Source organism: Streptomyces sp. NPDC042259 (assembly GCF_055582085.1).
In genome coordinates, this window is record NZ_JBVJDW010000009.1 from 56181 (window position 1) to 113851 (window position 57671).

Below are 57671 nucleotides of genomic sequence, written 5' to 3' on the forward strand. Positions count from 1 at the left end.
AGCGGCCCCCCCCCCCCTCCCGCCCCCTCCCCCCCCCCCCCCCCCCCCCTCCCCCCCCCCCCCCCCCCCCCCCCCCCCCCCCCCCCCCCCCCCCCCCCCCCCGCTGCGATGACAGGACGTGCGAAGCGCTCTACGGCGCTATTTGGTGGGCTTCTTGCCCGTGATGCCGAGGTGGACGAGCAGGGCGAGGTTCGGCTTGAGTTCGGCCTGTTTGACGCCCCAACTCTGGAAGCCCTTCTGGTGCGAGGCCACCGCGGCGAGCATCGCGACGAGCGAACCGGCGACGGCCGCCGGACTGACGTCCTTGTCCACCTTGCTCTTGGACTGGAGTTCCTTGACCGAGTCCGTGAGGGAGTTGGTGACCGCGTTGAGGATCTTCATGCGGATCTTGTAGAACCGCTTGTCGCCCTCGGCCGCTCCCAGGTCGACGACGCGCAGGATGGCGTCGTGCTTGCGCCAGAAGCCCAGGAAACCGTCGACGAGTTCCTCGGCGGCCTGCCAGCCGGACTTGCCGACCCAGGAACGCCCGGCGACCAGTTCGGTCAGCGTCGCGCCCTCCTTCGCCATCTCCTCGGCGATTTCGAGGACGGCGCCCTCCACGTCGGGGAAGTACTGGTAGAAGGTCGCGGGTGACGTGCCGGCCTTGCGCGCGACGTCGATGACCTTCACGTCGCGATAGGGCGAGGAGCTGAGCATTTCGCTGAGGCAGTCGAGCAGCTTCTGCCGCGTCGCCTGTCCGCGTCGTCCGGCCACCCGGCCGTCGACGGTGCGTACTTGTCCTGTCATGCCGTCAGCTTACCGAGGGGTGATCGGAGCGCGATTCGGCCGCATGCAAATGGGGGCGGGGGTGCCGGCCGGGGTGTACCCGCTGATCAGGGGGGTTTTGGGGGTCGTCGGGAAGCTCGGAGCGGATTGGCCCGTACCGGTGAATCCTCTTATCAACAGGCTGTGGACAACGTCGTCGGGCGGCCCCGCACGGGCGTTATCCACAGGCCGCGCGGGATCCATGATCCCCCTATAGCGTGGCAGTCGTAACACCTCGGGAACGGGCACGGAAGGAGCCGACCCATGAGCACGGACCCGGAAGGATTCCCCGAAGGCATGCCGTGCTGGGCGGACGTCACGCTGCCGGACCTCGAAGCGGGCAAGCGCTTCTACGGTGAACTCCTCGGCTGGACCTTCGACGTCGGCACCGCCCGGTTCGGGTACTACACGCAGGCCTCGCGCGACGGGAAGAAGGTCGCGGCCCTGGTGCCCAAGACCGACGGCCGGATGCCGACGGCCTGGGGCGTCTACTTCGCCTCGGCCGACGCGGCGGCCACGGCGGGCCGGATCGAGGCCGCGGGCGGCCGGATCATCGTCGCCCCCATGACCGTCGCCGACTTCGGCAGAATGGTGGTGGCCGCGGACCCGGACGGCGCGGTCTTCGGCGTCTGGCAGGCGGGCACCCACCACGGCTTCGAGCTGCGCGGCCGCCCCGGCTCCTACGGCTGGACCGAGGTGTACACCCGCGATCCGAAGCCGGTCGACGCCTTCTACGAAGCCGTCTTCGGCCTCACGTCCACGGATGTGAGCGAAGAGGCGGGCACGGAGTTCGCCATCTGGACACCCGCCGGGAAACCGGCCGCCCCGGAGCATGCTGTGGGGGGCCGAGCCGTCCTCGGCGAGGGCTTCCCGGCGGAGATGCCCGCGCACTTCCTCACCTACTTCGTGGTCGACGGCTGCGACGCGGCGGCGCACGCGGCGGTCGCCCTGGGCGGGCGGATACGGCGCGAGCCGCGGGACACGCCCTACGGGCGCTTCGCCGTGCTGGCCGATGATCAAGGCGCGAGCTTCGCCGTGATCGACCTGGCACGGGCGCGGCGGGGATAGCGGAGCACCGGCCCGCGGGCCGGTGCGAGGAGCGGGGGCAGGGGCGACCGAGGCGACGGGGAGGGGTGCGGGACGGGACGTTCCGCATGTGGCGGAGACACGGCGAAGCGTGCCCCGGGTTCGCAACCGTGGCCTTCGCCAGGAAGAATCAGGTTGCGTACCCCGGGATAATTCGCGGTGATGCGCTGCACGGGGCTGGAACCCTTCAAGCCCCCACGGGGAGGTGGCAGGCCAGTGGTGGAGCAGCTTACGCAGCACGACCCGAGACGGATCGGCCCGTTCGAGGTGCTCGGCCGACTCGGCGCCGGCGGCATGGGGCTGGTCTATCTCGCCCGCTCGGCGTCCGGCCGACGGGTCGCGATCAAGACGGTGCGCACAGAGCTGGCGGAGGACCAGCTCTTCCGGGTGCGCTTCACCCGCGAGGTGGAGGCGGCCCGCGCGGTCAGCGGCTTCTACACCGCCGCCGTCGTCGACGCCGACCCACGGGCGGCCGTGCCATGGCTGGCCACCGCCTATGTGCCCGCGCCCTCGCTCGAGGAAATAATCAACGAGTGCGGGCCGCTCCCGGCCCAGGCGGTGCGGTGGCTGGCGGCGGGGATCGCGGAAGCGCTCCAGTCCATCCACGGCGCGGGGCTCGTGCACCGCGACCTCAAGCCGTCGAACGTGCTGGTCGTGGAGGACGGGCCACGGGTCATCGACTTCGGAATCGCCTCCGGGGTGTCCAACACCCGGCTGACGATGACCAACGTGGCGGTGGGTACCCCCGCGTACATGTCACCCGAGCAGGCACGGGACTCCCGGAGCGTCACGGGCGCCAGCGACATCTTCTCGCTGGGCTCGACGCTGGTCTTCGCGGCGACCGGGCACGCGCCCTTCCACGGCGCGAACCCGGTGGAGACCGTCTTCATGCTGCTCCGCGAGGGCCCCGACCTCGGTGGGCTGCCGGACGAGCTGCGCCCGCTCATCGACTCGTGCATGCAGATGACGGCCGACCACCGGCCGAGCCCGGCCGACCTCCAGTCGCAGCTGGCCCCGCACCTGTTCGCCTCCGGCGGGGGCGACGACAGCGGCACGGCCTCGGCCTGGCTGCCCGACAACGCCGTCTCCCTGATCGAGCAGCGCCGGGCCGGGCACCGGCCCGCCACTGCGGGCGCGGGAGCCAGGAGCGGCGCCAGGAGCCGCCCCAGCGCCCCGCCGCGGCCTCCGCAGCCGCCGACGCCCGCGCCCGGGCCCGCCGCGTCGTACGACCCGCAGGGCGGGCACGCGCGCAGCGGCCCGGGCTGGAGCGACGGGCACGCGGCCGGCGCCGGAGCCGCCTCCGGCCGCTCCGGCATGGTCGGCGCGCGTGACCCGCGCGGCGGCCTCGGCGGGCCGCACGTGGCCGCCGCCGGACCGGTGGGGGCACAGGGCCGGCACGCCGCCGCCCCCGTCGCGGCGGGCCCCGACGGTGCCGTACGGCTGCCGGGTTCGCAGGTGCCGATCGGCCCCGGCCCCCGGGCCGCCGACGTGCGCGAGTCCCAGGCCCAGACGGGCACCGGCCCCGCGACGGGCTGGGTGCGCCCCCCGGCCGGGGCCGGGGCTCCCGCCGCCGTGCCCGTGCAGAACCCGGCACCCGCGCCGGACATCGGTGCCAACACCCAGGGTGAGCCGGGGCGTTGGCGGCCCTGGCGGTTCCGGATGTCCAACGACGTCTGGGGCACCCCCACGGTCGCCGGCGATCTGCTGTACGTCACGTCCTTCGAGGTCCACGCCCTCGACGTGGCCAGCGGCCGACGGCAGTTCAAGACCCGGGACGTCGCCTGGGCGATGGCCGTCGCGGACGGCCGGATCCACGCCTCGGACGGACCCACGCTGTACGCGCTGGACGCCACCGACGGCGCCGAGCACTGGCGGCTGGCGACGGACGGCTGGGTCTACTCCCTCAAGGCCGACCGCGGGACGATCGTCACCGGCACGCGCGGCGGGGGCGTCCAGGCGTGGGAAGCCGCCAACGGCGAGCTGTTGTGGGAGGCCGGCGGTCTCCAGACCGACTTCGAGACGCCCGACTGCGGCCCGTTCGTGCAGGACGGCACGGTGTACGTGTGGGCGGACGCCCGGCTGAAGGCGCTCGAGGCGCGTACGGGCGCGGAGCGCTGGTCCTACCCGGTCGGTGACGCCGCCTCGTGCGGCGGCGTGCCGGTGCGCTTGCTGGCCGCCCCGGACAGGGTGGTGTACGTCGCGGCCGGTACGCGGGTGCTCGCGATCGACGTGGCCCGCGGGGACGTGCGGTGGCGGTTCGAGGCGCCGGCGGTCTTCCTCAGCCCGCCCGCCTTCGCGCCCGGGCCCGCGGTGACGGGCGGCGGCGTCTACATCGCCGACTACCTGGGCACCGTCTACGCCCTGGACGCGGCGACCGGCCGGGACCGCTGGCGCATCGCGACCGAGGCCCGCCAGTCGACGGAGCCGGTGCTCGTGGCGGGCGGATCCGTGCACCTGGGCAGTGGCGGGGCGCTCTACACCCTGGACGCCGTCACCGGCACGCCCAAGTGGCGCTTCGCCGCCGGCGGCGATGTCGTGGGTGCGCCCGTCGTGGCCGACGGACGGGTCCACTTCGGTTCCGCCGACCACTGTCTGTACACCGTCGACGCGGCGGGCGGGCAGCTCCGCTGGAAGCTCGCGACGGGCGGCGAGATCACGGGCTCCCCGGTGGCGACGGGCGGCGTGGTCTACGCGTGCAGCAAGGACCGCTGTGTCTACGCCCTGGACGCGGCCAAGGGCACGGGCCTGTCCCGCCGCTGACCCCGCCGCCCGGGTTCCTCGCTCCCCGGGACCTCACCGGGGGTCCGGCGGCGGCGCGGACGCGGGAGGCGAGGTGGCCGACGGGGGGTAGGGGAGGGGCTGGGTGTCGTAGAGGTCCTCCGGATCCACGTAGGGGCTGGGGGCAGGGCCGGGGCCGGGGTACGTGGCGTCACCGGGGCCGGGGTACGTGACGTCGGCCGTGGCATAGGGGGCGTACACGCCGGGCGGTGGCTCGGGGACCGGGGCCGGGGCGGGGGCCAAGGCGTCGCGTCGGGGCCGGCGGCCGGGCAGCACGGCGGCGGCCAGCAGCAGCACGGCACCGCCGACGGCGGCCGTGGCCACGCCGGTGTTCAGCCCCTCGCCGCGCGCCCCGACCGTCAGGGAGCCCGCCGCCTGCCCCTGGCGCACGGCCCACAGCACCACGAGGCCGATCACGGCCACGCCCGTCAGCCCGACGAGCGACCGGGACCGCAGCAGCAGGCCCATCAGCGTGACCAGAGCCGTGATCAGCAAGGGGACGAAGAGCGAGCCGATCAGCCGGGCGTGGTTCCCGGTGACACCACCGGCGTGGAAGAGGTCCGCCGCGAGGTAGTCCCTGCCCCGCCGTTCGCCGTACCAGGGACGGAAGGGGCTCCAGACGACGGCCACCACGCCGGCGAGCGCCACCAGGGAACCGATCGCGTTGCGCAACGTCGACATGACACGACGCTACGTCCGCCCCCGCGCGCCCGCCAGCCACGGCCACCCGGGACGCCGCCGCTCAGCGCAGGCGGTACTCCCGGTTCCGGTCGGCGAAGAGCCGCGCCTGGCGTTCCGGTGGCAGATTGCCCAGGGAGATCAAATGCGGGGCCAGGGCGAGCGCACGCTCCCGCGCGGCCTCCTTCGCCGCCCACACGGCGCGCACGGTGCCCTGCACCGCCTCGGTCGGGTAGGACGCGATGACGGCGGCGGCGCGCACCGCCGCGGTGACGGCCTCGCCGGGCGGGGTCAGTTCGGAGACCAGGCCGATCTCGTACGCCCGGCGCGCGGAGAGCCGCTCGGCGGTGCCCATCAGTGCCAGCCGGGCCGCTTCGCCGAAGGGCATGCGCTGCGCCATGAAGAGGGACTCGTAGGCGCTGACCATGCCGTAGGAGGTGTGCGGGTCGAAGAACGTGGCGTTCCGCGACGCCACGACGAACTCCGCCTCGCCGAGCAGGTAGAACGCCCCGCCGCAGGCCATGCCGCCGACCGCGGCGACGACCGGCTTCCACAGGTCGGCGGCCTTGGGGCCGACGGTCAGGAGCGGGTCGTCCTGGCAGTACGGGGAGGCGGGCTGCGGGATGTCGGCCGAACGGTCGAGGCCCGTGCAGAACGCCCGGTCCCCGGCGCCGGTGAGCACGACCGCCCGCACGGTCTCGTCGCGGCGGAGCCCGCGCCACAGGGCGCGGAGCCGGTCGGCCGTCGCGAGATCGATCGCGTTGTGCCGCTCGGGCCGGTCGAGGGTCACGAGGGTGACGCCTTCCGCGGCGGTTTCCGTGCGCACCGTCATGGCCGCTCCAGCAGCCAGCGGGGCACGACGAAACCCTCCGCCGGCTCGGGGAAGGCGACGACGACGGGGGCGCCGATGCGCAAGCGGGCCGGGTCGACGGAGTCGAGTGCCGCGTCGGGCGCGGCCACGAGATTGCCCACGAGACGGATGCGCGGATCGTCGGCCAGTTCGACGACGATGACGTTGTACGGGGCCTGGGCGGCGTAGGCGGGCAGCAGGGGCGGGTGGGGCCGGACGAACGACCAGACGCGGCCGCGGCCGCTCATCAGGCGCCACTCGCTGTCGAAGGACTGGCAACGCGGGCAGCAGGGGCGGGGCGGGAAGCGCGGCTCGTGGCACCGGACGCAGAACTGAACGCGCAGCTCGCCGCGGGCGGCGAACTCCCAGAAGGGCGCGCCGTCCTCGTCCGGCACGGGCAGCAGCGGCCCGTTGTCAGTGGTGCCCCTCATGATGGAGGACATGCACTCAACTCCTCAGCAGAAGTGCCGAAGTGGGAACGTCCTCACCCGCCGTGACCAGGCAGGTCGCGGCGCCGGGTACCTGCGCGGTGGAGCTGCCGCGGAGTTGCCGGACGCCCTCGTTGATGAGGTTGAAGCCATGGACGTACGCCTCGCTGAGCCCGCCGCCCGCCGTGTTGATCGGGAGCCGGCCGCCGATTTCGAGCGCACCGCCCTCGGAGAACGCCGCGCCCTCCCCGCGCCCGCAGAAGCCGTAGCCCTCCAGGGACAGCGGTATGAGCGGGGTGAAGGCGTCATAGATCTGTGCGACGTCCACGTTCCCCGGGCCGAAGTCGGCGTTCTTCCACAGCTGCCGGGCGGCGGTCCAGGAAGGGCCGGTCAGCGGGTCGTCGGTCCAGTAGTTGACCATGCCGTGGTGCTGGGCGGGCAGGCCCTGGGCCGCCGCGTGGACGTACACGGGGCGGCGGCGGCAGTCACGGGCGCGTCGCGCGGAGACGACCACGCAGGCCAGGGCGCCGTCCGTCTCCAGGCAGTTGTCGAAAAGGCAGAGCGGCTCGCTGATCCAGCGCGAGCCCATGTACATCTCGCGGGTCAGCGGCCGCTCGTACATGATCGCCGCCGGGTTCTGGTTGGCGCGGTTGCGGCAGGCCAGGGCGACGTCGAAGAAGTGGTCCCGGGTGGCGCCGTACTCGTGCATATAGCGGCGGGCGAGCATCGCGATCTCGTCGACGGGCCGCAGTAGCCCGTAGGGGCGGGTCCACTGGTCCGGGGTGGGGAGCCGGGTCCGGGTGCTGCGCCACGGTCTCGGTCCGGAGCCGCGTTTGCGGGACCGCCAGGCGACGCCGACGTTCGCCTGTCCGGTAGCGACGGCGAGGGCCAGATGCGCGATGGTCGCGCAGGAGCCACCGCCGCCGTAGCCGATCCGGGAGAAGAAGGTGACGTCACCGGCCCCGATGGCCTTGGCGATCTCGACCTCGTCGGTCTCCTCCATCGTGTAGGCGGCGAAGGCGTCGACCTCGCGGGGCGGGATGCCCGCGTCGTCGAGCGCGGCGACGATCGCACGGCAGGCCAAGGTCTTTTCGGAAGCGGGAAGTCGACGGGCGAAGGGGGTCTGTCCTATGCCGACGATCGCAGTAGCGTCCTTGAGCGTTGCCGCCATCGCCACCTCCCTGCTGTCGGTGTGCACACTGCTGACAGCGCGGAAGGGTATCGCTAATCTGACGGTGAGTCAGCTATGGGGCCGGGCGGCCGGCCGGCCGGGCCGCGGCTCGTCCGGGAGGCGGGCCCGGCCGGGTGCGGGGGAGGGTGTGCGATGCGCGGCGACCTGGAATTCACCTCCATACCCCGGCTGGTCCGCACGGCCGCCGAGCGGTACGCCGGCCGGGAGGCCGTGGTCGAGGGCAGGACCCGGCTCAGCTACCGGCAGCTGGGAGAGCGCGTCGAGCGGGCCGCCGCCGCGTGCCTCGCCGCGGGTGTCGAACGGGGCGACCGCGTCGCGATCTGGGCCCCCAACACCCTGGGCTGGATCGTCTCCGCCCTGGGCGCCGTCACCGCCGGGGCGGTCCTCGTCCCCGTCAACACGCGCTTCAAGGGCGCCGAGGCGGCTCGGGTACTGGCGCGCACCCGGGCCCGGCTGCTGTTCGTCACCGGCACCTTCCTCGGCACCTCGTACGTCGCCGCACTGCGGGCCGCCGCCGGTGGCGCGCCGGAGGGCGGCGAGGGGGGTCCGCTGCCCGGGCTGCCGCAGCTGCGTGACGTCGTCGTCCTGGCCGAGGACGCGCCTCCCGGCTTCCGTACGTGGAAGGAGTTCCTCGCCGCCGGAGGGGCGATCCCCGGCCCGGTCGTACGGGCCCGGGCCGACGCCGTCGAGCCGGACGCACCCTCCGACATCATCTTCACCTCCGGCACCACGGGCGAGCCCAAAGGGGCCGTCGTCACCCATGCCCAGACCCTGCGGACCTTCGGTGTCTGGAGCGAGCTGGCCGGGCTGGCGGAAGGAGACCGCTATCTGATCGTCAATCCCTTCTTCCACACCTTCGGCTACAAGGCGGGCGTCATCGCCGCCCTCATGCGCGGCGCCACGATGGTTCCGCGGCCGGTCTTCGCGGCGGACACGATTCCGGCCGGCATCGCGGCCGAACGCATCTCCGTGCTGCCCGGACCGCCCACACTGCTCCAGTCGCTGCTCGACCATCCGAACCGGCGGGCACACGACTTGTCGTCCCTGCGGCTGGTGGTGACGGGAGCGGCCGTCGTGCCCCGCCGCCTGGTCGACCGGTTGCGTACGGAGCTGGGCATCGCGACCGTGCTGACCGCCTACGGCATGAGCGAGGCGACCGGTGTGGTGACGATGTGCCGGCGCGGCGACCCGGCCGAGGTCGTCGCCGCGACGTCGGGCCGGGCCATCCCGGACACCGAGGTCAAGGTGGTGGGGCCCGGGGGCGCGGCGCTCCCGCCCGGCGAGCCCGGCGAGATCCTCGTCCGGGGGTACCAGGTGATGCGCGGCTACTTCGAGGACCCGGAGGCCACAGGCCGGGCCGTCGATCCCGGGGGCTGGCTGCACACCGGCGACGTCGGCGTCCTGGACGACGAGGGCAACCTCCGGGTCACCGACCGGCTCACGGACATGTTCATCACCGGCGGCTTCAACGTGTACCCCGCCGAGGTCGAGCGGGTGCTGGCCCGCCATCCGGGGATCGCCGAGGTCGCCGTCGTGGGAATCCCGGACGGGCGGCTCGGTGAGGTGGGCAAGGCCTTCGCGGTACGGCGGGCGGGGGCGGCGGGCGGTCAGGACCCGGCCGCCGGTGCGCTGATCGCCTGGGCCCGCCGGCAGATGGCCAACTACAAGGTCCCGCGCGAGGTCGAATTCGTCACCGAACTACCGCGGAACGCCTCCGGGAAGGTCCTCAAGAGGCAGTTGCGCGAGCGCGGCGGGACCGGGACCACGGGGGCGCCGCCCGCGTGAACCGCCCGCGTGAGCGGCCCGAGTCGGGGCCCCGGCGCGGCGGGAGGCCAATGGCCGGATTTCACGGCCCCGCCCGGCGCGGCCCGTACCGTGGGCGCCCGCTGACGAGGGCGAAGAGGCCCCGCCTCGTGCTCTTGGCCGGTCCCGGGGCGCCACACGCGCCTGCCGGGCCGCAGCCGACCACCGGGCCGGAGCCGGCCGCCGGACCGGGCCGAACGCGGACCGGATCGGGCTGGCCGGATCCGGGCCGGGCGGGGCGTACCGGATCGACGCGGGCGGGCGTCAGCCGAGGCGGACGTCGGTGGTGTGGTCGTCGGCACCGCCGGTGGTGTGGTCGTCCTGCGGCCCGTTGCCCGCCGACGACTGCAGGGCCAGCACACCGCGGCCCTGGGAGGTGGAGTGGTCGTCGGCGGCGGCCGGGAGGGCCGCGACGGCCACACCGGCCGTCGCGAGGGCGATTATGACGAGGGCCTTCTTGGTGCGGGTCATCGTGCGCGTCATGGTGACTCCTTCGCTGGGGGTGGCTGTTGCGCTTCTCAGTGAACGTATCGGCGGGGAAACGGGCATACGCGGTTTTGGGCCGGAAACCAATGAATCCGGGGGCGTTGGGCGGGAGATCGCGGGTGACGGAGCCGCTCCGGCCACGAAACCGTGGACGGCGCAACGCCGCAGGGGCCCGCGTCGACGGCTTCCCCTCCGTGCCGTCGACGCCGGCCCCTGTCGGTCCCCCGTGCGAGTCCCCCCCGGCGGACCCTGATCCCCCGTACATCCCCCCGTACATCCCCCGTACTTTTCCCCCGTGCGTCCCCCCGGTGGACCTCGATCCCCCGTACATCCCCCGTGTTCCCCCGCGGTCCACCGGGAGGGACTGCTGATCGGCCGGGAGTTCCGCTTGCCCCCCCGGGTCGGGACTCCCGACCGATCAGACGCGCTTGATCAGAAAGGCTTCTCGGTCGTGGCGTGGTCGTCCTGCACCACGAACGCCGGGTTGCCCGTCGCGTGGTCGTCCAGCGGTACGGCGAGCGTGCCGCCGGTGGCGTGGTCGTCCTGCGGTGTGGCTATGACGGGCTTGAGCTTCTTCTTGTCGTCGCTCATGGCGATCAACTCCGATGATCAGTGCGAGTCGTTTGGTGTGATGGGGACTGCATGACCCGCCCGGCGACTCCCCCGAGGACCGCCGGACGGGCAATGAGGGCTGTTCGCCCTGGAGGTGAGGCCTCACCTACGACCCGCCTGCCCCCCGACGCGACGGATCGACAGACATAAGACTGGCGTGCCGCGATAAACGATCGATGAACGGCCACGTGAAAGGGCTTTGGCGGCTGTGACGTGGCCGGCGGGTGCCCGGCTACCGGGCCGTCTTTGCCGCCCTTCGCCTGGTCGGCGGCTCCTTCGGCCTGCGGGCCCGTCTTGCCGCCTGCGGCGGCGGGCGCCCTGCGGGCGCGTCCTCAACGCCGGACGGGCTGGTTTCGGCTGGCCTCAGCCGCTCAGGCTCAGCCGCTGAGCCGCCACCCTTCGTGCTTCAGCGTCCGCCCCGCTACGCCGCCGCCACCGGAGCCAGTAACCCCCGTACGTCCGCCGCCTCCGACGAGCCGAGTTGTTCGAAGATCGTCAGGGCCTCCGTCCAGCAGGCCTGGGCGCGCCCCGGCTGGCCGAGGGAGTCGAGGCAGCGGCCGAGGACGGTCAGGACGTTGCCGCGGCGCCACTCGCCGCCGATGCCGCGCAACTGCGCCAGGGCCTGTTCCGCGTGGGCCGCGGCCTGGGCGGGCTTGCGGACGGCGAAATACAGTTCGGCCATGCGGAAGAGCGTCATGCCCTCCCACAGCCGCTGCCGGTTGTCCCGGAAGACCGGCAGCGCCTCGGTCAGGCCCGTCAGGGCCTCGTCGTACCGTCCGGCGCGGGTCAGGGCCACTCCGTAGGCGTAGAGGCCGTTGGCGTGCCGCCAGGAGACGTTGATCTCGCGGTATATGGCGAGTGCCTGCTCGGCGAGGCTGACCGCGGACTGGATGCGGCCCATGTCCAGGTGCGTCCGGGAGAGGTTGCTCAGCGCGCTGGCCTCGCCGGGGCGGTTGCCGTCGGCGCGGAACGCGTCGAGGGCCTGGCCGATGTAGGTCTCGGCGTCTTGGTGGCGGTGCTGGTAGATGGCGATGATGCCGCGGTTGTTCGAGGCGTAGCAGCTGGGGATGGGGTCGGAGCTGGCCCGGCCGAGCAGTACGGCCTGCCGGGCCTGTTCGTCGGCCTGGTCGAACCGGCCGGCGAGGCTGTGCACATGGGTGAGCACGGTCCGCGCGCGCCCTTCCGCGCGCTCGTCGCCCGCCGCCCGGGTGGCGGCCAGCAGGGCCGTCGCGGCCTGCTCGTACTGACGGGAGTCGGCGCCCGACTCGGCGAGGTCCTTCGCGGCCAGCAGCAGGTCGACGGCGCGGCGCAGGGTGAGGCCGGTGGTGTCCGCGTGCTGGCGTACGCAGGCGAGCAGACAGCCGGCCTCGGCGAAGAGCCAGTCGCTCGCGGCCGTCCGGTCGGTGAACGTCAGGCCCGGGTGCGTGGTGGGCGTGAGGTGGGCAAGGAGCTGGTCACCGGGGCGTTCGAGGACGTACACGCCGGCCGCCGTGGCCAGGTAGAAGTCCAGCAGCCGGGACATCGCGGCGTCCCGCTCGGCGGGTGGCTGCTCGTCCCGCTCGGCGCATGCACGCGCGTAGAGGCGCAGGAGGTCGTGGTAGCGGTAGCGGCCCGGGGCCGCGGACTCCAGCAGCGAGGTGTCGACCAGTGATTCGAGCAGTTCCTCGGTGGCGTCGGGGTCGAGGTCGAGTACGGCGGCCGCGGCGGCGAGGGACATGTCGGGGCCGTCGGCGAGGCCGAGGAGGCGGAAGGCGCGCGCCTGGGCGGGCTCCAGCTGTCCGTAGCCGAGTTCGAAGGTGGCCTTGACCGCGAGGTCGCCGGCCCGGAGTTCGTCGAGCCGGCGGCGCTCGTCACCGAGCTTGCGGGCGAGGACGGAGACGGTCCAGGTGCGGCGGGCGGCCAGCCGGGAGGCGGCGATGCGGATGGCGAGCGGCAGGAAGCCGCAGGCGGCGACGACGTCCATGGCGGCGTCCCGCTCGGCGCCCACCCGCTCGGCGCCGACGATGCGGGTGAAGAGGACGAGCGCTTCCTCGGGGCTCATCACGTCGAGATCGACGAGATGGGCGCCGGCGAGGTCGACCATGCGGCTGCGGCTGGTGACCAGTGCCGCGCAGCCCTCGGTGCCCGGCAGCAGCGGGCGGACCTGGGCGGCGTCGCGGGCGTTGTCCAGCAGGGCCAGCACCCGGCGCCCGTCGAGGGTGGAGCGGAACAGCGCGGACCGCTCCTCCACGCCGTCGGGGATGCCGGAGTCGGGGATGCCGAGGGCCCGCAGGAAGGAGCCCAGCACGGCCTCCGGCTCGGCGACCACGGGCCCGGTGCCCTGCAGGTCCACGTACAGCTGCCCGTCCGGGAAGTGGTGCCGGGCGGCGTGCGCGACGTGCACCGCCAGCGTCGTCTTGCCGACACCGCCGATGCCCGCGACGGCGGAGACCGCCATGACCCGGCCCTCGGCGGTGGCGAGCTGGTCGCTCAGCTCGTGGACGAACGCGGTGCGGCCGGTGAAGTCGGAGACGGTCGCCGGGAGCTGGGCGGGGCGGACGAAGGTGGGCCCGGCGGTGGGGCGGTCCTCCGGGGCGAAGTGGAGGTTGAGGTCGGTGTCGGCCTGGAGGATGCGCTGCTGGAGATCGGAGAGTTCGGCGCAGGGGTCGACGCCCAGCTCGTCGGCGAGCAGCCGGCGGGTGTCGGCGTAGACGGCGAGGGCCTCGGCCTGGCGGCCGCTGCGGTAGAGGGCGAGCATCAGCAGCTCGCGCAGCCGCTCGCGCAGCGGGTGCGCGGCGGTCAGGGCGGTCAGCTCGGAGACGGCCTCGGCGTGACAGCCGACCTCGAGGTCCAGGTCGAGACGGGTCTCCAGCAGGGTGAGGCGCCACTCCTCCAGCCGGGTGCGCTGGGTGTCGGCGTACGGGCCGGACAGGCCGGCGAGCGGCTCGCCGTCCCAGACGTCGAGCGCGTCGTTGATGAGCTGGCGGGCGCGGCAGCGGTCGCCGCCGGCGCGGGCCTTGTCGGCTTCGGTGGCGAGGCGCTCGGCCGTGTCGATGTCGAGGCAGCCGGCGCCGACCCGGATCGCGTAGCCGCCGGCCTCGCTGACCAGGGCGTCGGCGTCGGGCCCGAACGCCTTGCGCAACCGGGAGGCGTACGTCCGCAGAGCGGCGAGGGCGGCGTGCGGGGGTTCCTCGCCCCAGAGGGCGTCGACCAGTTCGGGCGCGGTGGCGGTGCGGCCGCCGCGCAACAGCAGCGCCGCGAGGAGCGCCCGTTGCTGGGGTGAGCCGCTGTGCAGCAGTTCATTGCCGCGCCAGGCGCGGACGGGCCCGAGCACGGTGAAGCGCAGCTGCTGCCCGTGCCCTGTGTCGCCGGCCATCGTGACCCCCTGTGTCCTGCTCGGTCGCACCGGCCAGTCTGCCTTGTTCGGGGCCTCTACGTCAGCAGGGGTCCGGCCTCTCCACAAGGCCTGCCAAGGACCGGCTCCCCACATTGCTGACGGCCCGTCAGTTCGGCGCTACCGTGTCGGCCATGGAGAGCTTCCCGAAGATAATCTCGGTGGACGACCACGTGGTCGAGCCCCCCAACGTCTGGCGGGACCGACTTCCGACGAAATTCCACGACGTCGGGCCCCGGATCGTCCGGGCGCCGCTGAAGGAGATGACCTTCACGGGCGGCAGGTTCGCGCCCAGGATGGGCGCGCCCGGGGACGACGGACCGGTGGCGGACTGGTGGATCTATGAGGATTTGCACCGTCCTCTCACGCGGCTTGATACCGCCGTCGGATACTCCAGGGACGACGTCAAGCTCGAAGGAATCACCTACGAGCGGATGCGGCCGGGCTCCCACAGCGTGCCGGAGCGACTGGCCGACATGGACGTCAACCACGTGCAGTCGGCGCTCTGCTTCCCCACCTTCCCGCGCTTTTGCGGGCAGACCTTCACCGAGGCGCGCGACCGCGAACTCGGGCTGCTGTGCGTACGGGCCTACAACGACTGGATGGTCGAGGAGTGGTGCGGCCCCCAGGCGCACGGCCGGCTGATCCCGCTGACGCTCGTGCCGCTGTGGGACGCGGAGCTGGCCGCCGGGGAGGTGCGCCGCAACGCCGCGCGCGGGGTGCGGGCCGTGTGCTTCTCCGAGATACCGCCGCACCTGGGGCTGCCGTCCGTCCACACCGACGCCTGGGACCCCTTCCTGCGCGCCTGTGACGAGACCGGGACCGTCATCGCCATGCACATCGGCTCCTCCTCGCGCATGCCGTCGACCTCCGCCGACGCACCGCCCGCGGTGGGTTCGACCATCACCTTCGCCAACTGCTGCTTCTCGCTGACGGACTGGCTGATGTCGGGCAAGTTCGACCGTTTCCCGAACCTCCGGATCATGTACGCCGAGGGGCAGATCGGCTGGATCCCGTACATCCTCGAACGCGCGGACGTGGTCTGGGAGGAGAACCGGGGCTGGGGCGGCGTCGCCGGCAAGGTGCTCCGCCCGCCGTCCGAGCTGTTCGCCGGGCACGTCCACGGCTGCTTCTTCGACGACGCCTTCGGTCTGCGCAACCTCGACGCCATCGGGGCCGCGAACGTCCTGTACGAGACCGACTACCCGCACTCCGACTCCACCTGGCCCCGGTCGAAGGAGATCGGCGAGGAGCAGATGCGGCATCTGACGCCCGAGGTGGTCGAGGGCATCGTGCGGGGCAACGCGATCGATCTGCTGGGGCTCACCCCGGACGGCCTCTGGGCGGGGGCGGGCCGTGTCTGACGCGGCCGCGCCGGGCGCCGCACCCGGCCCCCGCCACGGGCTGCGCGTCCTGCCGCCGGACCGGCTGTCGTACGGCATGCAGCTGCCCGTCCAGTCGCAGAGCACCCTCTACGCCGAGCCCTGGGAGGTCGCCGCCGGGCCCGCCGAGCTGCTGGAGATCGCCCGCACCGCCGACCGGCTCGGGTTCGCCTACCTCGGGACCTGCGACCACGTGGCCGTCCCCGCACGGCTCGCCGCCACCATGGGCACCGTCTGGTACGACCCCGTGGCCACCCTCGCCTTCCTCGCCGCCGTCACCGGGCGGATCCTGCTGATGAGCCACGTGGCCGTCGCCGGACTGCGGCACCCGCTGATCACCGCGAAGCAGTACGCGACGGTGGACCGGCTCTCGGGCGGACGGCTGGTCCTCGGGGTCGGCGCCGGGCACGTCGAGGAGGAGTTCACCGCCCTGGGCGTGGACTTCGGGCGGCGCGGGGCGGTCCTGGACGAGACGATCGACGCGCTGAAGACGGCCCTGGGCCCGGAGGAGTTCCCCGAGTTCCACGGCGAACGGTTCTCCTTCCACGGCCTCGGACAGGCCCCGCGGCCGGTGCGGACACCCCGCCCGCCGCTGTGGGTGGGCGGCTCCTCTCCCGCTGCCCTGCGCCGCGCGGCCCTCAAGGGTGACGGCTGGCTGTCCCAGGGCGACCACCGCGACCGGCTGCCGCACCGCGTGGCCACGCTGCGGCGGCTGCGCGCGGAAGCCGGCAAGGACGGGCCCTTCGCGATCGGGGCGATCACCGAACCGCTGTACGTGGGCGTGCCCGGCTGGGACACCGGCCGGCGCACCCTGAGCGGGCGGGCGGAGGCGCTCGCCGAGTCGCTGCGCGCCTACCGGGCGATCGGCGCGGACCAGATCCAGGTGCGGTTCCGCTGCCGCGACCTGCCTGAACTCCTCGACCAGATGGCGTGCTTCGCGGATGCCGTGGCTCCGCATCTGGATGTTTAGGGCCTGTCCGTCGGATCACGGGTGCACCACCGCTGCGCGGCGGTGTCCTCAAGCGCCGGACGGGCTTGCTGTGCCGTGTCCTCAAGCGCCGGACGGGCTTTTCGGCTGAGCCCGGCCGGAATCCGGAAGGAGCGACTCCATGGGAAAGCTGGACGGCCGCGTCGTGCTCATCACGGGCGCGGCGCGGGGACAGGGCGAGTGGGCGGCACGGCTCTTCGCCGCCGAGGGGGCGAGGGTGGTCCTCGCGGACATCCTGGACGACGCGGGCGCGGCCGTGGCGAAGGACCTGGGGGAGTGCGCCCGGTACGTCCGCCTCGACGTGGGCGAGGAGGCGGACTGGGCGGCGGCCGTCGCCCTCGCGAAGGAGGCCTTCGGCACGCTGGACGGGCTGGTCAACAACGCCGGCATCCTGCGGCACGGCGAGCTGGCCCACACCTCCCTCACCGAGTACCAGGAGGTCGTGCGGGTCAACCAGATCGGCCCGTTCCTGGGGATGCGGGCCGTGGCGCCCGAGCTGGCGGCGGCGGGCGGCGGGACGATCGTCAACACGGCCTCCTACGTGGCCCTGGCCGGGATGGCCACCCTCACCGCCTACGCGGCGACCAAGGCAGCCGTCGTCGCGATGACCCGGGTGGCGGCGCTGGAACTGGCGGGCCGGGGCATCCGCGTCAACGCGCTGTGCCCGGGCGGCATCGACACCCCGATGACGAACCCGGGCGGCGGGACGGGAACGGGGCTGGAGGAGCTGTTCCGCAAGCTGGTGCCACTGGGGCGGCTCGGACGGCCGGAGGAGGTGGCGCGGGCGGCCCTGTTCCTGACGTCGGACGACTCCTCCTACCTCACCGGGCAGCCGGTCGTCATCGACGGCGGATGGCTGGCGGGCGTGCCGTTCCCCTCGTGACGGGGGTGGGCCGGTGCCGCCCCGCACCACCGCTGCGCGGCGGTGTCCTCAAGCGCCGTACGGACCCGCTGCGCGGCGGTGTCCTCAAGCGCCGGACGGGCTCGACGGCGGTCCCCTTCCGGCTCCTTGACGCCCCGCGCCCCCGGTGTCAGAGTCTGCGTACCTGACGATGCGTCAGAATTACAGGGACGGTGAACCTCCGTGGAATTCGGGATCTTTGTGCAGGGATATGTGCCGGCCGGCCGTTCGGCCACCGACCCCAAGGCCGAACACCACGCGCTGATGGAGGAGACCGAGTACGTCATCCAGGCGGACGCGTCGGGCTTCAAGTACGCCTGGGCCTCCGAGCACCACTTCCTCGACGAGTACTCGCACCTCTCCGCCAACGACGTCTTCCTCGGCTACCTCGCGCACGCGACCGAGCGCATCCACCTCGGCTCGGGGATCTTCAACCCCCTGCCGCAGGTCAATCACCCCGCCAAGGTCGCCGAGAAGGTCGCCATGCTCGACCACCTCTCCGGCGGGCGCTTCGAGTTCGGCTCCGGGCGGGGCGCGGGCAGCCACGAGATCCTCGGGTTCCTGCCGGGCATCACCGACATGAACCACACCAAGGAGATCTGGGAAGAGACCATCGCCGAGTTCCCCAAGATGTGGCTCCAAGAGGAGTACGAGGGTTTCCAGGGCACCCACTGGTCCCTGCCGCCCCGCAAGATCCTGCCCAAGCCCTACGGGCCGTCCCACCCGGCGATGTGGTACGCCGCCGGGTCGCCGTCCTCGTACGCCATGGCGGGGAGCAAGGGGCTGGGCGTACTGGGCTTCAGCGTGCAGAAGGTCTCAGACATGGAATGGGCCGTCGAGTCGTACAAGACGGCGGTCGGCCGGGCGGAGGCCGTCGGGGCCTTCGTCAACGACAACGTGATGGTGACCTCGACCGCGATCTGCGCGGAGACGCACGCCAAGGCCGTCGAGATCGCGGTGAGCGGCGGGCTGAACTACCTGCAGTCGCTGCTCTTCCGCTACCACGACACCTTCCCCCGCCCCGACGGCATCCCCGAGTGGCCGGAGCTGCTGCCCGAGTACACCGAGGAGATCATCGAACTGCTCATCGCGGAGGAGCTGATGATCTGCGGTGACCCGGACGAGGTCTTCCGCCAGTGCAAGCGCTGGGAACAGGCGGGCGCCGACCAGCTGTCGTTCGGGCTGCCCATCGGGGTGCCCTACGAGCACACGATGGAGACCATCCGGCTGATCGGGGAACACGTCATCCCGAAGATCGACACGGATCCCGTGCACCGCACGACGCGCTTCCGCCAGGCCGCCGGTTCCTGAGCGGACGCCCCCGCGCACCGGGGCGGCGCCTCCCGGGCCGCCGCCCCGGCCCTTCTCGCCCTCTGATCCCGCCCTCTGACCGTCGGCAGCCTTCGCCCCGGACCGCAGAGAGGACCCACCATGCTCGACCACCTGATCCGGCGCGCCACCGTCGTCGACGGCACCGGGGCACCCCCGTTCGTCGCGGACGTCGGCATCGAGGACGGGCGGATCGCGGTGGTCGGCACGACGGCGGTGGTCGGCGGGCGGGTGAACCGCCGGGCGCGGACCGAGGAGGACGCCACCGGGCTCGTCCTCACCCCGGGGTTCGTCGACCCGCACACCCACTACGACGCGCAGCTCTTCTGGGACCCGTACGCCACCCCGTCCATGAGCCACGGCGTCACCACCGTCGTCGGCGGCAACTGCGGCTTCACCCTCGCGCCCCTCCACCCCGGCCGCCCCGGGGACGCCGACTACACGCGGCGGATGATGAGCAAGGTCGAGGGCATGTCGCTGACGGCCCTGGAGGAGGGCGCGCCCTGGACCTGGTCGTCGTTCGGCGAGTACCTCGACGCGCTGGACGGGCGCATCGCCGTCAACGCCGGGTTCATGGTGGGCCACTGCGCGCTGCGCCGGCACGTGATGGGTCCGGCGGCCGTGGGCGGCAGGCCCGACGAACGGCAGTCGAAGCAACTGCTCACCCTGCTCCACGAGGCGATGGACGCGGGCGCCTGGGGGCTCTCCACCACGCAGTCGGCCACCCACACCGACGGCGACGGCCGGCCCGTGGCCTCCCGGCACGCGCTCCCCGAGGAACTGCTCGCCCTCTCCCGGGCCGTCGGCGAACACGAGGGCACCCAGATCGAGGCCATCGTCGCCGGCTGCCTGGACCGGTTCACGGACGAGGAGATCGACCTGCTGACGGGGATGACGGCCGCCGCCGGCCGCCCGTTGAACTGGAACGTCCTCACCATCGACGCCGCCGTCCCCGAGCGCGTGCCGCGCCAGCTCGCCGCGAGCACCCGGGCCCGCGCGGCGGGCGGCCGGATCGTCGCACTGACCATGCCGATCCTCACCCCCATGAACATGTCGCTCGGCACCTTCTGCGCCCTGAACCTCATCCCCGGCTGGGGCGAGACCCTGGCCCTGCCCGTGCCCCGGCGCATCGCCAGGCTGCGCGAGCCGGCCGTCCGGGCGGAGCTGCTGCGCCGCGCGACCGGCGAGGAGGCAGGGGTCTTCCGCCGGCTGACCGACTTCGGGCGGTACGTGATCGGCGATACCTACGCGAAGGAGAACGAGGGCCTGACCGGCCGCGTCGTGCGCGACATCGCCGCCGAGCGCGGCACAGACCCCTTCTCGTGCCTGATCGACATCTGTGCCGCCGACGAACTGCGCACGGTCCTGTGGCCGATGCCCACGGACGACGACCCCGCCAGCTGGGAGCTGCGGCAACGCACCTGGGAGCACGAGGACGTGCTGCTCGGCGGCTCCGACGCGGGGGCGCACCTGGACCGGATGTGCGGGGCGCCCTACACGACGCGCTTCCTCGGGGACTGCCTGCGCGGCCGGAAGCTGGTGCCGCTGGAGCGGGCCGTACGGATGCTGACGGACGACCCCGCGCGGCTGTTCGGGCTGCGCGGCCGGGGCCGGATCGCCCGGGGCTGGCACGCCGACCTGGTCCTCTTCGACCCGGACCGGATCGACGCGGGCCCGGCCACGCTCGTCCACGACCTGCCGGGGGGCGGCCCCCGCCTGGACGCCCCGGCGCGCGGGGTGGTGAGCGTGCGGGTGAACGGCGTCGAGACGGTGCGGCACGACGTGACGACCGGCGCGGTGCCCGGGGTGGTGCTGCGGTCGGGGCGGGACACCGAGACGGTGGGGACGGCCTGAGCCCACGGCGGCCCCGGTCACCGCCCCAGGAAGACGGGGTTCGTCAGCGCCGCCATCGCCCCCGGCCCCGGGCCGCCGCCGACGGGCGGATGGCGGACCTCCGCCCGCACGTACGCGGCGTACGAGGCGGTCGTCCGCCACTCCACCTTCCCGTCGGCGGGCACCGCCGTGGTGAACAGCCGGCCCTGGTCGGTGACGAACGAGGCAGAGCAGCCCGCCGCCCCGGTGACGTCCAGCCGCACGGTGACGGGGGCGTCGCGGTCCACGCGCAGCCGTTCGCCGATGCCCGCGTGGGCGCCGCGCCCGCCCCAGGCGCCGAAGGACAGACCGACGGCCGAGGACTCGGCGATCCAGCAGCGGCCCGCCCGGATGCCGGCCAGCAGGGCCGTCCGGGACAGCTCCTCGGCCAGGACGACGGTCTGCGGATGCCCCACCACGTCCGGCTCCCGATGGGCGTCGCTGTTGCCGATGGCGGGCAGCCAGGGCCTGCCCCTCCGCACCGCCGCGACCAGGGTGTTGTCCCACTCGGCGAGGGTGACCTCGTCGTCCGGGGTGTACGGGCCGTTCCACACCTCCACCGCGTCGGCCTCGTCGAACCCGAACTTCCAGTTGCAGCCGACGCAGGTGGCGTGCGGGTGGGCGGGGACGACGAGCCCGCCCGCCCGGTGGATGAGGCGGGCGAACCGGCCGAAGGCGTGGTCGCGGGCCCGGTAGCGCCAGTCGACGAAGACACCGGGGTCCGTGCCCAGCGCCACGACGTGGCCGTTGCGGGTCGTCACCTCCTCGCCGGTGAGGATGAGGAGTTCGCCCTCCGGGGCGGCGCCCCACAGCCCCTCCCACGCGCCGTGCGATGACGTGGTGTTGTGCTCGGTCGTGGTGATCCAGTCCAGCCCGGCGGCCCGCGCCGCCGCGGCGATCTCGGCGGGGGTCCGCTTGCCGTCGGAGTGCACGCTGTGCAGATGGTTGTCGCCCCGGTACCAGGCGCGCCCGCGCCCCTTGGCGCGCTGCGGCGGGTACACCGGAGCCGGGGTGCGCCCCGGCGGCCCGTACCGCAGGGTGACCGTCACCTCGTACGCCAGGCCCTGCGGCGCCACGGTGTACGGGCCGAGGACGACGTGCCAGGTGCCGGGCCCGACCGGGCCCGGCAGATAGCCGGGGGTGGCCCGCTCGGCGCTGATCGCGAACTCCGTGCGGGCGCCGCCCGACCAGCCCCGGAAGCCGGGCCCGCCCAGCTGGGTGCCGCGCTCGTCGAAGACGCCGATGTCACAGGCGTTGCCCTGGACACCGGCCGGTACGGAGGGCCGGTCGTAGGAGTAGGAGACGGCGATCTCGCGGACACCGCGCGGCACTTCCACGGGGAGGTGGACGAAGTCGGGCGCACCGGCCGGCAGCCGGCCGGTGACCGTGCGGCTCTCGGCCGCCGGGCCGCCGCCGCCGGCCCGTTCGGGCCCGTCGCCGTGGGCGAACGTCACGCCGTCGAGCGTCAGCACGCCGGCCGTGCCCGCGACGGCCGCCATCCTGAGCATGTCGCGTCGGTGCATATCCGTGGCCCCCTGGGTCGGAAGGGTCGCCCCGTCATCGTTGTACGCCCGGGTGGCGCACAGCGGAACGGGTACGGAAGGGTGAGTTGCGGCCCCCGGTCCGTCCGCGCCCGGCCCGTGCCCGCCGCCGCCGGGTGGCCGGCGGCGGACGACCGCTTGTCGCGCGGACCGCCGGAGGGTGGTAGAGCATACGGTTGGGACACGCCACGACGGAGGTGCCACCGCATGCGGATCGCCACCACGATCTTCCTCACCGACGAGACGATCAGCCCGGTCCGGCTCGCCCGGGAGCTGGAGCAGCGCGGCTTCGCCGGTCTCTTCCTGCCCGAGCACACCCATATCCCGGCCGGCCGGGAGACCCCGTGGCCCGGGGGCGATCCGCTGCCGCGCGAATACGGCCGGTCCCTGGACCCGTTCGTCGCGCTCGCGCAGGCCGCGGCCGTCACCGAGCGGCTCGCGATCGGCACGGGCATCACGCTGGTGGCCCAGCACGATCCGATCGTGCTCGCCAAGCAGGTCGCCTCGCTCGACTTCCTCAGCGACGGGCGGCTGACCCTCGGCGTCGGCTTCGGGTGGAACGTGGAGGAGGCCGCCGACCACGGCGTCGAGTGGGGTTCACGGCGACGGCTGGTACGGGACCGGATGGCCCTGATGCGCGCGCTGTGGAGCGAGGAACCGACGGCCTACACGGGCGAGTTCGGCTCCGTCCGCGCCAGCCTCGCCCACCCCAAGCCCGTCCGGTCCCCGCGCACCCGGGAGGGCGCGGAACCCCTCGTGGGACCGCGCACCCTGATCGGCGGCAGCGCGGGGCCGGGCCTGTTCGCCCATGTCGCGGAGTACGCGGACGGCTGGCTGCCCATCGGCGGCGGCGGGCTGGGCGAGGCCCTGCCCGCGCTGCGCAGGGCGTGGCGGGCGGCCGGGCGGCCCGGCGAACCGGTGGTCGTGCCCTACGCCGTGCACCCCTCGGCCGAGAAGCTCGCGCACCTCGCCGACCAGGGCATCGAAGAGGTCGTGGTGGGACTGCCCTCGGCCGACGACGCGGTGGTGGTGCGGGCCCTGGACGCGCTCGCCGAATTCCTCTAGGCCGGCCGCGCCCACCCAGGCCGAAGCCGGGGAAGTGTCGCTGGTCAGCGGCCGTTTCCGGGAATGCCGACAGTATTCCGGAGGTCGCCTCCGTCTGACGTGATCAGTGGCACACGGATCCGCCCCGACGCGCTCTGGAGTTGTCGGCCCCCGCTCGTATGCTCGGACCATGACTTCGAGCGCGCAGGAACCCGGACAGGCAGCACCGACCGCGAACGCCATGCGGCGCGCGCTCAGGCGCGCCCGGGACGGGGTCGCCCTGGACGTCACCGAGGCGGCGGTGCTGCTCCAGGCGCGCGGCGAGGACCTCGCGGACCTGTGCGCGTCCGCCGCCCGCGTGCGGGACGCCGGGCTCGAAGCCGCCGGCCGCCCCGGCGTCATCACCTACTCCAAGAGCGTCTTCATCCCGCTCACCCGTCTGTGCCGCGACAAGTGCCACTACTGCACCTTCGCCACCGTCCCCGGCAAGCTGCGCCGCGCCGGCCACGGGATGTTCATGTCCCCCGACGAGGTGCTCGACATCGCCCGCCGCGGCGCCGCGATGGGCTGCAAGGAAGCGCTGATCACCCTCGGCGACAAGCCCGAGGACCGCTGGCCCGAGGCCCGCGAGTGGCTGGAGGCCGAGGGATACGACGACACCATCGCCTACGTACGGGCGATGGCGATCCGCATCCTGGAGGAGACCGGGCTGCTGCCGCACCTCAACCCCGGCGTCATGAACTGGACGGACTTCCAGCGGCTCAAGCCCGTGGCGCCCTCCATGGGCATGATGCTGGAGACCACGGCCACCCGGCTGTGGAGCGAGCCCGGCGGCCCCCACCACGGCTCCCCCGACAAGGAGCCGGCCGTCCGGCTGCGCGTCCTGGAGGACGCCGGACGCAGCTCCGTCCCCTTCACCAGCGGCCTGCTGATCGGCATCGGCGAGACCTACGAGGAGCGCGCCGAGTCGCTGTTCGCGCTGCGCCGCGTCTCCCGCGCCTACCACGGCATCCAGGAACTCATCCTGCAGAACTTCCGCGCCAAGCCGGACACGGCGATGCGCGGCATGCCGGACGCCGAGCTGGACGAACTGGTCGCCACCGTCGCCGTCGCCCGCCACATCATGGGCCCCTCCGCCTGCCTCCAGGCCCCGCCCAACCTGGTCGCCGGGGAGTACGCGCGCCTCATCGGCGCCGGCATCGACGACTGGGGCGGCGTCTCCCCGGTCACCCCCGACCACGTCAACCCCGAGCGCCCCTGGCCGCACATCGACGAACTCACCGAGCGGTCCGCCGCCGCCGGCTTCGCGCTGCGCGAACGCCTCGCCGTCTACCCCGAGTTCATCCAGCGCGGCGAGCCCTGGCTCGACCCCCGTCTGCTGCCGCATGTCCGCGCCCTCGCCGACCCGGCCACGGGCCTGGCCCGCGAGGACGCCGTGGTCGAGGGCCACCCCTGGCAGGAGCCCGAGGACGTGTTCGTCGCCGCGGGGCGCACGGACCTGCACCACACCATCGACACCGAGGGCCGCACGGCGGACCGCCGCGACGACTTCGACGAGGTGTACGGCGACTGGGAGGCGCTCCGCGAGGCCGCCGCACCCGGCATGGTCCCCTCCCGGCTCGACGGCGACGTCAAGCAGGCACTGAAGCAAGCCGCCGACGACCCCACCCGGCTGACCGACGCCGAGGCACTGACCCTCCTGCACGCCGACGGCCCGGCCCTGGACGCCCTCTGCCGCATCGCCGACGACCTGCGCCGCGCGACCGTCGGCGACGACGTCACCTACATCGTCACGCGGAACATCAACTTCACCAACGTCTGCTACACCGGCTGCCGCTTCTGCGCCTTCGCCCAGCGGCGTACCGACGCCGACGCCTTCACCCTGTCGCTGTCCCAGGTCGCCGACCGCGCCGAGCAGGCGTGGCAGGTCGGCGCGACCGAGGTCTGCATGCAGGGCGGCATCCACCCCGACCTGCCCGGCACGGCCTACTTCGACATCGCGCGGGCGGTGAAGGAACGCGTCCCGGGCATGCACGTGCACGCCTTCTCGCCGATGGAGGTCGTCAACGGCGCCACCCGCACCGGTCTGTCCGTCCGGGAGTGGCTGACCGCCGCCAAGGAAGCCGGGCTCGACAGCATCCCGGGCACCGCCGCCGAGATCCTCGACGACGAGGTCCGCTGGGTCCTCACCAAGGGCAAGCTGCCCACCGCGACCTGGGTCGACGTCGTCAAGACCGCACACGAGCTGGGTATCCGGTCCTCCTCCACGATGATGTACGGGCACGTGGACCAGCCCCGCCACTGGCTGGGCCACTTCCGCCAGCTCACCGCCATCCAGCAGGAGACCGGCGGCTTCACCGAGTTCGTGACCCTGCCCTTCATCCACACCAACGCCCCCGTCTACCTCGCCGGCATCGCCCGCCCCGGCCCCACCACCCGGGACAACCGCGCGGTCACGGCGATGGCCCGGGTGCTGCTCCACCCGCACATCACGAACATCCAGACGAGCTGGGTGAAGCTGGGTGCCGAGGGCGCGGCCGAGATGCTGCGCTCGGGCGCCAACGACCTGGGCGGCACCCTGATGGAGGAGACCATCTCCCGGATGGCGGGCTCCTCCTACGGCTCGTACCGCTCGATCCAGGACCTCGTCGCCATCGCGGAGGCCGCGGGACGCCCGTCCCGGCCGCGTACGACGCTCTACGGCGAGGTGTCCGAGGAGCGGCGGGCCGCCGCGCTCGCCTCGGACGGACACCTTCCGGAGCTGCTGCCGGTACTGGGGGAGTAGCACGGGCGCCCGGCGCCTGCTTGTTGCCGATTTGTCGCCGCTCGCTGGCCGGGCGGCGACGGATCGTGCATAAGGTGGCGGCCATGTCTTGGCCACAGAACCCGCAGGATCCGCAGCAGCCCCAGGGCGCGCAGCCCCCGCAGCCCCCGCAGCAGGGCTTCGGACCGCCGCCCGCGTGGACGCCGACCGCCCAGCAGCCGGCGGTCTCGCAGCCCGCGCAACCGCCGCAGCACCAGCAGCCGCCCCAGCAGGCCCCGCAGCATCAGCAGCCCGCGCAGCCTCCGCAGGGGATGCCGCCCCAGCCCCCGCAGCCGTACGGCGCGCAGTCCCAGCAGCCGTACGGTGCGCAGCCGCCGCAGTACCCGCAGACGCCCGGGCCGTACCAGCAGGCGCCCGCACAGCCCGAGCCGCCGCGCGGTGGCGGGGGCAACAAGACGCTGCTCGCCGTCATCGGCGGTGTCGTGGCGCTCGCCGTCATCGGCGGCGGTGCCTTCTTCCTGCTCAAGGGCGGCGACGACGACAAGCCCGAGGCGGGCAAGGGCGGCCCGCAGGCATCCGGCGCCCCGGCCCAGCCGGCGCAGCCCACCCCGGGCAACGGCCCGAGCAGCCCCTCCGGCCCCCCGCCGAAGATCGCCGGCTGGCAGACGCAGACCAGCGACGAGCACAACTACCGCTACGACGTGCCGGCCAAGGCCGAGAAGTGGAACGTCGCCCCGCAGGGCACCGCCATCTCTTATACCGACAACGGCAAGCCCGTCGTCGTGATGCGGGAGATCGCGAGCTACCGCGAGGGTGGCTGCTCCTCCAACGCCAACCCCGACTCCATCGGCGAGGCGGGCAAGGGACAGCTCGCGTCCATCGGTACCACGGGCGGCGGCAAGGACCTGGATCTGAAGGAGAACGCCCGTAACTGGGCGGGCAATTGGGGCATGATGGCCTATGGCGGCCTGAACAACAAGCCCAAGATCGAGATCAAGGACGAGAAGGCCTGGAAGGCCAACGGCATCGAGGGCTGGACCGCCACCGCCAAGGTGACCGTCAAGAACCGCCCGAGCGACTGCGTCCCGCCCACCGCGATCGTGAAGAGCATCGCGCAAAAGCTGCCGGACGGCACCTACCACGGCTGGGTCATCTACGCCGACCAGGGCGTGCCCGACGCGCTGACCGAGGCCCAGATCGACAAGATCATGAGCACGGTCCGGCCCGCGAAGGACTGAGGGCGTGAGCGGGACCGCCGCTCTTCCTCGCCGCCCGCGGCGGCGAGTGCTCCGCGGGCGCGTCCCCCATCGCCGGACGGGCTGAAAGCGGCCCGTCCGGCGATGGAGGGCACAGCGCGGCGGAAACCGCCCGCTTGGAGCCGGTCGGTGCCCGATCGGGGCCGGCTCGGGGCAAGGGCAAGCCCCCTCGGCCATGACGGCTTTCAGTCGAGAGGGCTGTGCGCGTACTGCGTGGGGGGTATCGGGCGGGCGTATCGGATCGCTGTGCCGGATACGACCGCCGGATCGGATCGCGGTGGTCAGACGGTTCGCACGCGGGTCAGAGGTCGTAGGAGTCGTCGTTGACGGTCGTCACGAACGAGGACCAGGCGTGGGGGGTGAAGGTGAGGGTGGGGCCCTGCGGGTCCTTGGAGTCGCGGACCGCGATGGCCTGCGGGAGGGGGGAGGCGACCTCCACGCAGTCGCCGTTGGCGAGCGAGTGGGAGGACTTGCGCCAGCTGGTCTTGCCGCGGTGGATAGCCATGATTACTCCGATGCCTGTGAATGTGCCTGTCGGTTCAACGCCGGTTTCCCGAAGCGATCTCGACGTTACGCGCCAACATCACCTGATGAATGGCCTGTTCACTCGACCGGATGGCATATTCCAGACGTCTCTTCCCAGACAGGGGACTCGGGTGTACGGTGCGCCACTTTCACGGCGACGGTCCTCATCGAGCCCCCTCGGGCTCCCTCAGCCCCACCCCGCTCGGCGTGCGGGTCTCAGCCGCCCCACTCCTCGGCCACCTGGCTCATGAACTGCCGTGAGTGCTCCGCGTTGAGTGCCTGCATCCGCAAATGCTCGTACATCACGCTGTACGTCTGCACGTCGTTCGGCTTCTCCAGATAGAGATCGCTGGTGATGCCCTCCAGATAGACCGTGCTGGCGTCCTGCGGATCGTGGAACTCGAGGATGGAGAACTTCCCGTACATCCCCGGGTGCGCGCCCACGTCGTAGGGCAGCACCTGCACGGTGATGTGCGGCTGGAGGCTGAACTCCACGAGGTGTTCCATCTGTTCACGCATGATGGCGCGGTTGCCGACGATCCGGCGCAGCGCCGACTCGTCGATGACGGCCCACAGCCGCAGCGGGTTGTCGGGGTCGGTGATGCGCTCCTGCCGGCGCATCCGTACCTGCACCCGCCGTTCGACGTCCGCCGCCGTGGCCTCCGGCCAGGAGCCCTCGGTCACCGCGCTGGCGTAGTTCGGCGTCTGGAGCAGCCCGGGCACCAACGACGCCTCGTACACCCGCAGCGAGGAGGCGTCGGTCTCCAGACCGATGTACACGCTGTACGGGATGTCGCCGAAGGCATGCCACCAGCCTTGCTGGCGCGACTCCTTGGCCATCTGCATCAGCGAATCCACGATGCGGTGGTCCTCGACGCCGTACACCCCGCACAGATCGCGGACATCGCGCTGGCTGATGCTGCGGCGGCCGTTCTCCAGCCGACTGATCTTCGACTGCGAGACCAATAGCCGCTCGGCCACCTCCTCGGCCGTCATGCCCTTGACTTCGCGTAGCTTGCGCAATTCCTGCCCCAAGCGGCGCCGTCTTACGGTGGGATTGACACTGGACGCCACGGGACGCACCTCCGGCTCCGTCATGCTGCTGTCTCCTGATCCGCAGCCTGCCACCACTGGCCGGGGCGGCGCTGGAAAATGCGACACAGAGTGCGCTTGCGGTGCCTTGTGCCCGGTGCCTGTTGCCCGGTGTCCGTTACCCGGAGCCCCGCCGCCGGTGACGGGCGCACACGCACACGCGGGGTGGCGAGCCGGGCCGCCGTCCGGGGCGGGCCGGCCCACCACCCCGCGTGCTGCTGCGGCTCCCGAACCGGGTCATGGGGACTGCGGTGCGGTCGGTGGAGCGGAGGGTGTAGCGAGCGGTACTGCGATGGATCCGAAGGGACCGGTGTGCTCAAGGCCGGGCTGGTCGTACGAGCGGGCGAACGCCGACGGCAACGCCGTCTACGAGGCCCCCGCACGGGCCATTACGGCCTCCTGGTGCGCGGGCTGCGCGGGAACCACGGCGGATTCCACCGAGGGCCGGCCCGAGGTCGACCTGCGCCCCGAACCGCCGCCGGGGCGGCCACCACCACCCGCGGTCGCCGTGGCCGGTGCCCGCCGCGGCTGCGCGGCGACCCCGTTCTGCACGTCCATCACGGCGTGCGCCACGAGCCCGCCCATCGGGTCGTGCCTGATCAGATCCCGGAGCCGGGAGCGCGAAGAACGGCCCTCGTTGCCCGGGTAGAGATGCTTGCCCAGACCGACCGCGTGGGCCAGTGCGGCGAGCGCCGCGGTCCGCGGGTCCGGCGGCACGCCGGTGCGGATCGCGCTGTCCAGCCGGGTCCTGATCTCCCGGCTGATGGCCGTGTCCGTCGCCTGGTAGCGAGTCGTCGGCAGTACCCCGCACATCTGGCCCGCCACGGCATGCACCATGCCGCACCGCTCCAGGTGGGTGAGATACGTCTGGCGCAGCCCCAGCCGGGGCCCGCCGATCCAATGGACGGCGCGTACCGGGCTGCCGCGGCGACGCAGCAGCTCCAGTGCGGAGTCCAAGGTCGGATCTCCTGTCGGCCGCGGCATCACCACGGCGATACGATCCCCGTCTGGGGCTATCCGTCCAGCCAGAGCCAGCTCCACTAGCTGTGCCCCGGCCAGACCGAGGTCGAGCGACTGCGGCTGCGCCGTGGTTCCCGTGGCCGGGTCCAAGGCGAGCAGCAGAAGCTCCTCCGGAATTGTTCTGCGGCTCCTGCCCATCCATGCCTCCCCGCGTGGATGAGTGACAGGGTGACCCCTCTCACATTGGTCTGTCGAGAGTGCGTGGTGGCTTCGGGTGGGAACCGGTAGGTATGTCGTCTCGTCTAGCACGTGAGCGAGGCCGGGCGAAGCCCTTTGACGGTGCGGTTGCGCTTCTGCGGCACAGGACACTGGTAGACGTTGGGAAAGTTCGGGCAGCGGGGCACTGGGTGCTTCGCCTCGGCGTATGACGTGGGAATTCGAGGAGGCATCGGTGGCGGGCGAGTCCCCCGACAAGTCGGAGCAGCGGAAGTCGTCGGGGGAGACGACTGGCGGCGAACGCGACCCGAGGCTCGGAGTTTTCCGAGAAACGACGGTCAAGGACCCTGCCTCGGGTTCCTCCGGCTCCTCGAAAACCCCGGAACCTTCGGACTCCTCGGAGGTGTCCGAGACCGACAAGGGTTCGGCTGACAAGTCCAAGCCGGTGGCATCTGCGAAGCCGAAGAAGGCTTCGGGTTCCGGTGCGGCCCCGGGCAAGGGTCGTATCGTCAATGCGATCGCAAAGCCTGCGGCTGAGTCCGAAGCGGATCCGGAGCCGAAGCCGAAGCCCTCCGGGGCGCCCGCGGGCGGTGACGACCGGCTGAAGGCCGCCGTGGCCGCGTGGATGGCGAACGCCGATGACGCCGAGGGCGCCGACGCCGAGCCCGAAGAGCCGCGGAAGGCCGCGCGGCCCGCCGACGAGGCCGACAAGGCCGCGGGCAAGCCCGCCGCGAAGCCGGACGCCGATGTCGCCGCCAAGGGTGACGCCGAGCCTGCCGCGAAGCCCGGCGAGAAGAAGTCCGGCGAGAAGGCGAAGGCGGCGGACACCGCCGCCGCGAAGCCCGAGGGCACCGCCAAGCCCGTGGACCGGCCGACCGCCGCGTTCGGTGTGGTCAAGCCGGTGAACGGGGCGGCCAAGCCCGCCGGGGCCCCGGCGAAGAAGCCGGCCGGTCAGGCGGCCGACGCGTCCGCCGCGAAGTCAGACGACAAGGCAGCCGACAAGTCCGCCGGCAAGGCAACCGGTAAGCCCGCCGACCAGCCGACCGCCCTGCTCAAGGCCCCGGCCGTCCCCGCGGCGGGCAAGGCGCCGGCCAAGGCCACCGGGGACTCGGACGCGGAGCGCACGAGCCAGTTCGTCCCGTTGAAGTCGGACGCGCCCGCCGCTCCCGCCACCCCCGCGAAGCCCGCCATACCGGTCAGCGTCACCCCGCCGACCGGTGTGCCGAAGGCACCCGCGGAGGCCGAGCGCACGAAGCAGACGCCGCTGCCCCCGTCCTCCGCCGCCGACGCGGAGCCGGCGGCCCCGGCCGCGCCGCTGGATCTGCTCGCACAGCTGACCAACACCCCGCCGCCGCCGGAGACGCCCGTGCGCACCGCCGTGCGCCGGGTGAAGATCTGGACGCCGCTGGTACTGCTGCTGCTGATCATCTTCTGTGTCGTGCAGGCGTTCCGCCCGCTGCCCGACCCGACGTTGAAGCTGACGGCGGGCAAGAGCTACGCCTTCGACGGCGCCAAGCCGTCGCTGCCGTGGCCCACCGAGGGCCAGGGCCACGTCGAGGTGTCCGGACTCGGCACGATCGGTTCGTTCGGCGAGCAGAAGCCCGTGCCGATCGGCAGCGTCGCCAAGACCATGACCGCGTACATGGTGCTGAAGAACCACCCGCTGAAGCAGGGCGAGAACGGCCCGATGATCGACATCGACGCCAAGGCCGTCTCCGACGCGGGCAAGGAGTCGGAGGGCGAATCGGTGCTGAACACCGTGCAGCCCGGCGAGAAGATCTCCCTGCGGGACGCCCTGTCCGCCGTCATGATCCCGTCGGCGAACAACATCGCGCGACTGCTCGCCCGCTGGGACTCGCAATCCGAGGAGGCGTTCATCAAGAAGATGAACGAGACCGCCAAGGACCTCGGGATGAAGAACACCACCTACACCGACGCGAGCGGTCTCATGGAGACCACGGTCAGCACCGCCGAGGACCAGGTGAAGCTGGGCAAGAAGGCCATGGAGATCCCCGCCCTGGTGGCTATCACCAAGCTGCCGTCGTGGAAGGACCCCTCCGGCACGACCCACCGGAACTACAACACGCTCGTCCCCTTCAACGGCGCGATCGGCATCAAGACCGGCAGCACCACCAAGGCGGGCGGCAACCTGCTCTTCGCCGGCCAGAAGGAGATCGGCGGGACGACGCAGCTGATCGTCGCCGCGGTGCTCGGACAGCACAAGGCCCCGATCATCGACACGGTCAACGCGGTCAGCAAGAAGGTGCTCATCGCGGCGCAGGACGAGCTGAAGGGCCACAAGGTCGTCAAGAAGGGTGATGTCGTCGGCCGGGTGGACGACGGTCTCGGCGGCACGACGCCGGTCGTCGCGACCAAGGACGTCACGGCCGTCGGCTGGTCCGGTCTCACCGTGAACCTCGCGCTCAACGACGCCGGCCATAAGCTCCCGCACGCGGCGAAGGCCGGAACCGAGGTCGGACAGCTCACCGTGGGCAGCGGGCCGGGGCAGGTCCGGGTGCCGGTGATCTTGAAGAAGAGCCTCGCGGAGCCGTCGTTCGGGTCGAAGCTGACCCGCCTCGGCTGAGCGGCGCGGGTGTGACGCGGCCGGGTCCGGCAGCCGGATCCGGCCGCGGCGGGTGGTGCGGCTCCTGGCCCGTACGAGTGCGTACGGGCCGGGAGCCGTTTCACCGCCAGGGGCCCGTCGCGGCGGCGTGTTAGCGTCGCGAAGGTTGACATATGGCATGACCCGGCCCATGGGAAGACGTCGGGGGAAGACGGGGAGAACCTCAGTGACCACCGTGGGGCCGGCGCGCGCCGACAATCCGCAGGATCCGGACGGCAGGGGCGACGGCGCCCCGGCCCGGATAGGGGAAGCGGAGCGTGACGGCGGTGACGCGCCCTGGTGGCGTCGGGCGGGCCGCCGGGCGCTGACGCGGCCCGTGGCCACGACGCTGGTCTTCGCCGCCGTGCTGCACCTGGTGTGGTTCTGGCTGTTCGCGAACAGCGGCGGTGATCTCGCGGCGCAGGACGCGTGGGCGGAGTTCGCCCTCCAGCACCCCGACTCGGCGTACAACCTGGCCTGGTACGGCGGTATGCACCCCGTCTCGTACAGCGTCATCTCGCCGTATCTGATGGCCCTGCTCGGGGTGCGCTCGACGATGATGATCGCGGGCACCCTCTCGGCCGGGCTGATCGCGATGCTGCTGGTGCGCAGCCGTTCCGTCCGCCACCCGCTGTGGCCCGCGCTGTACGGCGCATTCGCGCTGGCCTGCAACGCCATCTCCGGACGTGTGACCTTCGGGCTCGGCATGATGTTCGGCCTGGCGGCCGTCGCCGTGATCTTCGCGTGGCCGGTGCGCTGGCGCAGCGAGGGCAAGTACCGCTGGGGGCGGGCCGCGCTGGCGGGTCTGATGGCGGCGCTGGCGACGGCGTCGAGCCCGGTGGCGGGGCTGTTCGTGGGCATCGTCGCGGCCGCGCTCTTCCTCAGCGGCCGCCGCCCGGCGGCCTACGCGCTGGGGGTGACCCCCGTCGTGGTGGTCGCGCTGTCGGCGTGGCTGTTCCCGTTCTCCGGCCAGCAGCCGATGGCGTTCTCCTCGGCGGTCCTGCCGCTGCTCAGCGGCGTCTTCGGGATGGTCTTCGCGCCCAAGAACTGGCGCACGGTCAGGATCGTCTCGACCGTGTACGTGCTGGGCGTGCTGCTGGTGTGGCTGATCCCCTCGCAGATCGGCACCAACATCTCCCGGCTCGGTCTGGTCTTCGGCGGTGTGGTGCTGGTCGCCGCGCTGCCGGAGCTGAGGACGCCGTCCCGGTCCGAGCTGCTGACCGCGGGCCGCAAGTGGTCCGCGGTGGTCCTCGCGATCGTGACGATCACGGTCTGGCAGCTGGTCAATTCCATCAGCGACATCGTGCACACCACCCCCGCCGCGTCCTGGGCCCGTGAGGTCGCACCGCTGGTGGACCGGCTCCAGCGGGTCGAGGCCGAGCGCGGCCGGGTCGAGGTCGTCCCCGCGCGCAGCCACCGCGAGGCGTCGGCCCTCTCCCCGTACGTGAATCTGGCGCGCGGCTGGAACCGCCAGGCCGACATGAAGCGCAACCCTCTCTTCTACGACGAGCCCAGCAGGCTGAACGCCACCACCTACCGCGCCTGGCTCGACCGCTGGGCCGTTCGCCACGTGGTGCTGCCCGTCGACGAGCCGGACCACGCCGCGGTCGACGAGGCCAAGCTGGTCGCCGGGGGCCTGCCGTATCTGCGGCAGATCTGGTCCGACGCGCACTGGCGGCTGTACGAGGTGCGGGACCCGCGGCCCATAGCCGATCCTCCGGCGATGGTGGCGCGCACGGACGCGGACGGCATGACGATCACCGTGAACAACGCGGGCCGGGTGTTGATCCGCATCCCGTACTCGCCGTGGCTGGCCCTGATCGACGAGAACGGCAAGACCGTCCAGCCGCCGCGGATCGGCCCGAAGGGCGAGCCGCCGGTCAACGTCAACGGCTGTCTGACCAAGCACGCCGAGCGTGCGGGCGAGGGCGAGCCGGAGGACGACTGGACGGTCCTGCACGCGCCGCACGCCGGTACGTACCGGATCGCGGCCCCCTACAAGCTGCCGCGCGGCACGGGCTGCCCGGACGACCTGGTGAAGTAGGCCGGGGAGCCGCGTCCGGTTGAAGCGTGACCGGACGAACCGAGCCGGGACGAACCGAGATGGGGTGGACCGCGACCGCGTGCGGCGCGGCGCGGTTCACCCGTTCGGCATTTCCGGGCACGTGCGTTCGGTAGTCGCCTCGTCGCGGCCGGTGACCTGCCCCGATGTGTCCGGGCAGGCCCGGCCGGCGCGCCTCGGACGGCCCATCTGATGTGACGTCAGGGTGCGGCCGGGGCGGAACGCCGTTTCGCTCGGTTTCGAGGAGCGCGGAACCCCGACTACAGCTGGCACATCGGTGTGCCGCGTCCGCGCTCGCGGAGGAACGAGCATGCGCACAGCAGTACGAGTGTTCACCGGGGCTGTCCTGCCTGCCCTGTCCATAGCCGCCGTCGCTCTCACGGGCGCTCCCGCGCTCGCCGTCGGCACCTTCGAGAAGCTGGAGGTCTCGCCGGGCAGCGTCCAGCCCGGTGCGACGGTCACGGTGAGCACCACCGCCTGTGGCCGCGACGGCGCGGGCACGGGCGATGCCAGCGCTGTCGGCGGCCCCGCGTCGTTCCCGCTCAAGCCGGGCACGCACAAGGAAGTCGTGGTCGGGCAGTTCAAGGTCCCGGCGGGCGCCAAGCCCGGCACCTACGGCATCGGCGTGAACTGCAAGAACGGCCGGGAGGCCACGGGCGACCTGGTCGTCACCAAGGGGCCGGCGTCCTCCTCCCCGTCCCCCGCCGGATCCGCCGGCCCCGCCAAGCCGCCGCAGGGCGGCATGAAGACCGGTGTCGGCGGTGCGAGCGAGCCCGGCTGGAACACGGCCGAGATCGCGGGCGGCGCGGCCCTGGTGACCGCCGCCGCGATCGGCGGTACGTGGTTCCTGCGCCGCCGCGCGAACGACGGCCGCGTCTGACGGCGGCGGTCCCGGGCCGGACGGTCCCGCCCCCGGCCCCCGGACGCCGCACGCGTCCGGGGGCCGGGGAACGGCCGCCGTGCCCGCCCCGGCCGCCTCTCCGGGCCCGTGCATCACCCCCGGGCCCCCGCGGCCGGATCCGGGCCGACGACCGCCCTGACATCACCGCTCTGAAATCGCCCTGTTCCGCCGCGGTGGAGGACATCGATGCCTCGGACGCGACACAAGCGCAGGAAGTACCAGAGGCGCCGGGAGCACCAGCGCCACGTGGCCCGACGCCGCCCGGCCCCGGCCGATGCGGCAGCCCCGGCCGGGGCGGCGCGTCCCGCCCGCCGGGCCGGATGGTGGCGGGCGGAGGGACGCGGCCGGACCGTGGTTGCCATGGTGACGGCGGTCGCGCTGTGCGCCGGGACCTGGCTCGTCGAGCGCGGCACGGACACCGGCGGCCCGCCGCCGCAGCCCTCGAAGGCCCAGGCGTTCCCCCGGGCCGACGGCTCCCGCGCCGAACCGTCCGTCGCGCCGCTGCCCCCTGCGAAACCCCTGCGGGTGCGCATACCCGAGATCCGGGTCGACGCCCCCATGAAACCGCTGGGCCTGCTGCCGGACGGCACCCTCGCCGTCCCCCCGAACGACAAAAGGAACCTCACCGGCTGGTACGCCGCCGGCACCCAGCCCGGCGCGGCCGGCACCGCGATCATCGCCGGCCACGTCGACACGGCCGCCGGACCGGCCGTCTTCTACGGTCTCGGCGCTCTCAAGAAGGGCAACACGATCGAGGTGCGGCGCGCGGACGGCCGTACCGCCGTCTTCACGACGGACGCGATCGAGGTGTACGACCGCACGGAGTTCCCGTCCGAGAAGGTGTACGGGCCGTCGCCGCGTGCCGAGTTGCGGCTGATCACCTGTGGCGGGGGCTTCTCCGAGGAGACCCGGTCCTACCTCGGCAACGTCGTCGTCTTCGCCCACCTGACGGGGGTGAAAAGATCAAGCCTGTCCGGTGATTGAGGACACCACCGCGCAGCGGGGGGCGGTGAGACGGGCCCGCAGCGCCCACTCGAACCATCCGCCGGACGGGCCGGCGCTCACCAGTCGATCTCCGGCTCCGGTTCCGGGCCGAAGTCGGGCTCGGGGCCGAACTCGGAGTCGCCGAAGGCCGGCTCGGGCTTCGGGCCCGTGGGCGCGAGCCGAGGAGGCCGGACGGGCCCACCCGCGGACGGTCCCTGGCCGGCCCCCTGGCCGGCGAGGACGTCGAGGATCGCCTGGCCGTACTTCAGCAGCTTGTTCTCACCGACGCCACCCACCGTGCCGAGCTTGTCGAGCGAGTCGGGCAGCAGGGTCGCGATCTCGCGCAGCGTCGCGTCATGGAAGATCACATACGCCGGGACGCCCTGGTCCTTCGCGGTGGCCGCGCGCCACGCGCGCAGCGCCTCGAAGACCGGCACGGCCGCCTCGGGCAGGTCGACGGGCGCGGCGCGCTTGCCCGAGCCGCTCTTCGACGAGGTCCTCGCGGCGCGGCCGGGCTTCTCCGGCTCGCGGCGCAGCAGCACCTGGCGCTGCTTGCCCAGCACCTCGGCGCTGGCATCGGTGAGGACGAGCGTGCCGTAGTCGCCCTCGACGGCCAGCAGCCCCTGGGCCAGCAGCTGCCGCACTACGCCCCGCCACTCCGCGACACTCAGCTCGGTGCCGATGCCGAAGACGGTGAGACCGTCGTGATCGTGCTGGATGACCTTGGCGGTCTTCTTGCCGAGCAGGATGTCGATGATCTGCCCCGCGCCGAACTTCTGCCGCCGCTCCCGGGCCAGCCGGAGCACGGCGGAGAGGAACTTCTGGGCGGCGACCGTGCCGTCCCAGGTGGTCGGAGGCGTGAGGCAGGTGTCGCAGTTGCCGCACGCGGTGCTCTGCTGGCCGAAGTACGCGAGTAGCTGGACCCGGCGGCACTCGACGGTCTCGCACAGCGCGAGCATGGCGTCGAGATGCGCCCCGAGCTTGCGGCGGTGGGCGTCGTCGCCCTCGGAGCCGTCGATCATCTTGCGCTGCTGGACGACGTCCTGGAGGCCGTAGGCCAGCCAGGCGGTGGACGGCAGACCGTCCCGCCCGGCACGGCCGGTCTCCTGGTAGTAGCCCTCGACGGACTTGGGCAGATCGAGGTGGGCCACGAACCGCACGTCGGGCTTATCGATGCCCATGCCGAACGCGATCGTGGCGACCACGACCACACCGTCCTCGCGCAGGAAGCGCGACTGGTTGGCGGCACGGGTGCGGGCGTCGAGACCCGCGTGGTACGGCACGGCGTCGATGCCGTTCTGGGCGAGGAAGGCGGCCGTGTCCTCGACGCCCTTGCGCGACAGGCAGTAGACGACACCGGCGTCACCGTCGTGCTCGGTGCGCAGCAGCTCCAGCAGCTGCCGCTTCGGCTCGTTCTTCGGCGCGATGCGGTACTGGATGTTGGGCCGGTCGAAGCTGGCGACGAAGTGCCGGGCGTCGCCGAGGCTCAGCCGGCTCGCGATCTCGCGGTGGGTGGCCTCGGTGGCGGTCGCGGTCAGCGCGATCCGCGGCACGTCCGGCCAGCGCTCGTGCAGCGCGGACAGGGCGAGGTAGTCGGGCCGGAAGTCGTGGCCCCACTGCGCCACACAGTGCGCCTCGTCGATGGCGAACAGGGAGATCTTGCCCCGGTCCAGCAGCCGCAGGGTGGCCTCCACGCGGAGCCGTTCCGGCGCGAGGTAGAGCAGATCCAGCTCCCCGGCGAGGAACTCGGCCTCGACCATCCGCCGCTCGTCCATGTCCTGCGTGGAGTTCAGGAATCCGGCCCGCACACCGAGCGCGCGCAGCGCGTCGACCTGGTCCTGCATGAGCGCGATCAGCGGCGAGATGACGATGCCGACGCCCGGCCGGACGAGGGCCGGGATCTGGTAGCAGAGCGACTTGCCGCCACCGGTCGGCATCAGGACGAGCGCGTCACCGCCGCCGACGACATGCTCGATGATCTCCTGCTGGTCCCCGCGGAACGCGTCGTAGCCGAAGACGCGCCGCAGGACGCGCAGGGCGTCGGAGTCACCCGGGATCTCGCTCGTGATCTCGGCGGTGACAGTGGGGTCGGCGGGCGCGGTGGGCTCAGCGGGATCGGCCATTCGGGCAGTCTACGAGGCTCCGCCGACACGACAGGCCGGTCGATCATGATCGGCCATTTTGGGGCAGGTCAGGACAGGGAAGAAGCGGTGCCCTCACACGCCGGACGGCTCGGTACCGCCCTAGGCGACCTCTATCCCGTACTCCTGGACCAGCGCCTCCAGCCCGCCCGCGTAGCCCCGCCCCCCGATGACGAAGTCCCAGTCGCCGCTCGCGCGCCGGCGGAAGGAACCGAGGACGAGGGCGGTCTCGCCGGGGCGCCCGTCGGACACCTCCAGCCGTCCCAGCTCGGTGCCCGAGGCGTCCGACAGCCGGATGCGGGCGTCGGTGAACCCCGACAGATCCGCCCGCGGATTTGCCTCCGGGTCTATCGCGGCGACGAGGACGAGCCGGTCGGCGCCCTGCGGCAGGGCGTCGAAGCAGACCCGCACGGCAGCCTTGTCGGCGGCCGGGGCGGGCACGGCGCGCACGGATCCGTCGGGGGTGCGGGGGTTGTTGTAGAAGACGAAGTGCTCGTCGCTGAGGACGCGCGTGCCGTGACAGACGAGGGCGCACACGTCGAGCACGACACCGCCGGACCAGGACATGCCCAGCACGTTGTAGTCACCGTCGGCGGGCTCGTCCTCACGCACGGCGGGCGCGGCGGCACCGGTGCTCCCCGCACCCCCGCCCAGCCGCCCGCGCAGCCCGTGCTGCCGCAGCAGCTCCACCAGCTCCTCCCCGGACACCAGCGTCAGCGGTTTGCCGTTGGCGAAGGCGTACGAGCCGGGGCCGAACTTCGAGGTGGTCACGAGGACCCCCTTGTTGGCACCCGCACCCTGGACGGTCCCGTACAGATCACGGACGGCGGTCGGCGGCACGGTCTTGCGGTACCGCTTGACCTGCACGATGATCCGCCCGCCGCTGATGGGATCCGGGTCCAGGGCCTCGACGTCGACACCGCCGTCATTGGAACGCTGGGTCATCACCGCCCGCATCCCCCGGGCCCGGAACAGCTCGGCCACCAGGCCCTCGAACTCGACCGGATCCATCGCGAACAGATCCGGATCGTCACCACCACCGTGCGAGACGACCCCGCGCCCGACCTCGTCGGGCAACCGCCCCGGCCGGACGGCGGCCAACTGGTCGGGACGGGCGGACAGCAGCCCGCCGAGCCCCTCGGTGAGGCAGTCGACGGCACTCACCTGCTCCAGCCGGAGCCGCCCGAAAACGGCGGCGGGAACGGTGACGGCGGCCAGGAAGATCTGGGCGGGCCGCCCGGTGACGGGATCGTGCTCGTCGACGAACCCGTTCAGCGCCACCGACTCCAGCGCCCCGAACCCGTCCGCCGCGAACAGATCACGCAGCGCCAGCAGCACACACTGCGCCAGCACGTCCCGGTACAGCGCCCGCCGCTGGGTGACCGGCCGGGCGACTTCCTTCTCCTGGTCCGCGTTGAGCATGTACCGCACCGACTTCGCCTCCGGCACGATGTCGAACCCCGGCAGCTCCCAGTTCAGCACCAACTGCCGGGCGGCCGGGTCGTACGAGGCCGAAACCTGGTGCGGGAAGTCCTCCGGCCAGGCGGTGGAGGCGTACAGCGCCGCCGAGAAGTACTCGACGACCGCGTCCGGATCCCCCTCGCGCAGCGCGGCGGCCATCTCCGCGATCCCGGCGTTGTACGCCCGGATCTCCGCGAGCTGCGCGGCGGCCCACTCGTCGTACTGCCGCCGGTACCCGGCCAACTGCCGCAACCGCTCCGCCTCGGCGGCCCGCGCCGCGTGCCAGTCCCGTTCGAACTCGGCCCGCGCGAACCGGTAGTGCGCCGGATCCGGCATGGGCACGGGCTGCGCGAGGTGCCCGGGGGCGAACGCCTCCACCTGCTCGGCCCGCGCGAGCGCCGCCGTGGTGAACGCCGGCGCCCGGCACCCCACCGCGAGCAGCCCGGTCAGCTCCTCGACCCGAGCCTCGATCTCCTCGGTCCGCCGCCGCGCCTCGGCCTCCCGGGCCTGCCGGTACGCGGCCCGCTGCTCCCGGTCGAGCCGAGCCGCTTCCCGCTCCCGCACCCGCCGCTCCCGCTCCCGAGCCCGCTGCTCCTGCACCTCCGCCCGATGCCGGGCCTCCACCTGCCGCTGCTGCTGCCGCTGCGCCTCGGCCCAGATGCCGATCAGTCCATTGGAGCGACGACTCATACGGAAACATGCCCTCCCCTCGGGACGCCGGACGCCCCGGAACCGCGTACTGGCCCCACAACCAGCGGTAATGAGATCCGACTTTAGTCGGTTTGGGGCAGTGCGATCATCAGATTGGGTGGGGTGAGCTCTGCTGGGGGGTGGGAGGGGCGAGGTGTGAAGGGGGGCGTTGCTCGGTAGTCCGGTTCGATGCAACTGCTTGGAATCATCGCCGATGGGCGGTGAACGAGCAGGTCGCGGAGTCTGCTCCCCGCGCATGCGGGGGATGGACCCCTGAGGTCCTACTGACGTCAGTAGGAGGGTTGCTGCTCCCCGCGCCAGGGGGGGTGGCCCCACGGACACCCAACGCGTCCCCCCGGTCGGCGGCCGCCACCCGCCGTGCGGAACGGACCCAGTAGCCAGGCGAGAGAGTAGCGGGCTGTCTACTGGCCTCTGAGGGACGGTTGCGGCCTCCTGGGTCAAACCGGACGTGCCCCGTGCGCAGCCGCGATCGCGTCGATGCGCCCCGCCAGGTCGAAGTCCGCGACAGTGAGCCGGTGACCCGCGTCATGGGTGGTGATGCCGAAGCGGATACGGTCCCAGCGCAGGTCGATGTCCGCGTGGTGGCCGATCAGTCGCTCGATGTCGGCGACGTGCACGATCAGCGCCACGCCCCCGTGGTAGCGGATCCCGAAGGTTCGGGTGATCTCATCGCCCGATCGCTGCCAGCCGGGAAGCTCCCGTAGGTGCTCCGTGATCTCCGCGTCCGTCAGTGGGGCGATTGCCTCCGCCACGTCATCCCCTCACTGTCATGGGTGCCAAGACCTCGTCGAGGTCATGGCCTACAGAGGCATCGTGCCACGGGCTCATCACGCGCCGCAGTGTCGCCAACTCGCTGCGCATCCGCTGCGATCCGGTGTCGACCGCGATGGGCACCGCCTCGCGTGCGATCGCGACGGCGCGGTCCGGTTCCCGCGCGGTCGCCGCCGCCGTCGCATGACGTGCCAGGTACACCCCACGATCCCGCCGGGCGGTGGTCGGCACCCTGTCGAGCACCTGCCTCCACAGGGAGTCGGCCTCGGCACCCAGCCCCAACCGCCCGTAACAGGTCGCCCGCTGCACCTCGAGGTAACAGGGAGTGCGTCGGCACGCGTTGCCCCAGGGCAAGTCGTCGTCGACTCGGGCGAGGAGTGTGTCGGCCTGATCGATGAGTCGGTCGACGGCCGTCCGGTCATCGACGAGGCTGGCACCGTGGGCCTGTTGCTGGAGTGCCATCACTTTGACCTTCGGGGCAAGCCGACCCGAGTCTTCGAGTGCTGCCTCGCACAGGTCGACGACTCCGTGCCCGTCGCCGAGGTCGGTGCGCACCTGTGCTTGATTCACCAGCGAGTAAGCGATCAGGTGGCGGTCCCGGGACCGCACCGCGTTCTCTTGTGCCGTCCCACGCCAGAACGAAGCGCCTCCGAGGTCACCGGCGTCCTGGTACAGCCAGCCCACCAAGGCGGCATAGGTCACGCCCACGCGCAGTAGGCCCCGGCGGGTCTCGCCGCCGGCCGCGCGCACCAGACGGTCGATCAGCTCGTACTGTGCGGATACGGTGCCGACGAGGTCGTGCGGACCGAGGAGCATGTCCGCGCGGTAGTGGCCCTCAAGCTGCTGTTGGAAATAGTCGACGAGCGCGGGGTCCACGTGTCGCGGGGCGATCGGTCCGGCGGTGAGCGCGGCGGCGGTCACCGATACGAACGCCCGTCGGTTCACCTCTGTCACCCCTTCCCGCTGATCTGCGCGGATCCATCCGGCGGGAGCCGGGAAGCCGAGGTCTTCGGGCCATCGCCCGAACGCGGCACGGAGCGCTACCGCGTAGTCCTCGCGTGGCCATCCGGGGCGACCGGACTCCCATCTCCGCCAGGTCCGGGGCGACACTTCGAAGTGCGGGTCGTCGAGTGCCTCCCGCCCCGCTGCGGTCACTCCCCGAGCCGCGGCTTCGCCCGACCGCCATCCCCGCTTCAACCTGGCGGCTCTCAGCGCCTCGTTGGTCACTGCGAACGGAATCTGAGGTGTCATGAAGTCGACTCCCGGACGTGGCCGCCGAGTGGCCGCGAAGTGGCCGCCCTCAGGCCTAGTTGAGGCTTGTCGCGCAGAACCATCATCCAGGTGTGACCAGGAAACGCGCCCAAAAACCCAGTACCGAGACACGATCCGACGACCCGATGGGACCGACCCTGTCCAGGCTCTCCTCGCGGTGGCTGATCTCGCGGGAGGTGCACCCCTCCGTTGGCCGTGAGGCGTGGATGCGGGACGAGCCCGCAGTGATCCGCACCGGTGTCCACTTCGAGGCCGTGCGATTGCCTGCCGCTCTCGTCCATGACCTCGCGGCGCCTTTGACGGACGAGACTGTCACACGGCAAGCCGTCGAGCAGACCTTTCAGGACGTGGACATCCGCAGCGCGGTCATCGCCGACCCGGCCCGCCGTTGGTATTACGTGCTGGTACCGCCCGGCACCGCCGAGGCATGGGCGGATTCCCGCTTCGAGTGCCTGGGCCGCGATCACTACCTCGGCATTCCCGCCACCCACCGGGCCGATCCGCCCGGTACGCACTGGCTGCTGTCGCCTCCGGAGGGCGAAGAAGACCTGTGTGAGCCGGATGCTGTGCGGAAGCTGACCGCAGCCCGCGCCGAAGGCGAGCACGATGACCCGCCGGTGCACAACTACGCGTGCCGGCCCCCCGGCCCGTGCAGGCGAAGCCCGTGATGCCGGTGGGTACGAGCCGAGTGGTCGATCTCGTCCGCGTGCCGCTCATGGAGGTTGGGGACGGCATCGCTGAATCGGAAGTCGACGATGCGCTCGTCGCGGCGGGCGTCCAAGGCGTAGATCGCGAAGACCACTACGGCGGCCATCAGGACGATCACGGCCAGGCTGATGACGATCGTCATGGTTCTCACATCCCTTGGCAGGGAGGCAGGGACCGGCCTCCGGGCACGTGGGTGCCGGTGATTCCAGGCTACTCCGACCGCTCGGTCCGCTCTCCCTGCCAGTCCAGCAGCAGCCGCGTCGCCCGGGGAAGGGACGCGACGACGAGGTCGTAGGAGTCCTCGATCATTTCCCGCACGAAGGGGTCCGGCAGGGAGCCGCCCTCAAGCGTCACCGTGTTCCAGTGCCGCTTGTTCAGGTGGTAGCCCGGGACGATCTCGGCGTGGGCCTCACGGAGCCGCACCGCGAGTTCGGGGTCGCATTTGAGGCTTACGGTCAGCGGGGAGGCGGTGAGGGTGGTCAGGGCGAAGATTTTGCCGCCGACCTTGAAGGTGCAGACCTCGGAGTGACGCGGGAAGGGGAATTCCTCCGTGGCGCCGTTCAGGTTCAGGCACGTCGCCTTGAGTTCGTCCGGGGTCATGGGGGCAGTATGCCGCCCGGTCGCCCCGGCCCGGTGGGGGAGGGCCGTTGTCGTGCCCGCGCTCAGCCGTCCGGCGTGGCGACCTTGTGGACGATGGTGTCGTCGGGGTCCAGCCGGCGCCCGTCCGCAGACCGTACTTCCAGTGCGCGAAGGTGTTGTCCCTGTCGGCGGTCGACCAACTGCGAGTGCGGTTCGCCGGGGGAAAAGAAGTTCTGCTCGCCCCACTGTCGCAGCGCCACGATGACGGGGAAGAGCGCCTTGCCCTTCGGGGTCAGTACGTATTCGCGGTAGGCGCTGCCGTCCGAGGCGGGGACGGATTCGAGGATGCCGCCCGCGACCAGGGTGCGCAGGCGCGCGGTGAGGATGTTCTTCGCCACGCCCAGGCTGCGCTGGAACTCCCCGAAGCGCCGGCTTCCGTCGAAGGCGTCCCGCACGATCAGCAGGGACCACCAGTCGCCGATCGCGTCCACCGACCGGGCGACGGGGCATTCGCTGTCGTCGAAGCGCGTCCTGGTCACCACGGCGTCCCTCACTCTCACAATGGTTGCAACATGCTACCAAGAAAGCTACCGTCGCTCATGGTTGCAAGTTGCTACCAGATAGGGGGAGGGGTGCCGATGCTCGACGACGGTAAGGCAGTGACACGAGGGGCCGAGGCCCGGAGCGGGGAAGAACCCGGCTACGTCCTCTCCAGGGGTGTCGTCATCCTGTTCGCCGTCGCCTGTGGGGGCGCGGTGGCCAACGTCTACTTCTCCCAGCCGCTCCTGGTGACCATGGGCCACGACCTCGCCATGAGCCCGGCGCTCGTCGGCAGCGTGGTCACCCTCACGCATGTCGGGTACGGACTGGGGCTCTTCTTCCTCGTGCCGCTGGGCGACGTAACCGACCGCAGACGGCTCATCGTGGTCCAGCTGCTGCTGTTGGTCATGGCGCTGGTTGTGGTGGCCGCCGCTCGCACGGCGGCGGTCCTGCTCGCGGGCATGGCCGCGACGGGGCTGCTCGCCGTCGTCACGCAGACACTGGTGGCCTTCGCGGCCTCGCTGGCCCCTCCCGCCGGGCGCGGCCGGGTCGTCGGCCTGGTGACCAGCGGCGTGGTCATCGGCATCCTGCTCGCCCGCACCGCGTCCGGCCTCCTGGCCGATCTCGCGGGCTGGCGCTCCGTCTACCTCGCCTCGGCGTCGCTCACCGCTGTACTCGCCCTGGTCCTGTACCGAGTGCTGCCGCGCCACGGCGCCGCCCCCTCGGCGACCCCGCGCTACGGACAACTCCTGCGCTCCACGGTCACCCTGTTCGCACGGGAGCCACTGCTGCGGCTCCGGGCCGTGTTCGGCCTGCTGGTCTTCGCCGCCTTCAGCACCTTGTGGAGCAGCGTCGCGCTGCCGCTCAGCGAGGCCCCGTACTTCCTGTCCCACGGTGCGATCGGGGCGCTGGGCCTGGTCGGCGCGGCCGGCGCCCTGGCCGCCACCGTGGCGGGCCGCCTGAACGACCGCGGACTCTCCCGGCGGACCACCGGCATCGCCCTGGCACTGCTCACCGTCTCCTGGCTGCCCTTGGCCTTCACACGCGGCTCGCTCTGGGCCCTGGTCGCCGGGGTGATCCTGCTCGACCTCGCCGTGCAGGCGGTTCATGTCACCAACCAGACCCTGATCTACGCGCTGCACCCCGACGCGGGCAGCCGGCTGATCGGCGGATACATGGTCTTCTACTCGATCGGCAGCGCCACCGGCGCCATCGCCGCGACCTCCCTCTACACGGTGGCCGGCTGGGGCGCCGTCTGCGCACTGGGCGCCACGTTCAGCTGCCTCGGGCTCGCGCTGTGGGCGTTCACGCCGGCGTCTTCTTCGGCTGCGGGCCGTCATGGCCGCCTGCGGTGGCGGGGCGCCCTGTGGGCGCGTCCTCGAACGCCGGACGGGCTCGATTCGAGCCCGCTGGGGCCCCAGCGGTAGCCGGGAGAGAATCCGGCAGCGCTCGCGTCCGGGCGCCCACCGTGCGCTGCTCACGCTGCGCCGATCTCGATCATTTGGGAGATATTCGGGAGACGGCGCAGCGAGTCCAGACCGTTTCGAGAGCGGGGGAGACCGCGCGAAGAGCTGGGCCCAACGGGGAAGGCCCAGGGCGGAGACTGCTCCGACCTGGGCCTTCGCGCCCTCGGCGCTGGTAATGCATGGTGCCCCCGGGCAGATTCGAACTGCCGACACCCGCTTTAGGAGAGCGGTGCTCTATCCCCTGAGCTACGGAGGCGGGGATCTGTGGAAATGTGCGGGAAATCGCGGCGGAAGCCGCGATCCCGGACACATCGGTCCACTGATCCGGCGGCGTGCCAGCGGACTGGCGCGCCGCCGTCAGTGTAGCGGGTGGGGGTACGCGGGCGAGGTGGTTACCCCGCCCGGGGTCAGGGGACGCCTGCCCCCTGGGGTGCCGCTGCCGCCCGTGCGAGTTCGGGCCCACGTACGAGCAGGTGCGGGTGTGGCGGAACGAGGGCGACGGCCTCGTCCGAGAACGGGTCCGCTGACTGTTCGTCACCGCCTGGCTTCTGATAGTTGTTTCAGGGGGTACGGGCACATGCCCGTGGCGGTGTTCCCCGGCACCGCAGGGAGGACGCACATGAGCACCACCACTCGGGACGAGATCCTCGCCGGCGAGCAGCGGGCGGTGGACCACGCGTACGACTGCTACACCGCGAAACTGGCCGAACTGAGCGGCGCCTCGGCAGCCACCGCCGCGGCGAGCGGCAAGGACGGTATCGCCAACCGGGCCGAGGCGGAGGCTCGCGCGGAGGCCTATGGAGGACTCGGCGACGAAGCACTGGTCTTCGCTCGTGTCGACGCACGGGAAGACACGGCAGGAGAACCCCGTCCCTGGTACATAGGCCGCCGCGGCGTGCACGACGCCGCGCACGAGCCGGTGGTCCTGCTGTGGACCAGCCCCATGGCGAAGAAGTGGATCGAGGCCCGGCCCGAGGATCCGGGCGAGGTGGTCCTGCGCCGGCAGCTCCGCTGTGTGAGGCGGGTCGTCGAAGGCTATTTCGACGAGATCTCCTTGCCGGCTTCCGTTCCCGAGCCCTTGATCACGCCCGAGCCCGCCGCCGTACCGGAGCCCCGTCAGGCCGCCGACGACAGCGCGGCGGAGGAGACGCAGGCGCCCGCGGTTGTGGAGCCTACGCCGGCCCCCACGCCCGGCGATGTCGTACGGCACCAGCGGCGGAAGGTGCTCCAGCCGGACGACTTCCTGCTGCGCGAGCTCCAGCGGTCGCGCGGCGGCCGGATGCGGGACATCGTCGAGACCATCCGCCGTGACCAGATGGAGCTGGTCACCGGCTCGCCCTCGGACATCCTCGTCGTGCAGGGCGGCCCCGGCACCGGCAAGTCGGCGGTCGGTCTCCACCGGGTGACCTGGCTCGTCAACAACGAGCACTTCAAGGCCCAGGACATCCTCGTCATCGGCCCCCACCAGCGGTTCCTCGACTATGTCGGTCAGGTCCTCCCCACCCTCGGCACCCGGGACGTCAACGCCGTCCAGCTCGACCGCCTGTGGGAGGGCGAGATCCTCGGCACCGACTCCCCGAAGGCGCGCCTCGTGAAGTCGGACGACCGCATGGCGGCCGTGCTGCGGCGCCGCGTCGAGAGCGACTTCCGGCCCGAGACGCTGGACGCCCTCACCGTCGCCCCCTCTTTCGAGGGCGACGAGCCCGCGGTCGTCGTCACGGCCGGCAGCACGACCCTTCGCGTGCCGAAGTCCGAGGTCCTCGCCCTCCTCGACCGGGCCCACGCCGGCGAGGGATCTTTCCGGGAGCGGCGCGACCGTTTCCGTGGTCTCTTCGTCGACCGGCTTCTCCAGGAGCTCGCCGACATCGCACCGCGCCGCGGGCAGGCCGGCACGATCCGCCGCGATCTCGAACGCAACCGCCGGGTCGAGCGCCTTGTCGACCGCGTCTGGCCGTCCCCCGGCCCTCGGGAGGCCCTGCGCAGCCTCTACGACTCGGCCGACCTCCTGCGGGACTGCGCCGACGGCATCCTCGACGAGGACGAGCAGGCGGCCCTGCTGCGGCCCCGCGCCGCCAGCGCCGAAGCCGACCCGTGGACCCTCGACGACCACGTCTGCCTCGAAGAGCTCGGCGTGCTGATCAGCGGTGACACCCCGCCGAGATACGGTCACATCGTCGTCGACGAGGCCCAGGACCTCACGCCCATGCAGGCCCGCTCGCTGCGTCGACGCTGTGCCGTGAGCGGCTCCATGACCGTCCTGGGTGACCTCGCGCAGGCGACAGGTGCCCACATCCCGACGAGCTGGGACCTGCTCGGCGCGCTCCTCTCCGACCACGGCGACTGGAGCGTCACCCAGCTCCACACCAGCTACCGTGTCCCCGCCGAGATCATGGAGTTCGTCGCCCCTCTCGCCCGAGTGATCGCCCCGTCTCTGCCGTACCCACGGGCTGTCCGTGAGGCGGGAACGGAGGCCGTACGGACCGTGGCGACCGAACCGTGGAAGCTGCTCGACGACACCGTCGCCCACGTGGCACGACTCGTGCACACCAGTGACGGGAGCACCCCCCGCTCCGTCGCCGTCATAGTCCCCGACGACTCGGACTGGCTGGATGCCATCAGCCGTCGAATCCACGAGGGCGGCGATATCGCCGAGCAGGACCGCGGGGCCGTGTCCGTATTGGCCGCAGCCCAGGCCAAGGGAATGGAATACGACCACGTCCTGGTCGTCGAGCCCGCCACGATCGCCGACCGCGGTCCCGCCGGGCTGCGCCAGTTGTACGTGGCCCTCACCCGCAGCACCCAGAGCCTGACAGTCCTGCACACCACCTCGTTGCCGGAGGTGCTGACGAATTCCGGGGACGCCCAGGCACCGCCGGTGCCCGATGCCCGGCCGGAGGGCGGCGGGGCGGAAAGGCTTCCCCGGGTCGGCACCGACGTCCGGGTCGAGGTCGTGGACCGGGCTCCGGGCGGCCGCTACAAGGTCAAGCCGTTGTCGCCGGTGATCGACAGGCCGCTCGTCCTCACCGTCCGCCACGGATCGGTGCCCCCACGGCGGGGCGCGAAGCTGGACTGCTGGGTGTTCGTCAACGAAACGACCCAGACGGTGCTCACCGCCGACCAACGCGGCCGGTCGCCCATTTCGGAACGGATGGCCGGGCGCTATCTCGCGGCACTGGACGTTCTCGGGGAATTGACCGAGGGCGACGGCGACGTTCCCGACGCGCGCAGCCGGCTCTCCGAACTGCAGGGCATGGCCACCCGCGCCCTCCGACGGGACCAGGCCGACTGGGTCGATGTGCTTCACCTGCTCGGTGACCCGGACCGAGAACGGCTCGGAGTCCTTCGCGACCTCGCCGCGACCACCAACCGTGCTCTCAAAGAGGGCACTTTCGACGCGGTCCGGCTGGCGAGGGAGCTGGACACTTCCGGATGGGCGAGGCCTCTCGCCGAAGCGCGGCGAGAGCTCCAGGAGCGCTTCCGCACGGAGACGAAGCCGGACTCCAACGGCACGGCCCCCGTCGCCTCGACGCAACCCGACCAGAAGGAAGAAGCGCAGATGACCACCGCGGACACCACCGCAACACCGGCCGCGACCTCGAAGGACGGTTTCCTCCGCGCGCTGGAAGCGGCTGCCGTGGCCGACCGCACGTGCAAGAAGCACGAGGCGGTCCGCCACGCGCTGAAGGCATCACTTCTCTGGGCGGACCTTCAGCCGGCCGACTCAGCGGTCGTCGACGTCAGCTGCGTGACCAAGCACGGTCTCTTCCTCTACGAGGCCTTGGGCGCCGGCTGCTCCACCTATGCGGACCTGCGATCGGGCGCGACCCGCCTGCTCGAGATCAACCACACGCTGCCCGCGCCGGCTGACGGCCTCTACCTCGTTCTCGCCGAGCCGCCGGCCGAGAACTGGTCCGTGGACACGATCCGCGACGTCTTCCGTGTCAACGTCATCTGGCGCAGCCCGACCGGCTGGAATGGCGAGAACTTGGAGACCGCCTTCGACGCCTGGGACTGAGCAACGGCCCATAGCCGTGGCCCGGTTCACTTCCGTGCCTGTCGGGGCAGGCGGAGCAGGCGGTGGCGGGTCCAGGACTGGCATCCCGGCGGTGCGGGTCACGCCCGGCCGGGGCGGGGGGCGGTTGTCACGCGGACCTGCCAGGCGCCCGTCTCGTCCTGGCCCAGGATCTCGATCTTGACGCCCGCCGCCGCGCAGCGCTGGCCCGTCACGTACGTCGCGTCGCTCAGGGCCGCGTTCACGTTGAGGTCGTCGGTGTAGCAGCCGGGGCTGTGCGGGGTGGCGTCCGAGGTGCGGATCGGGCCGAAGCCGGTGCGGACGTCCGAGGCGACGGTGGTCACGAGGACGCCGGGGCGGCAGACCGTGTGGTCCAGGAGGCCCGGGGCGCGGGCTTCGAGGGTGATGGCGCGGGTGGGGGAGAGGGGGATGGCGATCAGCTTGGGGCCGCCGTCGGTCGAGGTGGGGGTGAGGGTCAGGGTGCGGGTGCCGGGGGAGTCGACGCAGTGGACCTGGTCGGGGGCCAGCCAGCCGAGCTTCCACTTGTGCCAGGCCAGGAAGTCGTTGGACGGGCCCCAGTCCTCGTCCATCAGGTCCCAGTGGCCGACGGGCGTCTTCAGGGGGTTGGTGTTGTGGGTGTAGTAGAGGTCGGGGAGACCGAAGCTGTGGGCGTTCTCGTGGTTGAGGACGCGGTAGGGGCTGTTGCCGGTCTGGGTGCTCCAGATGAAGGAGATGTTCTTGAAGGGGGCGCCGTCGTCCGAGCGCAGCCCGGTGGGGGTTCCGGCGAAGGTCACGGACCGTACGTCCTCAATGGCGGGCGGGCCGGCGTTCGCCGTGGCCAGGACGTTGACGAGGTCGAACTGCCGGAAGTCGACGGTGTCGTCCACGGCGGCCAGGATCTCGCGGGAGAGGGCGTGGTAGCCGTCGTCCTGGTCGATGTCGAAGGGGGCGCCGCGCTCCAGCCCGTAGGTGGCGTAGGGGCGTGACATCCGGATCCAGCGCATGACCGGGGTGGAGCGGTAGTCGAGCCGGCCGTAGGAGCTGGCGCGGTAGTAGTCGGTGACGGCCGGGAAGAACTCGGCGTAGCGCTCCTGCGGGGGGACCTCGGCCGGGGCGTCGGGGAAGTCGATGAGGAAGGTGACGGCTCGCACCGTGCCGCTCGACCGGGCGTAGCCGGGCGGGGTGCGGGCGCCCTCGGACACGTCGTCGGTGATCGTGGTGAGCGCGCAGGGGCCGGAGGGGAGCCGGCCCGTCGGGTCCGCCGCGGGGCCGGTGACGGCCCCGGCGGCCACCGGGGGCGCGTCCGCCTGGGAGGGCACGGGTGAGGTGAGGGCCAGCGCGGTGATCACCATCACCACCATGGCCAGGGACTTCATGCCGGTCACCTCCGTGGCGCACGCGACCCGTGGTGCGGGTGCTCTCCGTGTCCACCCTGTGCCGCTCCGTGTTCGCCCGCCCGCTGGGATGCGACAGATGGGGCATCGAGGGTTGCGTCGGGGGTGCCTCGCGGACCCTCGGGCGCCCTTGCCGAAGCCCTGAGCCCCAGAGACGCACGTCACATCCGGTAGCGAAATATCCGGGGAGGTTCTCCCCGTTTAATCAGACGTTCCAGCGAAACGGGGAAAGTTTCCCCGGTTGCGGAGCGCTTACCTCGTCCGTCTACCCGACCCGCTTACCTCTCGGGATCGAAAGGAGTGCCCGTCGTGGCAGCCCCGCAGCCCCGCCTCCGTGCCGACGCCCTGCGCAACCGGGAGCGGATCATCGCTGCCGCCCGCGAAACGCTCGTCGAGCACGGGGCCGATGTCCACCTCGATGAAATCGCTCGACGGGCCGGGGTCGGCAATGCCACGCTGTACCGGCACTTCACGGATCGCTATGAGCTGATCCACCATGTCACCCTCTCGGTGATGGCCCGCATCGCGGAACAGGCCGAGACCGCTCGAGCTGAGGAGCCCGATGCTTTCCTCGCGTTGAGGCGCTTCGTCCACGCCGCGGCCGACGAGCGCATCGGTGCGCTCTGCCCGCTGCTCGCCGACGGCGTCGACCATGAGCACCCGGACCTGGTCGAGGCCCGTGACCGGCTCGAACGCGACACCGAGGCGTTGATGGCCGAGGCGCGGGCCGCCGGGCAGTTGCGCGACGACATCGCGGCCGGCGATCTGATGGTGGCCCTCACCCAACTCACCAGGCCGTTGCCCGGCAGCGGGTGTATGGACTTCGACCAGTTCGTGCACCGGCACCTCCAACTGTTCCTGGACGGGCTGATGGCACCGGCGCGTTCCCGGCTTCCCGGCTGCGCCGCGACGCTGGAGGACCTGCGTCAAAAGTGAGGTTTCGCGCCATCAGTAGTGCCGCCCGGCACGGGAGTTGTGCCGGGCATCCCGTGCCCGTCGTTTCCGTGTCCGTTCCTTCCGCGCCCGTTGTTCCCGCGCCCGTTGATCCCGTGTCCGCCGCGCCGTTTCGATTCCCGACCGCCTTTGACTTCGCTTCACCCCCCTCTTCGTACCGCCCTTCGCACCGTTTAGGCAGGCCGTTCCATGCACGACTCCGCCACCACTCCTGACCCCAGGCGCTGGAAAGCGCTCATATTCATCGCCCTGGCCCAGCTGATGGTCGTCCTCGACGCGACCATCGTGAACATCGCGTTGCCCTCCGCCCAGACCGACCTCGGCATCTCCGACGGCAACCGGCAGTGGGTCATCACGGCCTATGCCCTCGCCTTCGGCGGACTGCTGCTCTTCGGCGGCCGTGTCTCCGACCTGTGGGGCCGCAAGCGCGCCTTCATCGTCGGTCTGATCGGCTTCGCGGCCGCCTCCGCCCTCGGCGGCGCCGCGGTCAACACCGGGATGCTGCTGGGCGCCCGCGCCCTGCAGGGTGTCTTCGGCGCACTGCTCGCCCCCGCCGCACTGTCGCTGCTCGCCGTGCTGTTCACCGAGGCGAAGGAGCGCGCCAAGGCGTTCGGCATCTTCGGTGCCATCGCCGGTGCCGGTGGTGGTGTGGGCCTCATCCTCGGCGGTCTGTTCACCGAGTACCTGAACTGGCGCTGGACGTTCTTCGTGAACATCCCCTTCGCCGTCGTCGCCGCGATCGGCGCGTTCGCCGTGATCCACGAGCCCGCCGGCAGCCGCAACCCCTCGAAGCTCGACATCCCCGGCGTCATCCTGGCCACCCTCGGCCTGGTCTCGCTCGTCTACGGCTTCACCCGCGCCGAGTCCGACGGCTGGGCGTCCGGCGTGACCATCGGCCTGTTCGTCGCCTCGGCGGTGCTGCTGACCGCCTTCATCGTCGTGGAGAAGAAGGTCAAGGCCCCGCTGCTGCCGCTGCGCGTGCTCACCGACCGCAACCGGGGCGGCGTCTACGTCTCCCTCGGTCTCGCCGCCATCGCGATGTTCGGCCTGTTCCTGTTCCTGACCTTCTACCTGCAGGTCGTCCGCGGTTACTCGCCGGTCAAGACCGGCCTCGCGTTCCTGCCGATGATCGTCACGATGATCGCCGGTTCCACGCAGATCGGTGCCCGGCTGATGACCCGGGTGCCGGCGCGCTGGCTGATGGGCCCGGGCTTCCTGCTCGCGGCCCTCGGCATGGTGCTGCTCACCCAGATCAGCCTGGACAGCTCGTACACCTTCGTGGTCCTGCCGGGTCTGCTCCTGATGGGCCTCGGCATGGGCACGGCCTTCATGCCGGCCATGAGCCTGTCCACGCACGGTGTGCAGGCGCGTGACGCCGGTGTCGCCTCGGCGATGGTCAACACCTCGCAGCAGGTCGGCGGCGCCATCGGCACCGCGCTGCTCAACACCATCGCCGCCAGCGCCACCACCGCGTACGTCACCTCGCACCAGGCGGGCGCGAGCAACCCCAAGCTGCTCCAGCTCAACTCCATGGTGCACGGTTACGCCACCGCCATCTGGTGGGCGGTGGGCATCCTCGCGGTGTCCGCGCTCATCGCGGTCGTCTTCGTCAACGCCGGTCACCAGGGCGGCCCGTCGGCCTCCGACGAGGGTGCCGTCAAGGGCGCGGACGAAGGCATCGAGGCCGCCATCCCGGTCATGGCGCACTGAGCGGCAGAACGAGTCACCCCAGGTGCGCCGCGTGGCCGGCTGAGTCCCGCGCGCACCGCCTGAGGGGGCCGGCCCCCGCGCGCACCGCGCGGCCGGTCGAGCCCCGCGCACCTCGTGTGGCCGGCCTCCGGGCACACAGGCAAGGCCCCTCGCCGGGACGGCGGGGGGCCTTCGCGCTGCCCGGCGCTGCCCCGGCCGGGCGGGGCCGGGTGCGTCAGCGGGTCCACGGAAGGTCGCCGCCCTCGGGCTGGAGACCTGCCTGAATGGTCCGGCAGATGTCGCCCAGCCCGGCCACCTGCTCCGGGGTGAGACGGTCGAAGATGGCCGCGCGGACGGCGGCGACATGGCCCGGAGCCGACCTCTTCAGCATCTCGTACCCCTCGTCCGTCAGAACGGCCAGCTGACCGCGCTTGTCGGAGGGGCAGTCCTCGCGGCGGACCCAGCCGTTCTTCTCCAGCCGGGCGATCGCGTGCGAGAGCCGGGACCGGGTGATCTTGGCGTCCTGGGCGAGTTCGGTCATCCGGAGCCGGTGGCGGGGCGCCTGGGAGAGGTGGACCAGCAGGCCGTAGTAGACGTGTGGCATGCCGGCGTCACGCTGCAGCTGACGGTCGAGATGGTCCTCGAGGAGGGTGGTGGCATGCAGGTACGCCCGCCAGACGGCCTGCTCCTCGTCGCTGAGCCAGCGGGGCTCCGACGGGTCCCCTGCGGATTGGTCGGTCATGCCATCCACTGTTTCATTCGCGCTTCCTCCGGAGTTCAATGCTTGATGGTTAAACAAGATGGGGTTACGGTGGGCAAGTAGAACTTGATATTTCAAGTATGCCCATTGGAGGGACCATGCCGGCCACCGCGACCCCCGTCAGCGGGCACATGCCCGCCGCCAGCGGGCGCATGCCCGCTCTCTACCTCTCCCACGGCGCGCCGCCGCTCGCCGACGACGACCTGTGGCCCGGCCAGCTCGCCGCCTGGTCCGCCCAGCTGCCCCGGCCCACCGCCATCCTGATGATCTCCGCCCACTGGGAGGAGGCCCCGCTCGCGCTGGGGGCGACCGAGACGGTGCCGCTGGTGTACGACTTCTGGGGATTCCCCGAGCGCTACCACCACGTGCGGTACGCCGCCCCCGGCGCTCCGGAGCTGGCCGAGCGGGTGCGCAAGACGCTGCGCGGCGCCGGGACGCCCGTGGAGGACCTCCCGGACCGGGGCCTGGATCACGGTGCGTATGTGCCGCTGGTGGAGATGTATCCGGCTGCCGACGTCCCCGTGCTCCAGATGTCCCTGCCCACGCTCGACCCGCGGCGGCTGCTGGAGACCGGACGCAAGCTGGCGCCGCTGCGGGACGAGGGGGTGCTGATCGTCGGCAGCGGCTTCTTCACCCACAACCTGGCGGCGCTGCGGCATGCGGCATCCGGGCCGCCGCCAGCCTGGTCGGCGGAGTTCGACGCGTGGGGGCGCGAGGCTCTGGAGGCCCGGGACGTGGACGCGCTGCTGGACTTCGCGGTCAAGGCCCCGGCCGGGCGCCTGGCGCACCCGCGGACCGAGCACTTCGCCCCGCTCTTCGTCACGCTGGGCGCCGCCGAGGACGAACTCGACCGGCAGCGGAGTGTCATCGACGGGTTTTGGATGGGGCTCGCGAAGCGGTCTCTGCAGTTCGGGTAGGGGGGCATGCGTCGTCGCCTCGCGCGGGCCGTCTTCGACCGCCTTTGCCTGGCCGGCGGATATTTCGGCTGCGGGCCGTCTTCGCCGCCTGCGGCGGCAGGCGCCCTGCGGGCGCGTCCTCAATCTCCCCCAGCTACCGCTGGGAGGTACCCCCAGGGGCTTGATTTGGCTGAGCCCCGTCGGCATTCAGCGCCGGACCCTGCCGTTGGCTGAGCCCGCGCTCATCGCCGCCGCACGTCTCAGTGTTCGTGCATATAGAAGACGTAGTACGACACCACGGCCATCGCCCCGCCCAGGAAGAGGCCGAACAGCGAGGCGCGCAGGATCGAGACCTGGGTGAGGCTGTAGAGGAAGCCGAGGCTGATGCCGAACAGGGCACCGAACGTCGCGGCCCTGACCTCGGCGACCATTCTGGTCCGCTCCTTGATCAGCACGTAGCCGACGCCCATGGCGACCAGTCCCGCGACGAGCCCGGTCATCCAGGCCTTCAGCGTGGAGGCGCCGTTGTCGTCGGCGAGGAAGACGGTGTACAGGCCGAGGACCACACCGCCCGTGACGGGTACCGCCCAGGCGGACCGGGACGTCTGGTGCGAAATCCGGGTGACCGGGCCCGGGCCCTCGTGACGGTGGTGGCCGGGTAGAGCCGGGTGCGTCGGCATGGCGGGCTCCTCTCTCTCGCCCCACCCCTTTCCCCCCAGGGCACACCCGTGTCCGGGCGGCGGCAACTCGATCACGGGCTGGCCGTCCGGTGGGGGTGCGGTGGCCAGGGAACCGGCCTTCCGGGACGGCCGGGCAACCGGAAGGCGGTACGGGCCGTCTTGTGGGGTAGGAGAGCAGCCAGTGACGGTGCTCTTCCGGTGTGAACGGAGTGGCGTCGAAGGTGACGGCCGTCTCCCGGACGTCGGGGCGGAAGGGTCCGCAGGGGCGCTCGGGACGGCTTCGGCACCCGGCCTGACCTGCGCTTCCGTCGGCCCCGGCCGTCCGTGTCGGCCCTCTGCGGCCGGACAGGGTACTGCATGATCAGAAAAATGAAGAAGACTCGCGGGAATTCTGTCCGGATTCCAGTCGTTCTTTCCTTCGGATGGGGCACCCGACAGGAGGCTGTATCTCCAGCTGGAGCCCTACCGTCCCGCGACCGACTCATCGCAAGGGAGCACGCATGGCAACCCGTGCCGTCGCCCGCCGTCAGACCGCCGACAAGGGGCCTGACCGGGCAAGCAGTGTTCGCGCCGTAGGCGGGGAGATCGCCGACCGCGACCTGGTCGGCATGTACCTCGACGAGATCGCGCGTACACCCCTGCTCGACGCCGCCAGGGAAGTGGAGCTGTCCCAGACCATCGAGGCGGGCGTCTACGCCCAGCAGCTCCTCGACGGTCTCGTGGAGAGCCCCGACGGTGATTCCGCGGCCGCGTCCGCGTCCCGCGAGGAACTCGAGGCGATAGCCGCCGAGGGTGCCCGCGCCAAGGACGTCTTCATCAAGTCGAACCTGCGCCTCGTCGTGGCCGTCGCCCGTCGCTACCCGCGCAGCGGGCTGCCGCTCCTCGATCTGATCCAGGAGGGCAACGCCGGCCTGGTGCGCGCGGTCGAGAAGTTCGACTACGCCAAGGGGTTCAAGTTCTCCACGTATGCCACGTGGTGGATCCGGCAGGCCATCACCCGGTCCATCGCCGACCAGTCCCGCACCATCCGGCTGCCCGTGCACCTGGTCGAGGAGCTGGGCCGCATCCGCCGGGTGCAGCGCGAGTTCAACCGGGAGAACGGCCGGGATCCCGAGCACGCGGAGATCG

General features: G+C 72.1%; 44 protein-coding genes and 1 tRNA gene (1 of these 45 only partly in view). 22 read left to right on the top strand and 23 right to left on the bottom strand.

Going from position 1 to position 57671, the window contains the following annotated elements; genetic code table 11:
* Positions 1–138: 138 nt before the first annotated feature.
* On the bottom strand, positions 139–786 hold the full coding sequence (locus tag ACZ6MA_RS23195) for a TetR family transcriptional regulator (RefSeq protein ID WP_469435833.1): 648 nt from the start codon (positions 784–786) through the stop codon (positions 139–141).
* Positions 787–1068: 282 nt separating this feature from the next.
* Here ACZ6MA_RS23195 and kbpA point away from each other — a divergent pair, with 282 nt between their 5' ends.
* Positions 1069–1872: an AfsK-binding protein KbpA gene (kbpA, locus tag ACZ6MA_RS23200; protein WP_469435834.1), complete on the top strand. Its 804-nt coding sequence runs from the start codon at positions 1069–1071 to the stop codon at positions 1870–1872.
* Positions 1873–2109: 237 nt separating this feature from the next.
* Positions 2110–4650, top strand: coding sequence for a protein serine/threonine kinase AfsK (afsK, locus tag ACZ6MA_RS23205; protein ID WP_469436035.1), 2541 nt, complete (start codon positions 2110–2112; stop codon positions 4648–4650).
* Between the two features lie 33 nt (positions 4651–4683).
* On the opposite strand, the gene ACZ6MA_RS23210 is transcribed toward afsK, so the two are convergent.
* The 4 genes from ACZ6MA_RS23210 to ACZ6MA_RS23225 all read right to left on the bottom strand — a co-directional run bounded on the left by ACZ6MA_RS23210 (position 4684) and on the right by ACZ6MA_RS23225 (position 7795).
* Positions 4684–5349, bottom strand: coding sequence for a hypothetical protein (locus ACZ6MA_RS23210; protein ID WP_469435835.1), 666 nt, complete (start codon positions 5347–5349; stop codon positions 4684–4686).
* 61 nt (positions 5350–5410) lie between these two features.
* On the bottom strand, positions 5411–6178 hold the full coding sequence (locus ACZ6MA_RS23215) for an enoyl-CoA hydratase/isomerase family protein (RefSeq protein ID WP_469435836.1): 768 nt from the start codon (positions 6176–6178) through the stop codon (positions 5411–5413).
* Positions 6175–6639 (bottom strand): Zn-ribbon domain-containing OB-fold protein, encoded by a 465-nt coding sequence (locus ACZ6MA_RS23220; RefSeq protein WP_469435837.1) that lies wholly within the window; start codon positions 6637–6639, stop codon positions 6175–6177. The genes ACZ6MA_RS23215 and ACZ6MA_RS23220 overlap by 4 nt, the downstream gene beginning before the upstream one ends.
* Positions 6640–6643: 4 nt before the next feature.
* Positions 6644–7795, bottom strand: a complete 1152-nt coding sequence (locus tag ACZ6MA_RS23225) for a lipid-transfer protein (protein ID WP_469435838.1) — start codon at positions 7793–7795, stop codon at positions 6644–6646.
* Positions 7796–7948: 153 nt separating this feature from the next.
* On the opposite strand from ACZ6MA_RS23225, the gene ACZ6MA_RS23230 reads away from it, so the two are divergent.
* Positions 7949–9601, top strand: coding sequence for a FadD3 family acyl-CoA ligase (locus ACZ6MA_RS23230; RefSeq protein WP_469435839.1), 1653 nt, complete (start codon positions 7949–7951; stop codon positions 9599–9601).
* Positions 9602–9883: 282 nt separating this feature from the next.
* Here ACZ6MA_RS23230 and ACZ6MA_RS23235 read toward each other — a convergent pair whose 3' ends face one another.
* The 3 genes from ACZ6MA_RS23235 to afsR form a co-directional block, all read right to left on the bottom strand.
* Complete coding sequence (locus ACZ6MA_RS23235; protein WP_469435840.1) at positions 9884–10102, bottom strand: hypothetical protein; 219 nt, start codon at positions 10100–10102, stop codon at positions 9884–9886.
* A 435-nt stretch (positions 10103–10537) separates the two neighbouring features.
* Complete coding sequence (locus tag ACZ6MA_RS23240) at positions 10538–10696, bottom strand: hypothetical protein (protein ID WP_469435841.1); 159 nt, start codon at positions 10694–10696, stop codon at positions 10538–10540.
* Between the two features lie 442 nt (positions 10697–11138).
* Positions 11139–14186 carry an SARP-family global regulator AfsR gene (gene afsR, locus ACZ6MA_RS23245; RefSeq protein WP_469435842.1) on the bottom strand — a complete coding sequence of 1016 codons (3048 nt, stop codon included), beginning with the start codon at positions 14184–14186 and terminating at the stop codon, positions 11139–11141.
* Between the two features lie 38 nt (positions 14187–14224).
* Here afsR and ACZ6MA_RS23250 point away from each other — a divergent pair, with 38 nt between their 5' ends.
* The 5 genes from ACZ6MA_RS23250 to ACZ6MA_RS23270 all read left to right on the top strand — a co-directional run bounded on the left by ACZ6MA_RS23250 (position 14225) and on the right by ACZ6MA_RS23270 (position 20544).
* Positions 14225–15454: an amidohydrolase family protein gene (locus ACZ6MA_RS23250; protein ID WP_469435843.1), complete on the top strand. Its 1230-nt coding sequence runs from the start codon at positions 14225–14227 to the stop codon at positions 15452–15454.
* A 76-nt stretch (positions 15455–15530) separates the two neighbouring features.
* Positions 15531–16442 (top strand): TIGR03619 family F420-dependent LLM class oxidoreductase, encoded by a 912-nt coding sequence (locus tag ACZ6MA_RS23255; protein WP_469436036.1) that lies wholly within the window; start codon positions 15531–15533, stop codon positions 16440–16442.
* Between the two features lie 139 nt (positions 16443–16581).
* On the top strand, positions 16582–17343 hold the full coding sequence (locus tag ACZ6MA_RS23260; RefSeq protein WP_469435844.1) for an SDR family NAD(P)-dependent oxidoreductase: 762 nt from the start codon (positions 16582–16584) through the stop codon (positions 17341–17343).
* A gap of 201 nt (positions 17344–17544) precedes the next feature.
* On the top strand, positions 17545–18672 hold the full coding sequence (locus ACZ6MA_RS23265) for an LLM class flavin-dependent oxidoreductase (protein WP_469435845.1): 1128 nt from the start codon (positions 17545–17547) through the stop codon (positions 18670–18672).
* 120 nt (positions 18673–18792) lie between these two features.
* Positions 18793–20544, top strand: a complete 1752-nt coding sequence (locus ACZ6MA_RS23270) for an N-acyl-D-amino-acid deacylase family protein (RefSeq protein WP_469435846.1) — start codon at positions 18793–18795, stop codon at positions 20542–20544.
* A gap of 17 nt (positions 20545–20561) precedes the next feature.
* On the opposite strand, the gene ACZ6MA_RS23275 is transcribed toward ACZ6MA_RS23270, so the two are convergent.
* Positions 20562–22085 (bottom strand): CehA/McbA family metallohydrolase, encoded by a 1524-nt coding sequence (locus ACZ6MA_RS23275; RefSeq protein WP_469435847.1) that lies wholly within the window; start codon positions 22083–22085, stop codon positions 20562–20564.
* A gap of 225 nt (positions 22086–22310) precedes the next feature.
* Between ACZ6MA_RS23275 and ACZ6MA_RS23280 the strand changes: the two genes are divergently transcribed.
* The 3 genes from ACZ6MA_RS23280 to ACZ6MA_RS23290 all read left to right on the top strand — a co-directional run bounded on the left by ACZ6MA_RS23280 (position 22311) and on the right by ACZ6MA_RS23290 (position 27149).
* Positions 22311–23168: a TIGR03619 family F420-dependent LLM class oxidoreductase gene (locus ACZ6MA_RS23280; RefSeq protein WP_469435848.1), complete on the top strand. Its 858-nt coding sequence runs from the start codon at positions 22311–22313 to the stop codon at positions 23166–23168.
* A 169-nt stretch (positions 23169–23337) separates the two neighbouring features.
* On the top strand, positions 23338–25932 hold the full coding sequence (locus ACZ6MA_RS23285) for a bifunctional FO biosynthesis protein CofGH (RefSeq protein WP_469435849.1): 2595 nt from the start codon (positions 23338–23340) through the stop codon (positions 25930–25932).
* A gap of 83 nt (positions 25933–26015) precedes the next feature.
* Positions 26016–27149 (top strand): DUF8017 domain-containing protein, encoded by a 1134-nt coding sequence (locus tag ACZ6MA_RS23290; protein WP_469435850.1) that lies wholly within the window; start codon positions 26016–26018, stop codon positions 27147–27149.
* Between the two features lie 319 nt (positions 27150–27468).
* On the opposite strand, the gene ACZ6MA_RS23295 is transcribed toward ACZ6MA_RS23290, so the two are convergent.
* From ACZ6MA_RS23295 to ACZ6MA_RS23305, 3 genes are all read right to left on the bottom strand, one after another.
* Positions 27469–27672 carry a DUF397 domain-containing protein gene (locus ACZ6MA_RS23295; protein WP_469435851.1) on the bottom strand — a complete coding sequence of 68 codons (204 nt, stop codon included), beginning with the start codon at positions 27670–27672 and terminating at the stop codon, positions 27469–27471.
* Between the two features lie 236 nt (positions 27673–27908).
* Positions 27909–28766: a helix-turn-helix domain-containing protein gene (locus ACZ6MA_RS23300; RefSeq protein ID WP_469436037.1), complete on the bottom strand. Its 858-nt coding sequence runs from the start codon at positions 28764–28766 to the stop codon at positions 27909–27911.
* A gap of 384 nt (positions 28767–29150) precedes the next feature.
* A complete protein-coding gene (locus ACZ6MA_RS23305; protein WP_469435852.1) occupies positions 29151–29942 on the bottom strand; it encodes a GOLPH3/VPS74 family protein in 792 nt (263 codons plus the stop codon).
* 226 nt (positions 29943–30168) lie between these two features.
* Between ACZ6MA_RS23305 and ACZ6MA_RS23310 the strand changes: the two genes are divergently transcribed.
* From ACZ6MA_RS23310 to ACZ6MA_RS23325, 4 genes are all read left to right on the top strand, one after another.
* Complete coding sequence (locus tag ACZ6MA_RS23310; RefSeq protein ID WP_469435853.1) at positions 30169–32544, top strand: serine hydrolase; 2376 nt, start codon at positions 30169–30171, stop codon at positions 32542–32544.
* Positions 32545–32713: 169 nt separating this feature from the next.
* Positions 32714–34606, top strand: coding sequence for an MFS transporter (locus ACZ6MA_RS23315; RefSeq protein WP_469435854.1), 1893 nt, complete (start codon positions 32714–32716; stop codon positions 34604–34606).
* 328 nt (positions 34607–34934) lie between these two features.
* Positions 34935–35504 (top strand): hypothetical protein, encoded by a 570-nt coding sequence (locus ACZ6MA_RS23320; protein ID WP_469435855.1) that lies wholly within the window; start codon positions 34935–34937, stop codon positions 35502–35504.
* A 381-nt stretch (positions 35505–35885) separates the two neighbouring features.
* On the top strand, positions 35886–36509 hold the full coding sequence (locus ACZ6MA_RS23325; RefSeq protein ID WP_469435856.1) for a class F sortase: 624 nt from the start codon (positions 35886–35888) through the stop codon (positions 36507–36509).
* A gap of 77 nt (positions 36510–36586) precedes the next feature.
* On the opposite strand, the gene recQ is transcribed toward ACZ6MA_RS23325, so the two are convergent.
* From recQ to ACZ6MA_RS23345, 4 genes are all read right to left on the bottom strand, one after another.
* Positions 36587–38632: a DNA helicase RecQ gene (gene recQ, locus ACZ6MA_RS23330; RefSeq protein WP_469435857.1), complete on the bottom strand. Its 2046-nt coding sequence runs from the start codon at positions 38630–38632 to the stop codon at positions 36587–36589.
* Between the two features lie 120 nt (positions 38633–38752).
* Entirely contained in the window at positions 38753–40801 is a 2049-nt protein-coding gene (locus tag ACZ6MA_RS23335; RefSeq protein ID WP_469435858.1) for a restriction endonuclease, read from the bottom strand.
* Positions 40802–41259: 458 nt separating this feature from the next.
* Positions 41260–41574 carry a 4a-hydroxytetrahydrobiopterin dehydratase gene (locus ACZ6MA_RS23340; protein WP_469435859.1) on the bottom strand — a complete coding sequence of 105 codons (315 nt, stop codon included), beginning with the start codon at positions 41572–41574 and terminating at the stop codon, positions 41260–41262.
* 1 nt (position 41575) lies between these two features.
* Positions 41576–42538 (bottom strand): Twin-arginine translocation pathway signal, encoded by a 963-nt coding sequence (locus ACZ6MA_RS23345; RefSeq protein ID WP_469435860.1) that lies wholly within the window; start codon positions 42536–42538, stop codon positions 41576–41578.
* A gap of 452 nt (positions 42539–42990) precedes the next feature.
* On the opposite strand from ACZ6MA_RS23345, the gene ACZ6MA_RS23350 reads away from it, so the two are divergent.
* A complete protein-coding gene (locus ACZ6MA_RS23350) occupies positions 42991–43533 on the top strand; it encodes a hypothetical protein (protein ID WP_469435861.1) in 543 nt (180 codons plus the stop codon).
* Here the strand turns inward: ACZ6MA_RS23350 and ACZ6MA_RS23355 are convergent.
* The 3 genes from ACZ6MA_RS23355 to ACZ6MA_RS23365 all read right to left on the bottom strand — a co-directional run bounded on the left by ACZ6MA_RS23355 (position 43491) and on the right by ACZ6MA_RS23365 (position 44694).
* Entirely contained in the window at positions 43491–43715 is a 225-nt protein-coding gene (locus ACZ6MA_RS23355; RefSeq protein ID WP_469435862.1) for a hypothetical protein, read from the bottom strand. The two genes, ACZ6MA_RS23350 and ACZ6MA_RS23355, sit on opposite strands and share 43 nt — an antisense overlap.
* A gap of 68 nt (positions 43716–43783) precedes the next feature.
* Positions 43784–44173, bottom strand: coding sequence for an MmcQ/YjbR family DNA-binding protein (locus ACZ6MA_RS23360; protein ID WP_469435863.1), 390 nt, complete (start codon positions 44171–44173; stop codon positions 43784–43786).
* A 62-nt stretch (positions 44174–44235) separates the two neighbouring features.
* Entirely contained in the window at positions 44236–44694 is a 459-nt protein-coding gene (locus tag ACZ6MA_RS23365) for a winged helix-turn-helix transcriptional regulator (protein ID WP_469436038.1), read from the bottom strand.
* 96 nt (positions 44695–44790) lie between these two features.
* Here ACZ6MA_RS23365 and ACZ6MA_RS23370 point away from each other — a divergent pair, with 96 nt between their 5' ends.
* Positions 44791–46119 carry an MFS transporter gene (locus ACZ6MA_RS23370; protein WP_469435864.1) on the top strand — a complete coding sequence of 443 codons (1329 nt, stop codon included), beginning with the start codon at positions 44791–44793 and terminating at the stop codon, positions 46117–46119.
* 219 nt (positions 46120–46338) lie between these two features.
* Here the strand turns inward: ACZ6MA_RS23370 and ACZ6MA_RS23375 are convergent.
* A tRNA-Arg gene (locus ACZ6MA_RS23375) sits at positions 46339–46414 on the bottom strand.
* 363 nt (positions 46415–46777) lie between these two features.
* Between ACZ6MA_RS23375 and ACZ6MA_RS23380 the strand changes: the two genes are divergently transcribed.
* Positions 46778–50173, top strand: coding sequence for an ATP-binding domain-containing protein (locus ACZ6MA_RS23380; RefSeq protein WP_469435865.1), 3396 nt, complete (start codon positions 46778–46780; stop codon positions 50171–50173).
* Positions 50174–50271: 98 nt separating this feature from the next.
* Here the strand turns inward: ACZ6MA_RS23380 and ACZ6MA_RS23385 are convergent, their stop codons facing one another.
* Positions 50272–51546, bottom strand: a complete 1275-nt coding sequence (locus ACZ6MA_RS23385; protein ID WP_469435866.1) for a M6 family metalloprotease domain-containing protein — start codon at positions 51544–51546, stop codon at positions 50272–50274.
* 327 nt (positions 51547–51873) lie between these two features.
* On the opposite strand from ACZ6MA_RS23385, the gene ACZ6MA_RS23390 reads away from it, so the two are divergent.
* Together ACZ6MA_RS23390 and ACZ6MA_RS23395 are read left to right on the top strand one after the other, a co-directional pair.
* A complete protein-coding gene (locus ACZ6MA_RS23390; RefSeq protein ID WP_469435867.1) occupies positions 51874–52500 on the top strand; it encodes a TetR/AcrR family transcriptional regulator in 627 nt (208 codons plus the stop codon).
* A gap of 207 nt (positions 52501–52707) precedes the next feature.
* Positions 52708–54228 (top strand): MFS transporter, encoded by a 1521-nt coding sequence (locus ACZ6MA_RS23395; protein WP_469435868.1) that lies wholly within the window; start codon positions 52708–52710, stop codon positions 54226–54228.
* A 214-nt stretch (positions 54229–54442) separates the two neighbouring features.
* Here the strand turns inward: ACZ6MA_RS23395 and ACZ6MA_RS23400 are convergent, their stop codons facing one another.
* A complete protein-coding gene (locus ACZ6MA_RS23400) occupies positions 54443–54949 on the bottom strand; it encodes a MarR family winged helix-turn-helix transcriptional regulator (RefSeq protein ID WP_469435869.1) in 507 nt (168 codons plus the stop codon).
* Between the two features lie 149 nt (positions 54950–55098).
* Here ACZ6MA_RS23400 and ACZ6MA_RS23405 point away from each other — a divergent pair, with 149 nt between their 5' ends.
* The gene (locus ACZ6MA_RS23405) at positions 55099–55884 is read left to right on the top strand and encodes a dioxygenase family protein (RefSeq protein WP_469436039.1); all 786 of its coding nucleotides are present in this window, start codon (positions 55099–55101) and stop codon (positions 55882–55884) included.
* Between the two features lie 239 nt (positions 55885–56123).
* Here ACZ6MA_RS23405 and ACZ6MA_RS23410 read toward each other — a convergent pair whose 3' ends face one another.
* Entirely contained in the window at positions 56124–56543 is a 420-nt protein-coding gene (locus ACZ6MA_RS23410) for a hypothetical protein (protein ID WP_469435870.1), read from the bottom strand.
* Between the two features lie 500 nt (positions 56544–57043).
* On the opposite strand from ACZ6MA_RS23410, the gene ACZ6MA_RS23415 reads away from it, so the two are divergent.
* Positions 57044–57671, top strand: the 5' portion of a protein-coding gene (locus ACZ6MA_RS23415; RefSeq protein WP_469435871.1) for a sigma-70 family RNA polymerase sigma factor. 386 nt of this gene lie beyond the right edge of the window; the window shows 628 of its 1014 coding nt (coding positions 1–628); its start codon is at positions 57044–57046; its stop codon lies beyond the right edge, outside the window.

Excerpts from the sequence above, each read along its gene's own strand:
- ACZ6MA_RS23395 (WP_469435868.1), top strand. The coding sequence starts at position 52,708 with ATGCACGACTCCGCCACCACTCCTGACCCCAGGCGCTGGAAAGCGCTC.
- ACZ6MA_RS23280 (WP_469435848.1), top strand. The coding sequence starts at position 22,311 with ATGCGGATCGCCACCACGATCTTCCTCACCGACGAGACGATCAGCCCG.
- ACZ6MA_RS23195 (WP_469435833.1), bottom strand. The coding sequence starts at position 786 with ATGACAGGACAAGTACGCACCGTCGACGGCCGGGTGGCCGGACGACGC.
- ACZ6MA_RS23270 (WP_469435846.1), top strand. The coding sequence starts at position 18,793 with ATGCTCGACCACCTGATCCGGCGCGCCACCGTCGTCGACGGCACCGGG.
- ACZ6MA_RS23405 (WP_469436039.1), top strand. The coding sequence starts at position 55,099 with ATGCCCGCCGCCAGCGGGCGCATGCCCGCTCTCTACCTCTCCCACGGC.
- kbpA (WP_469435834.1), top strand. The coding sequence starts at position 1,069 with ATGAGCACGGACCCGGAAGGATTCCCCGAAGGCATGCCGTGCTGGGCG.
- ACZ6MA_RS23260 (WP_469435844.1), top strand. The coding sequence starts at position 16,582 with ATGGGAAAGCTGGACGGCCGCGTCGTGCTCATCACGGGCGCGGCGCGG.
- ACZ6MA_RS23370 (WP_469435864.1), top strand. The coding sequence starts at position 44,791 with ATGCTCGACGACGGTAAGGCAGTGACACGAGGGGCCGAGGCCCGGAGC.
- ACZ6MA_RS23290 (WP_469435850.1), top strand. The coding sequence starts at position 26,016 with ATGTCTTGGCCACAGAACCCGCAGGATCCGCAGCAGCCCCAGGGCGCG.
- ACZ6MA_RS23350 (WP_469435861.1), top strand. The coding sequence starts at position 42,991 with ATGGGACCGACCCTGTCCAGGCTCTCCTCGCGGTGGCTGATCTCGCGG.
- ACZ6MA_RS23250 (WP_469435843.1), top strand. The coding sequence starts at position 14,225 with ATGGAGAGCTTCCCGAAGATAATCTCGGTGGACGACCACGTGGTCGAG.
- ACZ6MA_RS23220 (WP_469435837.1), bottom strand. The coding sequence starts at position 6,639 with ATGTCCTCCATCATGAGGGGCACCACTGACAACGGGCCGCTGCTGCCC.
- ACZ6MA_RS23210 (WP_469435835.1), bottom strand. The coding sequence starts at position 5,349 with ATGTCGACGTTGCGCAACGCGATCGGTTCCCTGGTGGCGCTCGCCGGC.
- ACZ6MA_RS23235 (WP_469435840.1), bottom strand. The coding sequence starts at position 10,102 with ATGACGCGCACGATGACCCGCACCAAGAAGGCCCTCGTCATAATCGCC.
- ACZ6MA_RS23320 (WP_469435855.1), top strand. The coding sequence starts at position 34,935 with ATGCGCACAGCAGTACGAGTGTTCACCGGGGCTGTCCTGCCTGCCCTG.
- ACZ6MA_RS23410 (WP_469435870.1), bottom strand. The coding sequence starts at position 56,543 with ATGCCGACGCACCCGGCTCTACCCGGCCACCACCGTCACGAGGGCCCG.
- ACZ6MA_RS23400 (WP_469435869.1), bottom strand. The coding sequence starts at position 54,949 with ATGACCGACCAATCCGCAGGGGACCCGTCGGAGCCCCGCTGGCTCAGC.
- recQ (WP_469435857.1), bottom strand. The coding sequence starts at position 38,632 with ATGGCCGATCCCGCTGAGCCCACCGCGCCCGCCGACCCCACTGTCACC.
- ACZ6MA_RS23310 (WP_469435853.1), top strand. The coding sequence starts at position 30,169 with ATGACGTGGGAATTCGAGGAGGCATCGGTGGCGGGCGAGTCCCCCGAC.
- afsR (WP_469435842.1), bottom strand. The coding sequence starts at position 14,186 with ATGTGGGGAGCCGGTCCTTGGCAGGCCTTGTGGAGAGGCCGGACCCCT.
- ACZ6MA_RS23225 (WP_469435838.1), bottom strand. The coding sequence starts at position 7,795 with ATGGCGGCAACGCTCAAGGACGCTACTGCGATCGTCGGCATAGGACAG.
- ACZ6MA_RS23315 (WP_469435854.1), top strand. The coding sequence starts at position 32,714 with ATGGGAAGACGTCGGGGGAAGACGGGGAGAACCTCAGTGACCACCGTG.
- ACZ6MA_RS23215 (WP_469435836.1), bottom strand. The coding sequence starts at position 6,178 with ATGACGGTGCGCACGGAAACCGCCGCGGAAGGCGTCACCCTCGTGACC.
- ACZ6MA_RS23305 (WP_469435852.1), bottom strand. The coding sequence starts at position 29,942 with ATGGGCAGGAGCCGCAGAACAATTCCGGAGGAGCTTCTGCTGCTCGCC.
- ACZ6MA_RS23230 (WP_469435839.1), top strand. The coding sequence starts at position 7,949 with ATGCGCGGCGACCTGGAATTCACCTCCATACCCCGGCTGGTCCGCACG.
- ACZ6MA_RS23325 (WP_469435856.1), top strand. The coding sequence starts at position 35,886 with ATGGTGACGGCGGTCGCGCTGTGCGCCGGGACCTGGCTCGTCGAGCGC.
- ACZ6MA_RS23385 (WP_469435866.1), bottom strand. The coding sequence starts at position 51,546 with ATGAAGTCCCTGGCCATGGTGGTGATGGTGATCACCGCGCTGGCCCTC.
- ACZ6MA_RS23380 (WP_469435865.1), top strand. The coding sequence starts at position 46,778 with ATGAGCACCACCACTCGGGACGAGATCCTCGCCGGCGAGCAGCGGGCG.
- ACZ6MA_RS23255 (WP_469436036.1), top strand. The coding sequence starts at position 15,531 with ATGCAGCTGCCCGTCCAGTCGCAGAGCACCCTCTACGCCGAGCCCTGG.
- ACZ6MA_RS23335 (WP_469435858.1), bottom strand. The coding sequence starts at position 40,801 with ATGAGTCGTCGCTCCAATGGACTGATCGGCATCTGGGCCGAGGCGCAG.
- ACZ6MA_RS23275 (WP_469435847.1), bottom strand. The coding sequence starts at position 22,085 with ATGCACCGACGCGACATGCTCAGGATGGCGGCCGTCGCGGGCACGGCC.
- ACZ6MA_RS23295 (WP_469435851.1), bottom strand. The coding sequence starts at position 27,672 with ATGGCTATCCACCGCGGCAAGACCAGCTGGCGCAAGTCCTCCCACTCG.
- ACZ6MA_RS23240 (WP_469435841.1), bottom strand. The coding sequence starts at position 10,696 with ATGAGCGACGACAAGAAGAAGCTCAAGCCCGTCATAGCCACACCGCAG.
- ACZ6MA_RS23360 (WP_469435863.1), bottom strand. The coding sequence starts at position 44,173 with ATGACCCCGGACGAACTCAAGGCGACGTGCCTGAACCTGAACGGCGCC.
- ACZ6MA_RS23355 (WP_469435862.1), bottom strand. The coding sequence starts at position 43,715 with ATGACGATCGTCATCAGCCTGGCCGTGATCGTCCTGATGGCCGCCGTA.
- ACZ6MA_RS23285 (WP_469435849.1), top strand. The coding sequence starts at position 23,338 with ATGACTTCGAGCGCGCAGGAACCCGGACAGGCAGCACCGACCGCGAAC.